The organism is Microcoleus sp. PH2017_12_PCY_D_A, assembly GCF_020738565.1.
Taxonomy (GTDB): Bacteria; Cyanobacteriota; Cyanobacteriia; order Cyanobacteriales; family Microcoleaceae; genus Microcoleus.
In genome coordinates, this window is record NZ_JAEQCI010000037.1 from 1 (window position 1) to 57,671 (window position 57,671).

Here is a 57,671-nt window from a genome sequence, read left to right on the forward strand (position 1 = left end):
GCAACAATTAGGGCAACTAATTTCTAATGTCATATCACGCTATGGGAAACACTTCTCTAATTATAGCTTACTCCGATCCTTTCCTTCAGGGCACTACCCGTCGCGGCAAATACGTAGCTTTTTTTACCGCAGATGCAAGCATAGAGACGCAGTTGAAGAAGGGCTGTAAGTGCGTGCAATTGCCAGCTATATTGGCTAAGTGGCTGAAAGTAGAAATGATAAAGGTACGAGCATGGCATCCATCCGCGAGTTGCACCGACAACTGGTCAATAAAGAACGCTCTGCTGTGGAAATTACTCAAGAAGCATTAGACCGAATTACCCAGCTAGAGCCGAAATTGAAAAGCTTTCTGTGCGTGACAGCAGACAGCGCATTGGCCGAGGCCCACAAAGTGGATGCCCAAATTGCAGCAGGCGAAACAATTGGGTTGTTGGCCGGCATCCCGATCGCCGTTAAAGACAATATGTGCACTCTAGGCATTCCCACAACCTGTGGATCTCGGATTTTGGAGAATTTTGTGCCTCCCTACGATGCAACCGTCGTCTCCAAACTCAAAGCAGCCGGCGCCATCATTCTGGGCAAGGCGAATATGGACGAGTTTGCCATGGGGAGCTCGACGGAAACTTCTGCCTATCAAGTTACCGCGAATCCTTGGGACTTGGAGCGCGTGCCCGGAGGTTCTTCTGGCGGTTCTGCAGCAGCGGTAGCCGGCGGAGAATGCGTCGTTAGCTTGGGTTCGGATACTGGGGGTTCGATCCGTCAACCTGCTGCTTTTTGCGGTTTGGTGGGGCTGAAACCGACCTATGGATTGGTTTCTCGTTACGGTTTGGTGGCCTACGCTTCTTCTCTCGATCAAATCGGGCCCTTTGGCCGGAATGTTGAGGATACGGCGATTTTGTTGGGGGCTGTCGCTGGTTATGACAGTAGAGATTCCACGAGTCTCAATGTCCCAATTCCTGACTACGCCCAAGCTTTGAGACCCAGTTTGCGACCGAAGGGTCAGATTAGAATTGGTGTAATTAAAGAAACTTTTGGTGTAGGGTTGGATGCGGCGGTGAAAGACGCTGTTACAAAGGCGATCGAGCAATTTCAACAATTGGGCGCAGAAATTCAAGTCGTTTCTTGTCCCCGGTTCCGCTACGGTTTGCCCACTTACTACATTATTGCTCCCTCGGAAGCTTCGGCGAATTTGGCGAGATATGATGGAGTTAAGTACGGTTTCCGATCGCCCGATCCCGACAATCTTTTGGATATGTATGCCAAAACTCGGGCTCAAGGGTTCGGTGCGGAAGTTAAACGCCGAATTGCGATCGGTACTTACGTGTTGTCCGCTGGATATTACGACGCCTATTATCTCAAAGCTCAAAAAGTTAGGACTTTGATTAAAGAAGACTTTGAAAAAGCTTTTTCTCAAGTTGATGTTTTGGTCTGTCCCACTGCTCCGACTACGGCTTTTAAGGCCGGCGAAAAATTCAACGACCCCCTGAGTATGTATTTATCAGATTTGATGACTATTCCGGTGAATCTTGCTGGTTTGCCAGCTTTGAGTTTGCCCTGCGGATTTGATGATAAAGGACTGCCGGTGGGCATACAACTGATTGGTAATGTTTTGCAAGAATCTCGGCTGTTTCAAGTCGCTCATGCTTACGAACAATCCACCAATTGGCACTTGCGTCATCCAGAATTGGATTAATTTTTGAAATTAGGCGGAACGCTGCTGCGGAAGTTAGTAATCGATCGAAAGCTAATCATCTGAATTAATCATTTGTTATTAGTTTTTGACCGATCTCTAATTCCCCGCGTGCCCTATTTTCTATGAACAAGTTACTGGTATTTCTTTTGTCTAAACCCCTCATAACTTTTGGGATAGTTTTGGCGATCGCTTATTCTGCTGCTTGTGTATTTCTATTGGCGGCGCAAGGTAAGTTTATCTTTTTTCCGGCGCGGGCGATCGAAACTACTCCCGACGATTTTCAGTTGAAATATCAAGATGTTTGGCTGCCAATTCCAGCTAAAACAGGGGCGGTGGAAACAGTCCACGGGTGGTGGATTCCGGCCTCGGAAAACCCCGGCAAGTTTCGGGGGGAAGTAAGAGAAGCCGAGACGGTTCCTCTATCGGAAACCCCCCCCAGCCCCCCCTTGTTAAGGGGGGGAGCAAGAGGGGCTGTTCCTGTCCCCCCCCTTAACAAGGGGGGGTTAGGGGGGGTTCCGGTTCCTGGACTTAACAAAGAGGGGTTAGGGCGGGTAGTTTTGTACTTGCACGGTAATGGTTCAAATGTGGGAGCAAATGTGGAACACGCTAATCGATTTCATCGGTTAGGTGTGTCGGTATTTCTGATCGATTATCGCGGTTACGGCAAAAGTCAAGGCGATTTTCCGAGCGAATCTCGGGTGTATGAGGATGCTCAACAGGCTTGGGATTATTTGGTGAAACAGCGCGGGATTAATCCGAATCAAATTTATATTTACGGTCATTCTTTGGGAGGGGCAATTGCGATCGATCTGGCAGTGCGCCACCCGGAGGCGGCTGGGTTAATTGTGGAGGGTTCTTTTACTTCGATACGGGCGATGGTGAATTTCCAACAACCGCAGTTTTTGATGTTTCCGATAGATTTGTTGCTGACGCAGCGGTTTGATTCTCTGTCAAAAGTCGATCGCCTGCAAATGCCGGTGCTATTTATTCACGGGACTGCTGACAGTGTGGTTCCAGCCGAAATGAGCAAAAAACTGTTTGATGCAGCACCCGAGCCCAAACAGCTTTACATGGTTCCCAATGGAGGACACAATAATGCGGCACAAATCGGCGGTGCAGAATATCTGCAAAGAGTCAGGCAATTTTTGGATAGTTCCAAGTAGGTAAAAGTTATTGTAGCCGAGTCTCAGAAAGATGAGGTATGACTGGGCATGGGGGATGGGGCTCCGTGGGCTCCGTGGGCATGGGGCATACCTCACCACGCGATCGAACCGCTATATATCGCAAGAAACCGGGTTTTTGAGTTTAGTTTGTAGTAATTAGTGACGCATGGGGGGTGAGAAACCGGGTTTCTATGAGTTTTGGGTTTGGTAACGAGAACTCTCGGAAGAAACCCGGTTTCTGGCTTCGCGAGTGCGATCGCCCATATGCAATTCAAACCCACAACAGCTTAAGACTTAATTCAACCTTAAAATATCTAACCACCAGTCATTGACGGCACGGCAGTAATTGCAGTAATTGTTCGAGCTAACCGGTTGTTGTTTGTTAACATCACAACCTCGCCGAGATATTTTGCGGTTCGGCATCCGGGCGCCGCAGAAATTGGCATCTGTAAGATTAGCTTTGTTCAATCTCGCATCGCTCAAGTCGGCCCCTCTGAGGTCTGCACCGCTGAGATTTGCACCGCTTAAATCAGCTTCTTTGATGTCTGCACCGCTGAGATTTGCACCACTAAAATCGGCATTTCTCAGATCGGTGCGACTTAGTTTAGCTGCGCTCAAATTACTGCATTTTAAGTTGGCCAACTGGAGAGATGCGTCGATCAGAGAACTCTCGCTGAGGTTAGCATTTTCTAAGTTTGCTCCCCTGATGTCAGCCCTGCTCATGTCGGCTTTGCTGAGGTCGGCGTCGGCCAAAAAGGCGTTTTTCATGTTGGCGTTGTTTAAATTAGCTTCCATTAAATCCGCCGCAGTCAAATCCGCATCCACTAAGTCGGCCCTGCTGAGAGTGGCGCGGCTCAAGGAAGCGCCAAACAAATCTGCACGGCTCAACGAAGCCCCAAATAAGTCGCATCCGGGACATCCTCTTGTTGCTAGCAGCCGCTTGATTAGAGGCAGATTTTGAGCTTGTAAGGGAACTGCTGCGCCAAATGGGAGTAACAGAATCACTGCTGCCAGAATTGTCAGTTTAATTTTTGTCATCAGGTGTTGCGCGTTTAAATTGTATATTTCAATTCCCTATCAAAATTAGTCAAATTCTCCGATATTCTCCGATTTTCCCCTGTTTCTTTTCTCCATTCTCCACCTCGAACATAACAGACTGTGCAGATGCAAGCAAAGCTTAGTCGGGGTAATTCCTCTAACTGCCTTCGATCGCCTAGTTTTCTGCTGGAATAACGCGCGCGGGGCTAAAAACAGGGTTTATTGGTAGATTTTTCGCTGTCAAACCCCATATTTTTAGCAGAAACGGCGTTGTTTGCAGCAGTCCTAGTCTAGTCCATTGACCAAGAATTTTTTGATGGTACCCGCCACGTGATTTATCCGTGGAATCAATCCAAAATCTAAAATCTAAAATCCTCAAGGCCCCGAATTTATCCGTGGGGTCGCCTCCAAAATCTAAAATCTAAAATCCAAAATCGAATGACGGGGCACGGCGGTGTGAGGTTCGCCGGCGATCGCCTTTGCGGATATTACTTACTCCTTTAGGATGAGAGCGATTACCTCAAATCAGCTTTGCAGGCTACCGGCGAGCCGCAGTTCGCAGTGATTCAATGCCTTGTATTTTCTAGTTTGCGACGGCTGGGGTAAATGGCTGGCTCCGGCAGTGGTTCGGTAATTTCTGGTGGATGCAGGCGGATTTTGATGCTATTGCGATCGATCTCCGTACAGGCGATCGGTAAATAAGCCAATTGGCTTAGACTCTTAAGACATATTGCTGATGCGATGCCTTCTGTAAAAAAGATAGCATTTTGTTGTGATCGCCGAAATTATACCGAACAAGCAAGTATAAAAAACGACAAGGTGTGTCGGCGGGTGTGAAAATTGGACACAACTAATACTTTCAGACGAGGAAAATCAATGTCGAACAGCATAGATCAACTGGCAGAAGGCGGCAGAGGGATCAAACTCATGTGGCAGATTGCAGACGAGCTGAGTTACACCCGGACTTTCGACGGTCGAAATTGTTTGTCGCTGAGCAAAAGTTACGAAGTAGAAAGTCGATCGCGATCGCAAAATATAAAAAAGGCTAGCCCTTTAGATGGGTTCATGAATTTGTTAAAAAAGAAGTGGGATTGGCAAGATGACATAGAGCAGGAAGCAGAACTGAATGAAAGTTCTGTTAAAAACATCAACCTGCAAGTCAACACAGATGTGAATGCTTTAACTAGAGTTTTGGATTGGTTCGAGCAGTTGCAAGATGTATCGATCCCCACTGAGGCTTGGTTCCAATTTCAGTTAGCTTTAGCTGAAGGTTTCACTAATGCAGTTCGCCACGCTCACAAAAATCTGCCCGTAGAAACTCCTATTCAACTCCAAATTACGGTATTTAACGGACACTGGGAACTCAAAATTTGGGATTGCGGCCCGCGTTTTGATTTTGATGCTAAGCTCGCGGAAATTATCATAGCAGATAGAAAATGCTTGGCTGATTTAGAGGTTTTGAACGATACTTGCTTGATACCTAGCAGACCGGCAACTTTGGAAATATCTCAGTTTCGGATTGCTGGGTAAAGTAACAATTAACAGACTGGCACGGTTGAAAATGTGTTATGCTAATAACGGTGTTAGGGAAAGAGTTAAGGGTTGTTTATCCGCGCAGGTCACTGGTTTTTAATACTAGCGATCTGCTGCGGAGAGGGTTAAAAGCTATGGGCTTGGGTGAGTCTCTAGCAGTTCGACAGAAAAGGGTTCCTTTGTCAAATTAGGCATGAAAAATTCAAAATAAAAAGTTAAAAATTATTCACATTAATTTTTAACTTTTTAATCTATCATGGTATCTGGTCGCTCACCAAATACTAATGATTTCCAAAGAAAGTTTATTTGTGCTGTCTCTATTTCCCTACTTGGGTTTTCTCTGGTTTTTGACAAAATCTGGAAAAACACCTCGTTTAGCTCTGATGGGATTTTACGGGACTCTGGTTTTTGTGGCCGTGACTATTCCTGCCGCAATTTACGCAAAAGTTGCCTACAACGAGTCGCTAGCAAATGTCGATTGGCTGCACGGTTCTGCGGAACTATTCTTGACACTTGCCAATATTTTAGTAGTTTTAGGCTTTCGGGAAGCGGTGATTAAAGCCAAAGCATCCTCACAGAATGGTGGCGAAAAGCAAGAGTGTCTTGCAGACGCGGGAGAATAAGCCGTTAACTGTTTATACAATTTTTCTAAAATCGTGCAACACTCTTCGACCCCCCCAGCCCCCCCGCTGCATTGCGGGGGGGACAAGAATACTGTTGCATTCTTTTTTTAAATTGGTATTAGTCTTGGACGCAGGCGGGGTCAAAAACCAGGTTTCTGTCTTAACCTCTATGGCTCACAATTGGTAATTTTGGGTAGAAACCGGGTTTTTACGGTGAAGCGCGTCCTAAAGTTAACTGTAGAGATAGCAATTGGCGATCGGCTTGCCCTGCAAAATTTCACCAAAGCATTAGAATATTTAGAACTACCATGTTGCTAAGTTTAGCTTTGGTGGGAATCTCCAGGCAGGAACACAGATGAGCTATTGCCTCAATCCCCATTGCCAGAAGCCGCAGAATCCTGATTCAACCAAGTTTTGTCTGGCGTGCGGCTCAAAATTGCTGCTGAAAGAGCGTTACCGCGCCCTTCAACCTATCGGTGAAGGAACATTTGGCCGCACTTTTTTAGCTGTCGATGAAGATAGGTTGAAAACTCGCTGCGCCATCAAACAATTTTTTCCCCACCTTCAAGAAAAGGCAGAATTAGAAAAGGCAACTGCACTGTTTAAACAAGAAGCTCATCGGCTTTACGAACTCGGGGAACACCCGCAGATTCCAAGTTTGCTGGCTTCTTTTGAAGATGCAAAACACCTGTATCTTGTCGAAGAGTTAATCGAAGGAAATAATTTGTTTCAGGAGTTGCAGCAGCGGGGAGCTTTTAGCGAGGAACAAATTTGGGAATTGTTGATTAATTTGTTGCCTGTTTTGCAATTTGTTCACGAGCAGCAGGTGATTCATCGGGATATTAAGCCGGAAAATATTCTGCGGAGAAATTCCCAAACTCTCTCGACTTTTGGTAATGGAAAAAAAGGGATAATTCGGGCCGGGTGTCCTGCTGTACAGGGGAAGCCCAGGGGGGGTCAGTTTGTGCTGGTAGATTTTGGGGTGGCCAAGCAGATTAGCGCTATTTCTGAGGCGAAAACTGGTACGATAACGGGAACTGCTGGCTATGCGCCGATCGAACAAATCCGCAGCGGTAAGGCCTATCCGGCGAGCGACCTTTACAGTTTGGGCGTTACCTGCATTCACTTGCTGACTGGGGCGGTGCTGAATGATTTGTTCGATGCTTTGGAATGCAAATGGATTTGGCGATCGCACTTAGCACAAAAAGGCATCAAAGTCAGCCAAAAATTAACAACTATTTTAAATAAATTGCTCAAAGATTCGGTAAGAGAGCGATATCAATCCGCCGCAGAAGTGCTGCACGACTTGGTAAAATTTGGGCAATATCCCCGATCGCAAATTGCCTATAACTATCGCACCAAAATAGCCATTAATTCGTCTGTAACTCACTCGCAGACAACGACAGCAACCGCCGTTTCTGCCGCGCCACCCCAGAATGTGCAGGTGACAACCGCAGCTAGCAACCCGCAATTATTGTCTCATAACTGGCAGTGCGCGCGCATTCTTCACGGTCATGCAGACTCGGTTAATGCTATTGCAATTAGCCCTCAAGGCAATATTCTCGCTAGCGCCAGCGATGATAAAACAATTAAGCTGTGGAACCTGCAAACAGGAGAATTAATCCATACTTTTTTCGGTCATTGCGCGACGGTTGATGCGGTGGCTATCAGCCCCGATGGGAGAATGCTGGTTAGCGGCAGTTTTGACAGAAAAGTTATTGAGTGGAAGCTGGATAAAAAGGCGATGATTCGCGAGTTTTACAGCGATTATGGGTCGCCGTACAGTCACCGCTACGGCTCCGTATATTCGGTGGCTTTTAGCTGCGATGGAGGAGCCATTGCGAGTGCGAGCGGGGACAAGAGTATTAAGTTGTGGAACCAGCACAACGGAGCTTTAGTTCACAAACTTTCGGGCCATTCTGACAAGGTTTTATCTGTGAGTTTCCGCCCTCAAAGTATGATGCTGGCTAGCGGTAGTGCGGACAAAACTATTAAGGTTTGGCGCCTAGGGATGCGAGAGAGCGTGCGGACTTTTGTCGGACATTCTGATTGGGTTTATGCGATCGCCTTTAGTCAAGATGGTAAGATGATTGTCAGCGGCAGTGCGGACGCTACGATAAAATTGTGGAATCCCGATACCGGGGAATTGATTAATACTTTGATCGGGCATTCTGACGAGGTGATTTCGGTGGCTATCAGTCCCGATCGCGAAACTATGGCTAGCGGCAGTCGAGATGGTACTGTTAAACTGTGGAACTTGCAAACAGGCCTATGTTTGTCGAGTCTTGTGGGGCGCAATCCGGTGGCTTTTAGTCCTGACGGTCAAACTTTAGTCACCGGTGGCGATGGGGATGAAATGTTAATTTGGCGGGCGTTTGTTTAGTTGGGCGAGATAGTTGAGATACTGGGATATGCGATCGACATCTGCGTCAATTAAGCGATTGGCCCAAGAATGTATGTTAAGTTGCGATCGAACTTCTCGAAATATCGCAGCATCCCCCCGACTGTCGAGAGGAAAAACCCAAGCATCAAATCCCGCCGACTTGAGACGGCTAACAGCGCCATCGCCATCTTGTACCCACAATTGACGCTTGATGCGAAGCGGCTGACAGGAATATTCACCGACAACGATTCCTCCGACAGAAACGCTAGCATCCTCTCCACGATTGGAAAGTTCTTGCAAAATAGCTTTCAGAGAATTGAGGTTTTTGACATCTTGCACCTGCGGCGGTGTAAACTTGACAATCACCATTTCTGTAACTTCCACTGGTTTTGTCGATCGTCCAAAGTTGACTGGTTGATTCGCCCAAGAGTTTTGTTTTTCCGGCTGAGTCGCCCAAGAGTTTTGTTTTTCCGATGGCGGAGCCCAAGAATTTTGTGTTTCCGATGGCGGAGCCCAAGAATTTTGTGTTTGCAATGGCGCCGCCCAAGAATTTTGTGTTTCCGGTACTGGGTTCTCGATTTCCTCTGTAACCTTTGGTTCCTCTACAGGCTTTGCAGTATCTACAATGATCTGAATTTCCTCGCCATCCTTCTCAATTTTCCCACTAATCTGTAAGATAGCATTCTCTGTAATATGCTGTTTAACTTCTTCATAACTCTTGGGAAACACAACAGCCTTGATTTGGTGTGTCAAATCTTCTAACTGCAAAATTGCCATCGCATCGCCTTTTTTTGTCACTACAAGTTTGATAGCATTGAGCATGACAATAACGGATACTTTACCCTTTTTCTCGGCTAACTGTGCGAGAGTCACCACATCTGGATCTTGATTGGATTGAAGCAGAAACTTGAGGGGATGCTCTGATACATAAAAACCCAGCAATTCTTTTTCTAAACGCAATTTTTCCTGCGTGTCAAAATCTTTCACAGTTTTTGATTTTGGGGCAGAATCATAGGTATTCGCCGACTTAGCAAAGCTGTTCCCACCTAACAAGTCAAACAGATTACCTTGACCGCTTTCCCGATCTTTTTTGCGGTCTTGGGCCCATTTCATCACCCCTTCAAGGTCATTTATTAATTGACGGCGGTTGGGTACGATTTTATCAAAAGCACCGCAGTGAATCAAGGCTTCTAGGGCGCGACGGTTGACAGAATGTAGATTTACGCGATCGCACAAATCTGGTAAAGACTTAAAATTACCCCCTTCCTTTCGCGCCTCCAAAATATTCTCAATTGCCCCTTCACCAACATTTTTGACCGCCGAAATTCCAAACAAAATTTTATGTTTTTCTGCCTTTGTCATCTCCATAGGAAGTGGCGTAAAAGTAAGTTCAGAACCATTAATATCAGGTGGCTCAACGTCAATCTTCAGTTTGATACAATTAGCAATATATCTCTGTACTTTCTCCTGATCGCCTCGGTTAGCTGTCAGCAGTGCAGCCATGTATTCAACAGGAAAATTTGCTTTTAAATAAGCAGTTTGATAAGTGATATAGGCATAGGCCATTGAATGGGATTTATTAAAGCAATTAGAGGCCACAAGACTATTTTCTAGGATAAAGTTATGTTCTCGTTCCACACCAATGTCATATACTTCTTGAGTTCCTAGTGATTTTCGACTAATAATTTTAACCATGTTTGTAACTCCTGAGAATATCCTCAATTTTAGTCTTTTTTCGTTGCAGCCCCAATCTGGGGTACTGATACACAAAATCATAGAACGCTTGTATGTTTTTTCGACTAAATATTCTCCAATAATAAACTTTTTTAAATTGATGCTCTTGTACAGAACCCATGCCTAAGTGCCTTGCTAGTTCGCAGGCAAATTCAAAGGAACCGACGATGCACACTAAACCGCCACTCCTGCCTTTGTTTGCATAAGCACAACCGTCACCGTCAAAGTAGCCTAACACATAAGACGCTAAATATTTTGAGTTAGGGAAATAAGTAACTCCTGAAAAAGTTCTTCCTGTTATGATGCCGTAGGCATGTAAAGAGCTTGCCAGCTTTTCAGAAGAAAAATTTATTCGGTAGTGAGGAGCATAATTTTGAGGCTGAACAATTCTAATCTCACCCGAATATTGTAGCTCTCTGCTGAGCATTTCTGTAAGTTGTTTGTCAATAGATTCAAAAGCTACATAATTAGTTTGAGTAACGCAGCCATCGGCAGCTATCAAACCTAATAAATAGGCTTTAGCTTGAGAGTCAATTACATCAAAATAGCTTTCATTTAAAGTATAGCGGTTTCGCCGCTTAGTATTAATGTCAGCTTCTTTTAAAACTCTTGAAACCGCTCTCTCGCTTACCCCAAGGTAGTTAGGAATTTCTCGACACTCCATGCCCTGATTAAAAGCAGAAATGATTTGTTCCTTGTGTTCCGATTTTAGTTTCCTATAGTCGAGATACATTTTATAGATGTGAGATGGAGTTGATTTGTTTTAAGTCTAATCCTTTTTCAAAGATTTCGTCAACGGGCAGCATTTGAGCGTCAGCAGTCATAAACTTGTGATCTTTTGTCGCGCGAATTATCGAGCCATCTTCCAGACAATACTCAAAGACCTCCTGCTGACCTCGGCGATGCCGCTGTGCAATTGGCTGTGTATAAATATGGCCATTATTATCAACACTGTAAACATGACATTCAATTTCTTCCTCAACGATTTTGCCAATAGCCATCGGCCCATATTCCACAGTCAATATCTTCGTGTCATAGCTCAAGCAATATTCAGCGAATTGTAGCATTTGCCCGAACAACTCTTCGGCAACTCTTTGAGCGACACCATTCTTAGTTGCCCCATCAATAAATGTTTCCTTTTGCTTCTGCATTTCATCAGCCTTCTTCTTGCCCATGGCGCGGCGCAGCAAGTCAGCTTGACCTAAAGAATAGCCCGCCAAATCTTGAGCCATCCGCATAATTTGCTCTTGGAAACAAAGCGTTCCATAGGTCTCTTTCAAAATCGGTTCTAACAGCGGATGGTCGTATTTAACCACTTCTCTACCGTGTTTGCGATCGATAAATTGTGGAATCAAACCAGCATCCAGCGGGCCGGGACGATAAAGCGCCAGAATAGAAGAAATATCATCCAGACAAGAAGGTTTGATTTTTTTTACTACATCCAGCATCCCAGAAGATTCTAGCTGAAAAACACCTTCTAAATCTCCTTTTTCTAATAGTTGATAAGTCTTTGCTACATCACCGGGTAACTTGTTGTTCCTAGTAAATGTCTCTTGAGCTCTGCGTTCTATGTCAGAAGGTAAGCCTTCAGCATTGATAGTTATATCTTGAGTTTGCTTAACATAATCAACGGTTTTTTGAAGCGTTGTTAAATTTTTTAATCCCAAAAAGTCCATTTTTAGTAGACCCAAAAATTCCAAATCTTCCATGAAATATTGGGTGATTACAGCACCATTATCATTCTTTTGCAACGGTACAATTTCATCAAGGGGGACAGAAGAAATTACCACGCCGGCGGCGTGAACACCATAGGTTTTGTTGGTTCCTTCAATACGAATCGCCATGTCAATCCACTGACGTACTGGAACGTCAGTACCAGTTTCGGCATTAATACAAATTGTATTTTCGTAGTTAGTTTTAAATTCTAGTGCAGGTGTATTATCGGAAATCATTACTTTGAGTTTTTCCGGTTTCCCCCGCGATACTGGAATCATTTTCGCCATCTCATCGGCTTTTTTGTAGGGAATACCTAAAACTCTGGCAACATCTTTCAAAACAGCTTTTGATGTCATCCTGTTAAAGGTAATAATTTGCGCTACGCGGTCTGTACCATATTTGTCTGTAACATATTTAATCATATCGTCCCGTCTTTCGATGCAGAAATCGCTATCAATATCTGGCATCGATTTACGTTCGGGATTGAGAAATCTCTCGAATAGCAGTCCGTGGTGTACCGGGTCTATGTTGGTAATATTGAGGACGTAGGCAACTAAAGAACCTGCGGCAGAACCTCGTCCTGGCCCGACGGGAATATTGTTGTCTCTAGCATATTTCATGTAATCCCAGACGACTAAAAAATATTCAGAAAAACCCATCTGCTGAATCATTTTTAGCTCATATTCTAGTCTTTGTTTGTAGACTGGGGGGATTTCATTTCTGGTACGGGCTTTGAGGCGTTCTAATAGTCCTAGCCAAGATATTTCTTCTACATAGGTATCGGCGGTATGTTCTGGGGGAATTGGGATTGTGGGAATCCGAGCTTCTCCTGTGAGTTCGTATCTTGATACTTTATTTGCTACTTCTAGGGTGGTTTCGATCGCCTCTTTGATCGTTTCATCATCTAAATGATCTCGAAACAGTTGCGCCATCTCGTCGGCGGATTTCAGATATTCTGTGCCGCTGTAGCGCATCCGCTTTTCTTCTTCAATTAGTTTGTTGGTGTTGATGCACAACAAAGCATCGTGAGCTTCTACGTCGTTGCAGGAAATATAGTGAGAATCATTGGTGGCAATTATTTGAATTTTGAATTCGCGGGCAATTTTGACGATTTCAACATTAACCATGCGGTCTTCTTGGGAACCGTGGTCTTGAATTTCTATATAATAGTCTTCTCCAAATACTTCTTTATACCATTTGGCAACTTCGCGGGCAGTATCTAGCTTGTTTTGCAGAATCATTTGGGGAACTTCGCCACCCAAACAAGCGCTGGTAACAATTAAGCCTTCGGAGTATTGTTTGAGGAGTTCTTTGTTGATGCAAGGACGGGCAAAAATACCTCTTTCGGGCATTCCTTTTAAATGGGAAATTGTGGTAAGTTTTACTAAGTTTTTATAGCCTTGGGTGTTTTTAGCTAAAACAACTTGATGGTATTTTCTTCTACCTCGAACTTTGACTTCGATGTCGCCGTTGACGACGTACATTTCATTGCCAATGATGGGCTTGATATTTTTATTTCGGCAAACTTTGATTAGCTCGATCGCCCCGTACATCACGCCGTGGTCTGTAAGGGCGATCGCGGGCATCCCCAATTCCACCGCCCGTTCAGCTAGCTGCTGTAGCTGAGACGCGCCGTCTAGCAGGCTGTAGTCGCTGTGAATGTGCAAGCCAACGAAGGACATAGGGATTTAAAATATTAAGATTTTAGATTCTAAATCTTACACCATTCGCGTGGCAAAGGATAAAATAAAAAACAAAGCTTGTTATCACTTTTGAGATAATTTGGGCTGGGGGGTTTGATACCGCATAAGATGAGTTTGCTATGTATTGATGATTTAATCGGTGAATTATTGTCGATCGCGATCGGGCTTTTACAAACTTGCTTGTTCCAAATAATCTTCCAAATCTTTAACGCGCTGTTGCGTCACTGTGGCTTTGCAAGAAACGTAGATAGGAGCAGCTAAAGTACCGCCTTCAAAGTGCCCTGCTTCATAATTACAAGTTTCATCTCTAAATTTTACCCAAGTACGCTGTGCCGTAGTCAATCTCTGCTTTTGTTTGCTGTTAATTTTTGGCAGAAGTTGCTGATATAATTGATTGAGCTTTGTATCGGCTGCTTTGAACTCTTGACTAGAACAGATAGTCATGTCAACAGTAGTCTGAGGGCTTTTACAGTTTGGCTGTTGGGCTATTTGCACTCGGTTGTTGCTGGCTTGGCCCGGAACCAAAAATCCCGCCGTTAAAAAAAGTAAAATTGCTGTAAATGTTGCCCAGATAGTACGATTTTTCAAGGATTTTTCTCATTAGTTTGTTAGTAATGACTGATTTTCTATCAACTGTCAACTGTCAACTGACTCCTGAGCCGATCGCCAAATCCACCAAGCAGCCGCCCACAGAGTAAAATTACCGATGACAGTCATCGCGGCTTGCAGGGTAACAATCCATTCTAGGGCTGGGGAGTTGTCAAAATAGTGCCACGTACAGGCGCACATAGCGCTGACGAGAGCGGGCAGCATTCCGGCGGAAAGGGCCCACCAAGCTCGGTTTTGAGTGACTTCGCCGTAAGTCCAAATTAACCAGATGGCGGCAATCCACTCGACAACGCTAGAGACATGAATAATCCAGGTAGGAATTGACAAAGCGTGCATTTTTTGTATTGTGAAGGAAGATGAAAGATATATTTTATTGTTGAAAAAAGAATCTATGGATCGCAACAATTCGATATTGTAATAGTTATATTCTCCATCATAAACAAACAAAGAAGTAGAAATGCGAGCAATTTTGTGCGGCTATTACGGAAAAGGCAACGGCGGCGACGAGGCGCTGTTGGCTTCGCTACTGCAAATGTTACCAGATGGGGTAACGCCGATCGTCCTATCTGGCAATCCTGTCGAGACAAATCAGCGGTACGGAGTAGCTGCGCGCGATCGCATGAATGCGTTTGGTGTCCTCGATACACTCCGCAGCGCCGACGCCCTAATCTGGGGTGGCGGGAGTTTAATCCAAGATAGTACCAGCCTTGTCAGCCCTTTCTACTATGGCGGTTTGATGGGATTAGCCCAGCAGATGGGCTTAAAAACTGTTGCTTGGGCTCAGGGAATTGGCCCTTTGAATAAAGAGATTACTCGTAAATTATCTCAGCGGTGTTTTGCTGGATGCACAGCCGTCAGCGTGCGGGATAAGGGCTCAGCTACCCTACTTGCAGATTGGCAAATTCCCTTTACTTTAGCGCCCGATCCCGTGTGGGCTTTAGAAAATTCCCCCGTCTCCGGTTTGTGGGATTTGCCGTCGCCGAGAGTTGCGGTTTGTTTGCGATCGCACTCTACACTAACACCCGCCCGTTTGTCAATCCTAACTCAAGCTTTAGTGGACTTTCAAAAAGCCACTCGCACCTTAATTTTACTGCTACCTTTCCAAGCTTCCCACGACTTAGAAATTGCCAAACATTTACACGAAGCACTGCCGAAAAGAAGCCGCATCCTCAGTTTAGACGATCCGAGGAAATTGAAAGGAGTGTTCCGGGGAGTCGAAATGGCGATCGGGATGCGCTACCACAGTTTAATTATGGCAGCATCCGAAGAATGTCGCTGTTTTGCCCTCAGCTACGATCCCAAAGTTACTCAATTGATGGACGAGTTAGAAATGCCGGGATACTTATTATCAGAATTGCCAGAAGATCCGTATTTAATCAGCAAAACCTGGATGGATCACTATGCCAACGGCGCCGCACTATCGCCGGAAAGGATAAAATTTATTGTAGGGCGATCGCTCTTTCATAAGGAAGTATTGCAAACCGCACTCCAGTAATCTCATTCAGAGGTGAAATACAATGACAGTCAGTACAGCCGACTTAAAAATTACCTGGGAAAAATTGCCAGACGATTTCATTTTAGACGAGGAACCTGTGGAAAACATCGACCAACCCTTGCTAGCCGCCGCCTTGCGCGAAATCTTAGAAATCGCGGGGCTCATAGTAGCGGGAATATTAATTGCTCCAAATATGGGGATTTGTGCGACAGTAGACAGCAAGCTAGTTATTAAATCTCCCGATTGGTTTTATGCCCGCAACGTACAGTCGCTTTCGGGTCAAGAAATTCGTCGCAGTTACACTCCTAACTTAGAAGGCGAAATTCCAGATATAGTCATGGAATTTTTGTCAGCTAGTCCCAACGATGAATATTCTAGCAAGCCAACTTATCCCCCCGGAAAATGGTATTTTTACGAGCAAGTATTGCGAGTGCCAATCTATGCCATATTTGAACCTGCTACAGGAGTGCTAGAAGTCTACCAGTTGAATTCATCAGAAAGATATCAAGCACAGCAACCAGATGCAAATGGGCGTTATTGGATTGCAGGAGTTGGATTATTTCTAGGTGTTTGGCAGGGAACAAAAGCCGAAAGAACCGCATATTGGTTGCGCTGGTGGGATGAGAGCGGACAAATGTTATTGTGGGGAGCAGAGATGGTGGAAAGGGAAAGACAGCGAGCCGATCGACTATCCGCACAATTAAGAGCAGCAGGCATCGAACCAGAAGCCTAAGGTACAGTAATTATATCCGGTTTGTAGTGAGGACTAAAGTCCTCTCCGGTTTGTACTGAGGACTTCAGTCCTCTCTCTGACTTTTAATTGATTAGGACTAAAGTCCTTACTACGAACAAAATTACATTCAGGAGACATCAAAATTGGCAAGAGTAAGAGTTCGGGAACACGTAAATCCCCTATCGATGAGATATCGAACATCCGCCAGTGCTCCAGATTGGACGAAAATATATAGCGACTTAAATTTGCCGCTGCATTTAGATATCGGCTGCGCCAGAGGAAGGTTTTTGTGGCAAATGGCGCAAATCCAAACTGATTGGAATTTTCTGGGATTAGAAATTCGGGAACCTCTGGTGGATGAGGCGAATCTTTGGCGCGACGAAAAAGGCTTGACAAATCTCCACTATTTGTTTTGCAATGCGAATAGTTCTCTCAAGCCAATTTTAGAAACTTTGCCCGCTGGTACTTTGCAACGAGTCAGCATCCAATTTCCGGATCCGTGGTTTAAGAAAAAGCACCACAAGCGGCGGGTTGTGCAGCAGGAATTAGTAGGCGAGTTGGCGACTTATCTGGCTGTTGGCGGTGAAGTGTTTATTCAATCGGATATTGAGGAAGTAGAAGTCGAAATGTGCGATCGCTTTTCATCTCATCCTACTTTTAAACGCACAAATAACGGCGAATGGTTGGCAGAAAATCCCATGCCTGTAGCCACAGAAAGAGAAATTGCTACTCTCAAACGCGGGGAACCAGTTTATCGTGCGTTGTTTCACAAATAAAGCCCGCCGAATTAATTGCGATGTTTCACAAATAATATCAAATCCGGTTGCATCGTCTTGTATTAATCTCTCTACTTTCTCTCTCTGTGTCCTCTGCGCTCTCTGTGGTTAAATTATTCCGATGCAACCGGAAAGGATATAAAACCAGTCAAATATAAGAAAATAAGAGTATCAATAAAAGCTGATTTGGTGTTTGAGATAATATCAAATTTATTTAAAATTACATTTTATACTATTTGCTTAAATTTGTATTTATAGCATTTATCAGAAAGATCAGGTACGTTGTTGGGCTTCAGCCCTCTTAGTCTAAGTCGTTATATAAGCTGTAAGTCATACCTCATATTTTTGAGAAAGGCTATAGCATTTATCAGAGAGATGAGGTATGACTGTAAATGGAGTTTTTGATGCGACCTCGCTTACTATATAATCACTCTCAGAGGGCTAAAGCCCAACAACGTACCTCACTTTTTTGAACACCGCTATATGTCTTTTATTGAGTCCGCGCACCATCCGGACATTGTTTGTATAGCCACGAATTCTATTCACCGGGAATTGATGGTTTTACTCCACACTATTTTAACCCGGAATTTGGGGAGGTTCGGGGTTTGTTGGTTTCGACTTGTTTGTCGATCGCACTTCTGTAGGTATCCACCACATGATTCGGCATCACATCCCCATTTTGCGCCAAAAAAGCCCACTCCTCACCCACGTGCACGTATTCAGTTTTAAAGAACACCGTAAAAGGCACCAGCGTAATAGCATCCGCCAAATTTACCACTCGATAGCTGTTGGGTATCGATCGATTGTGCTCCCTCGCAAACACCGGATCGCCCACCCTCGGACTGGCATAAGTATACAACTGCACCTGCTTTTTCAACCGAGGAACATTCACCGCAATGTCGATCGCAGCCAAAGTAGCGATCGCAGCACCCAAACTGTGGCCCGATACGTAGCAGGGAACCGACGGATTTAGCTTTTTGGCAATTTCCAGCGTTTGAGCGGCAATATTGCTGTAGATGGTTGAGAAACCGGGATGAATTGTACCGTAGGACTTGCTTAAAGCCTGAGTTTTAGTAGCATAAACAGCATTGATATTGAGTACCCATTCGATAGTTCTTTGCGTGCCGCGAAAGACAATAATATTGTGTTTTTTAGAACTGAGGACAAAACCAAAATAAACCGGAATTTTGCGGTTGATTTTCACTACTTGCTTAGCTGTATTTACAATAGCTTTTTTAGCAGTACCTACATTTTCCCCGATCGGATCGGTTGCGCTATTGGGGGAAGCCGTCGGCTGCGGAATATCCACCTCAACTTCTTCGGAAATATTAGCTTCTTCTCCTTTGAGAGCAGCCAATTGAATGTAGCCTTTGAACTTAGCAGCGTTATAGCCTGGTAGCGATTTGATGTCGCCGTCATATTTAGGATCTACTTTGCCTTTGAGGTACTGCTGCGTTGCCAATTTGCTGCACAGAATCAGCAGTTTAGAAATCTCGCGGTTATACGGGATTGGCGGCCCAGATAGCTTGACAGATGCTTGAATTTGCCGCGATTCATTGATTTTTTTGGCATCGGCTTCTAAGGTTTTCAGGAAAATCTTATCGGCGTCTCTTTCGTTGAGTAAAGCTAAAACTTGTTTTTGGCGATCGCTATCAGCTTGACGGCGCAAATATTCAGGTATTGCCGTAGCTGCTGACGCGGCGGCCAATCCTCCGAGCAACAGTTGTCTGCGGGTAATTTTTGCTGCAATATGCTTAGTCATACACTAACTCTAAATATCAATACCAAAAAACGGGTTTTTTACCTAATCTGCTAACTGCAATGGATGATTGTCGTAAAAAACCCGGTTTCTCACTTCGTCCTTGATTGCTGCTGCTTTCCCAATACAGTCCCCTCCCAGCAAAGGTTTCCCTCACAATTGAGGTTCAATGCCAGCCGATCGCAATTGAGCGCGCAATTGCTCTAATTCTTCTTGAGCGCGATCGGCCCTTTGCCTTTCTTGTTCAGCTATTTGCCTTTCTTGTTCAGCCCTTTGCCGTTCCTGTTCAGCTCGTTGCCTTTCTTGTTCAGCCCTTTGCCGTTCTTGTTCAGCTATTTGTTGTTCTTCCTGAACTCTTTCAAAGCCAGTTAACAACAAATTCCCTTCACTATCCCACCAGCGCAGCCAAGGTAACTCAACATTTTGGTACATTCCCTGCCAAATTCCTAATTCCACTCCTAACGCTGGAATAGGATAATGACCGCGATCGTTCGCAGTCATTAATTGATACCTATTTTCTATCAAATGATAAACTTCAACACTCGCCTTGCTCACTTCATAAATCCCGTAAAAAGCCGGACGGATCGCATTTTCATAAACCCAGAATTTTCCCGGCTTAGTTTCCTGTTGACCCGAGCGCAACAAAGGTGTTCTGTCCCGTTCTTGCGAACCATTTCCCGATACAAACTCCAACACAATTAACGGTGCGACAAACTCTTGCCACATCACATAAGAACGACGCAATTGACCGTCAAGTGCTGGCGGGACATTGGGAACGTAAAACCAGTCCGGTGCTTCTGAACCCTTTTCTAGCGGATCTGTCAATCGCCAGTAAATGCCACTATCTTGACCGATACAGTAATCAGCATCTGGATGAATGCTTTGGAGGATCGGAGTAATAGAATCCGTTAACAGAATGCTTTGGGGATGTTCTTGAAAGTTTTTCACAAAAGTGCCGTCGGATTCTGGTAGTTGAGTGTGATCTGGCCAACCTGCGGGGTTGTTTTCTACATCTAGGGAGAATTTCATGCTTTTATTTTGGTTACAGGTATTAATGAAGAATGTCTTTAATTTTTTCCTGAAACTCCTCTTGACTTATTTTACCATTTATCAAGTCATCAGTAAGAAATTTAATCGAATTTTCTGGTACTTGCTGCTGAGAGGCGATCGCCCGAATATTCCCCTTAAACAAAGCTTCCGCTTCCGCTTGAGAACTATCGAAAACTCGCTTAAGTTCCGCTGCATCCATTTGACGCCCGCTAGCATAATAAAGGTGCGTCGCCTGTCCCACCCTCCAAGTCAGCGCAAACAGCGACGAAGCCAGCGCAAAACCGCCCACAAACGGCACAAATAAACCCAAACCATACATCGATACCCAAGCCATAAACGCTACCCAAAAAGAACCCAAACCCCCGAAAAGATTGCCTCCGATCGCCAGCGCATCTTGACCTTTTGGATAGCCCCATTTTGCCCCAATATCCTGCATCATTTTTAACAGCAAAACGCTCGCCACCAGCAGCGTCACCGTCATAGTTCCCGGCAGCGGGTTGAATCCCAGAATAGCGGCTCCAATGGCATAATCTATAATCAAGTCGCGGATTTCTTGGTTAATTTCGACGAGATTGGGCGATCGGGCGATCGCCTCCATTTCCGCTGAGGTTTTTGGGGAATTTTCAGACATAAGATTTCTATTAGGACTTACACGCAGGTGGTCAGAAACCGGGTTTTTTACGAAAATCCTTCCTTCAACCCGCAGATTGGTAAAACCCGGTTTCTTTAGCTTGATGCGTAAGTTTAGTTTACACAAAGAAACCGGGTTTCTAGATGGTGCACAATTTTTGTATATTCTAACCTAAACCCAAGACGGCAGCCACATCCTAATTTTCCATTCCATTTGCGACAAAGGCAATCCCAAATAGAGAGGCATCCAGAAAATAAAAGCACCCAAAACCAGAAAAATAATTGTTACTCCCATCCCTCTGAGGCGAGTTTGTGGGCTGTGCAGCCACCTGTCAGTCCACCAAGCAAGGGCTAAGGCTGCAAACACAGAACAGCCCATATAATGATACAAAAATACGCAGCGAGTCACCTTCACCCAAGGCAGCAAATTAGCAGCCCAATTAACTATTAAATACAGCGCCAGCCACATTTCAGTAGTCGGCGGAAACAAAATCGGTCGCTGCTGTTCGATCGCCTCAACAGAAGCCACCCGGCGCGTTTCCATCCACACCAAAACCCGGTGAACTAAAACTCCTATTACCAGCAGTAAAGATAAGGTTGACAGCCACCAAAGAAAAGGATTACCCATCGCGTGCACGTCAAAAATTACCGGATTTACACCGCTCGGTAAAGGTGGCAAAACTGGATCTACTTGTGCATTGCTGCTAATAGTTTTGTAGAAGTAAACTATCGGGCGAAGCATCAAAGGCCAACTGTACCAGGCGGAACAGTAAGGATGCACAGTAGGCCCGCTTTTGATCCGCTGGTGATAAGTCAAAATTTCCGTTTGCATCTGCCAAAAGTTGGGAGTTGGATTGAGATGCAGGTGAGGAATCCAGGAGATGCTGTAAACTAAAACAGGAATTATAGCTAGACTCAATCCTACTTCTCTAAAATTTAGTTGAGTCAGTTTTTGTACCGGACTTTCGGGAGGAATTAGAGCTGAATCAATTTCGGCATTCTGTTCTTCATCTCCTCGGTTTCCCTGGATTAAACGCACCGCCCACGCGCAGATTAAAATTAGATATGTACCGAACAGAAACCAGAGTCCATTCCATTTGATAGCAGCAGATGCGCCGAAACCTATCCCGGATAGCACCAGCCAAAGCCACCGCTTTTTACCTTCTGCTTCTACTGATTTTAAAATAAATAGTTGTCCTAAGATTCCGAACAAAACTAGATAAATGTTGTTGAGCGCGTAGCGAGATTCAACTAAAAATAAACCGTCGCAAGCGATAAATAAAGCAGCCAAAAAAGCAAAGGTGCGGCGCCGTACTAGCTGATAAGCCAGGGCTCCGACAACTAGGGGAATAAAGGAACCTGTGAGGGCATTCAGCCAGCGGTAATCCCAAGGGGAAAGCATTGAGCCTGCTAGACTGTTGACGGCTGTTTTGCCGAAGGGGAGGTGAGTGCCGATCGCAATTCCGATCGCAATTATGTACTGGCTCAGCGGCGGGTGAGCGTTGAAAAAAGGCGTTTTCGTGAGATAATCGTTGGCAAATTTGGCGTAATAAACCTCGTCAAATACGAAGGTGTTAAATCGCTCCAGTTCCCAAAAGCGCAGAATCCAAGAAAATAGGAATACACCGAGCATTCCTAGACCAAAAACAAGAGTGGATCTGTTGAATGGTTTTTTGTTGAGTTGCATAAAATAACCGAAAATAGTAGATGCTAGATTTGGGGGCGATCGCTAATTTTAAAATAATGAGTTGAAAATAGCGTAAAAATTACTATTATGACTTTTAACCTTCGCTGCTACAAACCCGATGCAGGCAATAATGCTTGTCACGTGGGGCGATCGGCGGTAGCGACTATTGTTTCACAATATGCTGCCTATGTAATTGGCACCCAGGCAGGAAAAACGCATATGACAATGTGCGATCGACTATGATAGCAGTTAAGCAGGTCTTTTTTTGAGCAAGGGTTTATGAATCTCACTTTTTGGGTTTGGGGGCGTGTGGGGTTAGCTGTAGGTGCGAGTATCCTGCTAGCATCAGCCACCGCGCCAAATCCCAAGACATTTGAAAGCTTTGGCGATTGGTGCACCAACAAAGAGCATTTAACCCCCCAAGCCAGACATACGGTAGAGGTGTTGCTATCAAAAGCCAAAACACAAGAGTGCGATCGCGCTCAAGCAACACTAACTAATCTAACAGAACTTTCCCTGATTCGCGATCGAATAGTCGATATCCAACCATTATCAAAATTAACAAATCTCAAAAAGCTTAACCTCAGTTCAAATCAAATAACAGATGTGCAACCCTTATCGGGACTGACTAATCTGAGATTTCTCGTCCTCAACTTCAATCAAATCTCAGACGTGAAACCGTTATCGGGACTGACTAATCTGACAGAACTTTTCCTCGAAGCCAATCAAATAGTAGATGCTACACCGTTAGCGGGATTAACCAATCTAACAGGCTTTTCCCTCGCATCTAATCAACTTGTAGATGTGGCACCATTATCGAAAATGGCTAAGTTAGAATTTCTTTATTTGAGTGGAAACAAAATCGTAGATGTGGAACCATTATCGGCATTGACTAATCTGATACTGCTTTTCATCCACTCCAATCAAATCGTAGATGTCAAACCTTTAGGGGGATTGACGAATCTGACAGCCCTCGATCTCAGTAGCAATCAAATTCAGGATGTGACAGCTTTAGAGGGATTGACGAAGCTGACAAACCTTGAACTCGGTGGAAATAAAATCCCGGATGGTGAAGCCGATCGATTACTTCAGAAAAATAAACAAATATTAAATCAAAAAACAGATGCAGCCGATCGATTACTTCAGGAAGCTCAACAGCTATTCGATCGACAAACAGCAGTATCCTACCGAGAGGCATTACAAAAGTTTGATGCAGCACGTTCACTTTATCAAACGCTTGGAGATCGGAAGAATGAAGCTTATATATTAAATCAAATGGGGATGATTGCTAATAGATTAGGAGAAAGACAGCAAGCACTAGACTACTACAAACAAGCGCTTTCTGGGAATCAAATTTTAGGCGATCGCCCGAAACAAGCCATTATTCTCAACAACCTCGGCGCTGTATACTATGCCTTGGGTGAGAAGCAGCAAGCCCTCGACTACTACAACCAAGTTCTGGCGCTGATTCGGGAAATGAGCGATCGCCCGATCGAAGCCCTCAACCTCAACAACCTGTTGCAAATACCCCCAAACAGTGACACTTCTTTGGACGATCGCCCTAAACAAGCAATTCCCCTCAGCAACATATTGAATATATCCCCAAACACGCGCACATCCTCGGGCGATCGCACGGTCGAAGCTACCACCCTCAACAACATCGGCTTAGCTTACAATGATTTGGGAGACAAACAGAAAGCAAGAGAATATTTCGATCGAGCCCTTACCCTGTTCCGCGCTATGGGCGATCGCCCTAAGGAAGCCACTGCTCTCACCAACATCGGCCTAGTCTACAACGATTTGGGAAACCAACAGCAAGCCCTCGGCTACTACAAGCAAGCCCTGCATCTAAGACGGAAAGTGGGCGATCGGCGTGGAGAAGCCCTTACACTCAACAATATAGGTGTTGTCTACTCAGAATTGGGAGAAAAACAGAAAGCACAAGAGTATTTCAACCAATCTCTGCCGCTATTTCGCGCTGTGGGCGATCGGCCCGGAGAAGCTCTCACCCTCTACAATATTGCTAATATTAAAGGTAATTTTGGCAATCTAATCCCAGCCCTCACTGACATCGAAGCCTCCATCAAGATCGTAGAAAACCTCCGCACCAAAATTAGCAGCCACGAACTTCGCACCTCTTACTTTGTCACAGTAAATAACTATTACCAGTTCTACATTCAACTGTTAATGGCACTGCACAAAACCAATCCCAAATCTGGCTATGATACCAAAGCCTTAGAAGCCAGCGAACGTTCTCGCGCCCGCACATTACTGGAACTTCTGCAAGAAGCAAACGCCGATATCCGCCAAGGAGTCGCCCCAGAATTATTGCAACAAGAACGCAATTTACAACAGCAACTCGACACCTTAGAAACACAGAGCATCGAAAATTACACCAGCCAAAGTCCGAATTACCCAAAAATAGCAGAACTAGAAAAACAGCGCCAAAATCTGCTATCTCAATATCAAGAAATTCAAGCAAAAATTCGCACCACTAGCCCCCGTTATGCCGCCCTCACCCAACCCCAACCTTTAACTCTTTCACAGATTCAACAACAAATCCTCGACGACAATACAATCTTACTCCAATATAGCTTAGGAGAAAAGCAGAGTTATCTCTGGGCTGTAAGTAAAACCAGCATCACCAGCTATGAATTGCCTCCTCGCGCCGAAATCGAAACAGCCGCCCGCAATTTCCGTCACGCTGTGACTCATCCGCTGTACCGAGACATCTCCAATCGAGTCACCAAAGCTAGCAACGCCCTCAGTAAAATCATCTTACAGCCTGTCGCAGCACAACTTGCTCAAAAACGCCTGCTGATAGTTGGCGATGGCATTTTGAATTATCTTCCCTTCGCCGCCCTCTCTCTTCCCGAAACATCCGGTGAAAATGACCATAAGCCTTTAATTGTAGATCGTGAAATAGTGCTGCTTCCTTCAGCCTCCACCTTAGGAATATTAAGACAAAATTATCGCGATCGACCAAGCCCAACTCGGACTTTAGCAATGTTTGCCGACCCAGTTTTTAGCGCTCAAGACGAACGATTCAAAGCACCCGCTACTAATACAGATCGCGAAGCAATAGAATCAGTAAATCTGGGTTTAAGCCGCTCTAGTCGCGACAATAACCGACAGTGGAGCCGTTTAAAATTTACTCGCAAAGAAGCTGAAATCATTCAATCCTTAGTTTCCGAAAAATCTAGCACGCAATCCTTGGATTTTTCTGCCAACCGTGCCACCGCAACCAGTTCAAATTTAAGCCAATATAAAATCATTCATTTTGCCACCCACGGTTTCGCCAATAGCACTCACCCGGAATTATCAGGAATCCTGATGTCTTTAGTAGACACAAAGGGCAAACCCTTAAACGGATTCTTGCGGCTTACGGATATTTTCAATCTCAAATTAGCGGCAGAATTAGTAGTTTTAAGTGCTTGTCAAACTGGATTGGGGCAGAACATTCAAGGGGAGGGAATGGTAGGATTGACGAGAGGATTTATGTATGCTGGGGCGAAGCGAGTAGTTGTGAGTTTGTGGAATGTGGATGATGAAGGAACCTCGAAGTTAATGGCTAGTTTCTATGAGGGAATGCTGAAAAAAGGGTTGACGCCAGTGGCGGCTTTAAGGGCGGCGCAATTGGAGATGTTGCAGCAGAAACAGTGGCAGTCTCCCTATTATTGGGCGGCTTTTACGCTTCAGGGTGAATGGCGGTAAACAGTTGACAGTTGACAGTTGACAGTTGACACCGGGGTTTTAAAACTCTGAATTTTGATAAAGTTGATGAAAAATCAGCATCAATTCCAGGCGAATGCTTTTTGTGAATTGTTTTGTACGATCCTACTGCCATTCTATCCATTGCCTCACAATATCTTCTAGTTCCGCAGCAAACGAATCAGTTGAATAAAGAGCAAAGTTATTAATCATCTCGTTTTTTTCAGGTAGAGACTCAGCCTTAAACCGAGATTCATCTAAGTTAAAAAGCGATAATTGGCGAGACTCGTCATTTGATGTATTCTGGTTTAGGGATGTTTGCTGGCTGACAAAATCGCCCATCCGTTCGCAACCCTTAGCAAAGCGGCGCAAAGTAGTGGCGATCGCCTCCGAACTACGATCAATTCCTATCCATCTCCTTCCCAACTCCGAAGCAACACTCAAAGTTGTACCAGAACCAGCAAAGCAATCGAGAACTAAATCATCAGGATTTGACGAGCCTCGAATAATTCTAGCAAGTAGATCGGGATTTTTTTCGGTTGGATAACCTGTAATCTTAATATTCTGATTGTGAGCATCGCGAAATTCAAGCCAAATATCTTGTACTGGAATTCCTTGACTGCTGTCCAAATATATCTTGCGGCGGGGATTGCCAGTTTTCGACCAATATATTTCCCCTCTAGCATCCATTTCATCTAGTGTTTTAGGTGGAAACTGCCAATGCTTTCCCGGTGGCGGATTCATCCCTCGCCAAGACTTTCCTGTTTCGCCATTTCTCACTCCCGGCGCATGAATCGGAACCTTTTTATATTGCCGCCCAGTTTCTTTTTCAACGTATTCATATTCTTTATTGGCGCGCTTATCTGTCCATTCTTCAACTGGACGATTCCAGACATAAGTATCTGATTTACTATAAAAAAGTATAAAATCTGAAACATTTCCGTAAGTCTTTTTTGTGTAATTTTTAGGGTTACATTTTTTCCTGGTAATCCAATTTCTGAAATTGCGCTGACCAAAAATCTCATCCATAATTACCTTGATATAAAATGCCATATTTTCATCAAGGTGAAGGTATATCGAGCCATCTTCCGCTAATAATTCTCTAATAATTATCAACCTTTTACGAATAAATTCAATATAATTGTTGCCTGCTAATAAGTCTGAATAAGCATCAGTCTGAGAACGGGATTGGAACACACTTCTAGTTGCAAAAGGCGGGTCTATATAAATTAGTCTTACTTTACCTTTTACTGAATTATCTTTAAGCAAAGATGCTAATATTGGTAAATTATCACCATAGTAAAGACGGTTTTCATGTGCCATACTTTGCTGTTGATTGCTATGCCACAGTTTTACACATTCAGCTTGATTAGTGTCTAAAACTTGACTTGCAGGCAGTTTGCCTGGATATGAAAAGCACACATCCAAACTATTGCTTAGTTGGCTTTCACTAAAATTTGATGCAGCTTGACCCTGTGATTGTTTGTTTGAAATACCAGTAGCCATTGTCACTCCTATTTTCAAGAACGCAGCCATTCCACTGTAATCCGATCTGGAACCATACGCAGTGTCAATACTATAATCTTATCTTGCCAGCTATTTTCAATGTTGGCGTAGTCATCCCACATTGAGCCGAGTAAAAGACCGGGCCCATCATTAAGAAAAATTACTTTGGTTCTTAAGTTATGATTTTGTGTATAACTGAGGATTTCATCAGCGCAGCTACGATAACCACCTGTTCGATCGTCTTCTTGTGCACCACCTCTATCTGAATCATATCTTGCCAATCCTATTGCCAGCAAGTCATTTTCATTAATATCGTAAATCGCAAAATCAACAGGACGTTTCGGGTTGGGATAGTTGGCGAGGAGATTTCCCATCATAATATCTTTTCCTGCTCGCTCTGGCCCTTTGATTGTCAAGTATGGAAAGTGTAAACGGAATAAGGAGAAAAATATTTCAGTTAGGTCGTATCCCTTCTTTCCGCGACTTTTGTATTCCCATAACAAAGCCGACATTGCCTCATCGGGAATTGGACGAGTCATATATGCAGCTTGAACTTCTTGAACTGACCTAAAACGCGATCCGAACTGATTGGAAATTTCTGTTGCCTTTTTTTTCCTTCTGAGCATTTCCACTGGGAGCTCAGGGCTAACATACTTGCGAAACACCCTGAAAAGTTGAACTCGCATCCATGTGCTGGGAACATCTGAAATCTTTATAAATAGACGCACTGATGATTCAGAAGTCCTGAGTAATTGCCCAAACATTACTAAAACTGGTTCGTAAAGTTGGCAAGCCTCCTGCAACATATCGGGATAGTATTCTCCGGCAGTCAATGTGATCCAGTTGTGTCCATCTGCTTTGTAGTCTGCAAAAGAGTTGCGTCTTCCCGTGTTCATATTACTCACTTTTCATCTCACAATTAACTTCTTCATCAAGTTGCTCAATAAAATTTCAAATTCGATCCCCATTTCACCAAAACTTATCTAACATCATACCAAAAAAAAGCGGCTCCGCTTCCGCAGAACCGCCGTAACAGAGGATGAAAAATCAAAACTTAACGGACTGCACCTTCAACAGAGGGCGACTCGATTGTCTTCATGAAGTACAGTTTCACCAACTGCCAACCGTTTGACACATACAGAGGCAATTTTTGGAACAATTGCAAAACTTTGGGAGTTTTAGACTCAACAATCGCGGTCAATTGCTGATTGTTTTTGAGGCAAATATCCAATCGTTCGTAAAACTCGGGATTGTTAACGTCTAGCATGACGGGGAATACGCGGCCTGCTGTTTCGTTGGTCTTTTTGATCACTTCAATGTCGTATTCGCGAGCATCGAGTCCGAGCGATCGATAAAAACCGGCCCGCTGGATATCATTGAGATACATTGTCGCAAATACCGACAGCAAGAAGAAACGGCACCACAGCTTAGCGCGCCAATCGTTCAACATCTGAGGCTGAGCTCTCATCACCGCATCGAAGAAATCTCCGTGGCGGTTTTCATCCTGACACCAATTTTCAAAGAATCGGAAAATCGGATAAATCTGGTCTTCAGGATGGGCTTTCAAGTGCTGGTAAATCGTGATGTAGCGCCAATAACCGATTTTTTCGGATAAGTAAGTGGCGTAGAAAATAAATTTCGGCTTGAAGAATGTGTAGCTGCGGCTTTTTGTCAAGAAACCCAAATCTAGGGACAAACCAAAGTCCGACAGGGCTTTGTTGAGGAATCCGGCGTGCCGCGCTTCGTCGCGGGACATGAGCAAGAAACCTTCGGCGAGTACCGGATTTTTGTCTTTGAGTTTGCGTGCCAATTCTTTGTAGAGCAAGAATCCAGAAAACTCAGCGGTGCAAGAGCGTTCGAGGAATTCAATGAATAACTTGCGCTTTTCGCCGTCGATGTGTTCCCAAGATCGATCGAACTCGGCATCCCGCACGAAGTGGGTTTTGTTGTAGTCAACGCGGAACTCTTTGATAATTGCTTCGAGTTCGGCTTCGTTGATGGAGATGTCCATTTTGGCCATCTCGTCAAAGTCTGTTGTGTAAAATCTCGGTGTGAGAATAGTTTCTTTGGCTGGGGTTTTCGCTTCTTGCTGTTCTGCAAAAGCGGGTTTTTTGAGCGAATCTACCATATGTTTATTGGATGTTTTGCTTATAATTGCTCGCTTGTTTGAGGTTTCGGGTACAGCGGGCGATCGCCTGCGGTATCTCCGACCAGCGCTGTGCGGCGCACTTTGGCGCTCCCTGTGGCATCCAACTCAAAGCTGCTGAAATTTCCACGCCCTCCAGTTTACCAAGCTCTCGACCCGGAAATATGTCGCTGGCGTTAAGAATTGCTACGCACAATTACTCATTGGGGATGGGGCATGGGGCATGGGGCATCGGCCAAACAGGGCATCGGGTAATTGGTAGCGAATAATCAATAATTTCGGACAATGCACAAATAAATTCCGGTGTCAAGCTGTTTAAACACTAAATACAAAGTACAAAATATATATTGAGGGAGCGCAATAGTTAAAATAACCAGGCAGGACGGGCATAAAATGAGCAATTTGGGTGTTAGTTACCTTTTATGGGCAGCTTGTTTTTTCGGCCCATTCGGACTCCACCGCCTCTACAACGGCAAGATTGGCACGGGTTTGCTGTGGCTGTGTACCTTTGGGTTATTTGGGTTCGGGCAATTGTTTGACTTGCTGCTGTTGCCGAAGATGGTGGACGAGCACAATGCCACTATCAGGGGCAAACTGGGGGTATCTCCCCAAGGTATACCGCTATCTTCTACCAACGGGGCGATCGCCTCGACATACCCGAAGCAAACCCCCGATCAGTTAGGGATTAAACTCCTGAAGGCAGCTTATACCAAAAACGGCAGATTATCTGTCACTCAAGGGGTGATGGCAACCGGTGCTACTTTTGCCGAAGTGGAAGAGGCTTTCACGGCAATGCTCAAAACAGGTTATGTCAGCATTGAGAACGACCCAGTTACTGGCGTCGTGATGTACTATTTTCACGAACTTTAAGCTGGAATGGGTGCGTCAGCCTGGGAATTTTATGTGTTGTTGGAGAGGCTAACGGCTGACGCACCCTACTACTACGGGGATTGAAATGTAGGGTGCGTCAGCTACGGGATGCCGGCGTGTTGTTGGAGAAGTTAATCGCTGACGCACCCTACGGGGATTGAAATGTAGGGTGCGTCAGCTACGGGATGCCGGCGTGTTGTTGGAGAAGTTAATCGCTGACGCACCCTATTACTTGATCTTGCTTGTTGTGGTTTGTCGAGCCAGCGAGGCAAAATCGGCTAGAATGTTTGTTTGTCTATACAACCAGAAAGTATTTAGCGTCATGGCAGTCCCTAAGAAGAAAACCTCCAAATCCAGAAAGAATATGCGTAAAGCCACATGGAAGCGCAAAGCTGTAGTGGCAGCTCAGAAAGCTCTGTCCCTGGGCAAATCTGTTCTGACTGGGCGTTCCAACAGCTTCGTGTATCCCGGCAATGAAGAAGAGGAGGAAGATTAAATAGATTAAAAATTAACAATTGGCATTTCTGATATTTTGCACCATTCTCGGTTAATAGGCTTTCCTGGCTGTCCCACAAGATTTAAAGTTGATGGTGGGGTGGCCACTTCCGGGCCGCCCTAAAGGAAAGTTTGAGAATGGTGCCAGATATGAGTTAATCCTTCCTTGCCTCCGGTAAAATCAGCATGGCATCGCCAAAAGAATAAAATCGGTACTGGTGCTCGATCGCCTCTCGGTACAAATCCAACAGCCGAGGCCTTCCAACCATCGCGCTTAACATCATCATCAAAGTAGAGCGCGGCAAGTGAAAATTGGTAATCATCCCGTCTACAACCCGCCACTTGTAACCGGGATAAATAAACAAATTTGTCTGGCCGCAAAAAGGCTGCAAGGAAAAATCGCCAGCCGCCGCAGCTCCCTCTAAAGCTCTCACTGCTGTCGTACCCACAGCAAAGATCCGCCCGCCTCGGGCTTGAGTTTCGCGGATTTTCTCGACAGTGGAGGCCGATACTTCCACCCATTCGCCGTGCATTTTGTGAGCCGTCACGTCTGCAACCTCCACCGGGCGAAACGTTCCTACTCCCACATGGAGGGTGACAAAAGTTTTTTCGATTCCCCGCTCTTCCAAGCGGCTCAACAATTCTTCGGTGAAGTGCAAGCCGGCTGTCGGGGCCGCCACCGCCCCAGGTTTTTCGGCATAAACAGTCTGGTACTGTTCCGCTGCTGCTTGGGAATTTTCGATGTAGGGGGGAAGAGGTACGTGGCCGTATTCGTCCAAAAACTTCGCCAGAGTCGCATCTCTAGGGATGTCAAACTCTAACAGCCGTCCCCCAGTTTGCTCGTCCCTCTCTATAACTGTCGCAGTCAATCGCCGATCGACTCCCAGAGCTTGGGGAAGGCAACAGCAAGGCCCTTCCGCAGAGTCATCACAGGAGGCGGGCTCAAACTCAATTTTTGCTCCCAACTTTAAGCGTTTCCCCGGTTTCACCAAAGCCAGCCAGCAGTTGTGCTGGCGTTCTTCCATCAACAATATCTCCACAGCAGGCCCGTTGGGTTTGTGTCCGTAGAGCCTCGCCGGCAGAACACGGGTGTTGTTGAGTACCAGCAAGTCTCCGGGTTCGAGCAAATCCGGCAAATCCCGGAAAATCCGGTGTTGGTGGCTGCTGGCAGAATCTACCACCAGCAACCGAGAACTGTCCCTCGGCACTACGGGATTTTGGGCAATGCGATCGGGCGGAAGTTCGTAGTCATAAGCGTCCAAAGACCAGTCAATCTCTGTCATCGGGTGAATTCCTGTCAAAAATCTGTCAACTCGGTAACAAATTGGGTAAAAACCCCCATCCCAAGTCGGGTGCTTTTCCCCTTGTGGTGGCGGGTATAGCCCGCGACGATAGAGGTGTAGCATCAGCTTTGCTCGAAGGATAGTTATGGAATACCTCTACTACATCGCCAATACTAGCCTCACTCTGAGAGTCGTGGATTACCTACGCACGGCTAGTCATCTTCCTTTGCAATTTATCACTGTTATTCACCAAATTGACGGCTGGGTCGTGAAGGTGAAAATGAGCCAATATTTGACTCCAGAAATGCACGGGGATTTTCGGGCTTTTATGAACGAAGTCGGGATTCCTTACGATCCTGAAATTCGCTTGCAAATGGCACTTTGGAGTTTGGAAACGGGGCAGTCGCCGCTGAGCGTCATGCGCCGCTACCAGGTGGCTGTGGTTTGTCACGGCAGCCCCGAGCGCACGGAAATTGAAGCGTTTCGCCAGCAGTTTGTCAAGGGTCTGGGATATTGCCCGGAAACTCTTGCCTAGACTGCGGAGCATATAAATTGCCTGCGATCGCACAGAGAGAGGGGGACAAGGGGAGAGGGGCAGAGGATTTAGCGCTTTTTCCACGTCCGTTAAAGATGAATAAACCAATGGGCGATAGTCAAGGCAAGTTAACAATTAAAAATTACCAAGCGGTATTACTTTTTGATTTTACCCTGTAATTTTTAATTTGACATTTCTAATTGCTGAAAGCCGATCGAATGTATTCTTGCAGGATAAGCAGGTAATTTCCGGCAAGGGCGGATTGAGAGTTCGCTGTCGTTGGTGGTAATATTTGCTTGCTCTTTTGCCCTGAAGGCTCGCACCTGACTAGGGCGACATCGAACCGACAAGAATTATTTGCTAAATCTGGACGTGTGCTTAAAAATATTTCGGCGGTTTGCCAAAGTTTGGCTTGTTTTGTGGCGCTAACAGCCAGCATTCCGCCAGCATCCCAATTTCCTCGGCGGCGAGTTTTGACCTCTACAAAGGCTAATATCGGGAATTGGCGATCGCAAATGCCTGGGTTCTTTTCGCTTGCTTCATCTTTTCCGAGGGCGATGATGTCAATCTCTCCCCAGCGACAGCGGTACTGACGGTGCAGGATTTCCCAGCCTTGCTGCTCTAACCACTCGGCGACTAAGTTTTCTCCCAATGTGCCGATATCCCGAGAGTTTGGGGATTGGGGAGAGCTGGAGGCGGTGGGAACGACAGAAGATGAGCGTTTTCTGGTAGAATTCAATTTTGAACTGTCATTGCTGCCCATTAGCTTTAACTTATGAATTCTGGAATTCGCCAACATCGCAAAAATATTTATACTTTCTTGCTGAGTTTTGTTATTTTAGCAGTAATTGCCACCTTGGCGATCGCCATTAATCCCGCACCTGCTTTCGCCTTGGATCGCGACAAAGAAATCCTAGTTGGCGCTGATTTTAGCGGACAAGTTTTGACGAACGACAGTTTTAATAAAGCTAATCTTCGCAACACCAATTTTACTAATGCAGATTTAGGAGGCGTAAGTCTGTTTGGCGCAAATATGGAAGAGGCAAATTTAGAAGGCGCTAATTTAAGGGGTGCGACTTTGGATTTGGCTCGCATGATGAAAGCAAATCTAACTAATGCTATTCTTGAGGGTGCTTTTTGTTACAATACCAGACTGGAAGGAGCTGTGATTGACGGTGCTGATTTTACAGACACTCTGCTGCGAGACGATATGATCGAAAAGCTCTGTAAAGTGGCAAAAGGTACTAATCCGGTGACTGGTAGAGAGACTCGCGAAACTCTTTTTTGCGACTATTAAAAGGCTTGTTCAACCAAACTTACCCCGCGTGCGGGGTGAGTTCCATGTAAACCCTCTGGCAGTCGGGCGATCGGGCTTTATCCACTGACCGATACATGACTGCAATATCAGCGAAACCCCAGAAAATCGAAGGTTTTGTGCTGTAAAGGAGTTGCACTCGTCAGGTCGAAACTAACTGAAACACTCGTTAGTTTAGGCGGCAGTCTATTTTAAAATATTGACATTTCCTGCTCTAGTCAACTGAGTTTAGACTACAAAAACTGGAGGCGTTCAAATAGTACAGTTTTATCCATGTCAATCAGGATGTTACTAGCAGTTCATAAAGTCCTTATTGTAACTTTTTGCATGGCTGCTCTTTTGACCCCTAGCTCATCGACTTTCCATGATTGCTCATCTAGACCGGATTTTGGTATTTGATCGAGGTCGCATTATTGAAGATGGTTCTCACACTAAACTACTAGCAAAAGGTAGAGCTTACTACAGGTTATGGAAAATGCAGGCAGGTGGATTCCTACCGGTAGCAGCTAGGGGGAATTAAACATTTTTGAGGAAGGAATAAACCTCAAACCCTTGTGCAGTAAGGGAAATGCACCCAATGTCCAAAAACGCCTGAAACCCAGATATACCAACAAACCAATCAAAATGATGTCAAAGTCTTTTGGGATACACGTTTGAGGTTATTTTATCAGTGTTTTTTGCCTAAGTCCCATTATCTGGTCCTCCTCCTTTTCTACCTTGCTTGTTCTTGACTTCTGAGGTGCGTTTTGTTGAGCGTTTACCGTTTCTTCCAGGGTGTAGCACCTCTAGCGGGTTCATCATTCCATCAGCAATCATTTTGTCCACTGTCAGCACCATAAATAGTGTGAGAGATTAAGATAAAGTAGTTTTTGTCAATAAGTTAAAATACTTAAAATATTCTCAATAACAATGATAATCTTAGACGGGAAGAGGGGGAGGCTGCCAATGGCTATAACTTAAGTTTTTTGGGATTCTCCCATTAATGTATACTATTTTAGTATCCGCTCAATAATTCGGGGCGGACTACCCATTAAGAAACGATTTTGCGTCATTTGATGTACATCGTTGAGCGATTTACCCCGGATTATTGGGCGGATACGAAAAACTTTTAATAGTTTAGATAGGTGCTAGTAATGGAAAAAATGTGCGGTGCTGCCGAAATTTCTCAGAAGGTTGAAAACTTTGGTATTGAATTAAAAAGCATATCTAAAGTTGACCATGTATACTCTTTTGCAAAGCTATTAAATTATTTTGCTTTGGTAGTTTTTCTGAGTGTTGGAATTATTTTTCTTCAGGATTGGAAATTAAGTATTATACTTCAATTACTGTTGGGGCTTACATTTGCTCATGGCTTAGAATTGCAACATGAGTGTCTTCATCACAATTTTTTTAAGTCAAAGATATTAAACCGCTTTTTCGGTTTTTTGTTTGGTGTTCCAATGCTTGTTTCATATACCCATTACAGAGTCCAGCATCTACACCATCATAAATATTTAGGCACAGAAAAAAATGCTGAGATATTTGACTATGATGAGTCCTCACTAGAAAGCTTCAATAAACTCGTTGTTAGAGCTTGGAACTTTGCAAGAGTACCAACTTTTTTCTCGACATTATTTAACTTCATGAAAGGTAAATACCCCGAAGTTTTTTCTACTGACAAGGCTAAAAAGGATGTTTTAATTGAATATCTTGTGCTAGTCACAATTTTTATAACACTCTTATCTATTAGCGTGTTTGACCTGTCCTTAATACCTCTCAAAATCTGGTTTATACCGTGGTTAGTTTTTGGCGAATTGTTCCATTTTCTTATCGAGTTACCGGAACATCTGTATTGCAAGAAGACGACAACAGATGTTTTTTTAAATACTCGTTCAATTGAAACTAATCCAATCATTAGTTACATTACAAACGGCAATAACTATCATGTTGAGCATCATCTCTATCCTAGTGTAGCGGTACATAATCTTGAGAAAGTTCATCATACCATTCGTCCTAAGATTGAATACTTGAGTTTATCGTACTTCGATTTCTTTCGGGAAACATTTCAAAAAGCTAGGAGTAATCGTTCCTAGGACTTAGGCGCTGTAAAAACTTACCATGATATGTATGAACGAAATTGAGCCGTTTCAAACTTTTGAATTACTATAGTCAGTAAGGTGCGTCAGATAGAGAACATCTGTTTTTTGCCAAATTATCGGGTCTGACGCACCCTACAAGAGGCAAAAACGCATAACCGATATTTGATGGATTTTGTCAATGCGTTTTTGTCATTTCCCGTCTGTTGACCATCATTGCAATCCTGTAATAGCGAGGGGTTGAGCCATTTTTTTTAAGGGTATCCGACCGAACATGATATAACTCCTAGTTCCGTGACATTAAAGAACTTCTAAGAATCAGTGTTCTTATCAAAGGTTGTTTATCTCACATCTTACACAAGAAAAAATGATGTAAATTAATTATTCAGTATTAAACTGGTGGCTATCCATTTTTTATGCCTGTAGTATGTTCGTGGATAATTTGACTTTATTGGCGAATTCATGTAAAGTGCAATTTCTGGTGCGATCTGCTATGATATTTCAAGGGGTTGAGCATAGCGATTGCCCGAAGGGCTGACGCCAGAGGTATATCGCAATTCGCCAACAGAATCATAATTTACGCGACGAACGTAATCTTTTTTGTCCAAAGTCCAAATGCTAAAGGAGATTGTGTAAAGTGCCTGAGTTTTTGCCTATAGTATTCCTTAACGGGTTTACCTTGTTTGCTGGACTAATTGTCGCCATTGGTGCTCAAAACGCCTACGTTTTGCGTCAAGGTCTCAAACGCGAACATGTTTTCGCGACTGCAAGCATCTGCTTCCTATGTGACGCCACTCTAATTATCATCGGTACTATAGGGTTCGGTACACTAAGCTCGAATATTCCAGAACTAACTAATATAGCTCTATGGGCTGGCGTTGTGTTTCTTTTATTTTATGGCTTATATTCATTTAAATCTGCTTTTGCTCCAGCAGCGATAGATATAAATGAACTGGATATTCAACCAACAAGTCTTTGGAGCAATGTTCTGACGACGCTGGCACTCAGCCTCCTAAACCCACACGTCTATCTTGACACTGTGGTACTGGTTGGTGGTTTGGCAGCTCAATACACAGTGAGTGAACGCATTTTTTTCGCACTTGGTGCAATTCTTGCTTCCTTTATCTGGTTTTTTGCACTTGCATATGGCGCTGTTTGGCTAACGCCATTTTTCCAACGTCCATCTGCGTGGCGAATTCTTGACATTATTATTGGCTGCATTATGTGGTTTATAGCTGTATTACTAATTTTTCCTACGATTAACTTTAATCAATTTTTGGCGTAGCAGCCTTGTATCTTGTGTGGATTTGGTAATTCCCAAATATCTAATTTTACCTGTTCTTGTTCTACTAATATTTAAATTCCCACCTTCCGCTTTCTGCCTGACGAAATCAGGAAAAAGTATGGTGAGTTTATCGCCGATTACCTCAAGGTAACTGTGCCTGAAATGGAACTTCCCCCGCGCGAGCTTAAAGTTTTCTAGTATTGCCCCCATCCGTCGGGATCTCGGGATGAGATACCCCGCCGGATACATGACGGAAGATATCAGCGAAACCTCCAGCTAATAGAAGGCTTTATGCTGTAAAGGAGTTGCCGTCGTCAGGTCGAAACTAACTGAAATACCCGTTTGTTTAGGCGGCACTCGATTTTTAGCGATCGTCGATAAATTAGTCACTAACGTCCGAAAACTTTGAAGGGGAAACTTCTCCAAAGTACGCTTTGTTGAAGCTTTCCGTTTCGCCGGAGTGGCAGACAAAACCTGGACAACCACCGAACCAGACTCCCAAGGCTCTAACCACTCGTCATCCTCGAACAACAACGGTGCTAATGGCGATCGCATATCCCATCTAAGTTTGCTTCCATTTCCATCTTCTGGCTGTTTCGTTGGTAGCTGAAGTGGTTGTCGCTAATCTTGAGATAAAAATGCTTTGCTACCTGGTAACGATTGATGACTTTTCCCACTCTCACACGAATTTTTTCGGTAGATTTAGGAGAGCGTGCTAGTAGAAGTATCTGTGGATAATTCGCGTGCGGTGGCTCGCTTTGGAGGCGGGTAGAGAATTATCGCGACGATCGATCGTCGCGGTGACTCGCATCTCGTTGACGACTTGAGCGATCGCCAATCAGTGATTCAAGTCCTAAATTTTTGATTGTTCGTAACAAGGACTAAAGTCCTTAACTCCTAGAAATTCCCACTCCAAGGTAGGGAGGTTAAATCGTAAAAATTAACTTGACGCAGCCGCTCTAATTCCTCTATCCATTCTTGTTCGGCGCACAGTTGTTGGTAATATTCTACAGCAGCATCGGTTTTTTTCCACATATCGAGGGCAATCCTGCGCCGTTTGATGCTGATGATTTGCTCGATACAGGCGATCGCAGATCGAATAACTAATGGCGCGCGATAAACATTTTTTTCTGAAAACTCGTTTAAGTGAAATAAATGCGATATTTGATTGAGTTGAGTTGGATATTCAATAAAGCTATCCTGCAATTTTAATATTAACTCAGAAGGCGCTAGTTGTAAAGACATTTTGTGCAGTATTTCTGCATTCAAAATCAGGTGCCACAAAAATCTGTGGTGAGAAAGGCTAAACTGCACGTCTCTAGCTTCTATGGCTTCTCTGACTTCTTGGCGGTATTCGGGACAGTGCAAGTAAATCTGCAATAATTGCGCTTCAGCTTCTTCTAACAGACTGCGGGCTGCTACTGAAAAACCTGTTTTTGAATTTTTGCTGTCGCTACTTCCACGCTGCTTTTTATATTGTTTGCTCGGCCTCAGTTTGTTTCTAATTAACAGAGGCATTGTCAAAGCTTCGTCTTGATTCAGCCGCTGTCCCCAATCGCTGACTACTTGATTGAGCAAGTTTTCGGCGATCATTTTTGTGAGGCGAAAATCTCCTTTGCTGAGAATTTCGGCGCACTTTTGCAGATAATGCGATAACTGATTGTCGTCACTAATATTGGTTAATAAGTTAATGATTTTTTTGGTAATTTGCTGGGAAGTATCCGCTTGCTTCAAATCTTGATTGACGAGCATTTGTTGGATTTGCCAGTCTAGCCACAATGGGGAATTGTCGAGCAATTCTCGATATTGTTCTGGGGAGTAGGTTTTGAGGTATTCGTCGGCATCTTTGCCGTCGGGAATGTTCAGTACCCGCAGTTGTACTTCTCCTTGATAGGCGAGTTTTTCTATTTCTCCAATGGCGCGCTCTGCTGCTTTGGTGCCTGCTTTGTCGGCGTCGAAGTTGAGGATAATTTGTTTGGAGTCAGTGTACCGCAGTAGCTGCCGCACTTGGTTTAAACTCAGGGCTGTGCCGAGGGATGCTACGGCGTTGGAGATGCCGGCTGCTTGAAGTGCGATCGCGTCAAAGTACCCCTCTACGACGATCGCGCGATCGGCTTTGCTAATGGCTGTTTTGGCTGTATCTAAGCCATATAAAGTCTTGCCTTTGTCGAATAGTTCTGTTTCGGGAGAATTGAGATATTTAGGTTGTTCGTCGCCGAGAGCTCGCCCGCCGAAACCGATGACTCTGCCTTGGGTATCGCGAATGGGAATCATGATGCGGTTGCGGAAGCGATCGTAATAGCCACTTCCTCCTGATTTGCGCGGTACAATTAATCCTGCTTGTTCTACTAATTGGGCCGGATAGTTTTTTTGTTCTACTAAATAACTGTAAAGTGCTTCCCAACCTTGGGGTGCATAACCTATTTGAAATTGTTGGATTGTTTCTTCACTGAGTTGGCGTTCGGATTTAAGATATGCTAAGGGTTCTTCTCCTTGAGATTGCCGCAAAGCGTGTTCGTAAAACTTGGCTGTTAGTGCTGAGATTTCATAGAGTTGTTCGCGCAGTGAAATTTGGCGCTGCAATTCTTGTCGGTGTTCTGGTTCGACTGTTTTGATGGGGACTTGATAATTTTTAGCTAGTTCTAATACTACTTCGCTGAAGGAGCGCTTTTCTAATTCCATCAGGAATTTAAAGGCATTTCCGCCTGCACCGCAGCCGAAACAATAGTACATTTGTTTAGCTTGGTTGACGGTGAAGCTGGGAGATTTTTCGTCGTGAAACGGACACAATCCGACGTATTCTTTGCCGCGTTTTTTTAAGATTACTCTACCGGAAATTACGTCTACTATGTCGGCTCTTTGTTTGACTTCTTCGATGGTTTCTGGGTGCAGCCGGGGTACTTGCATAGGGCTATTTTAGGTGATTTTAAATTATGTTTATTTTGAGCGATCGCACAATTTGAGTTTTCCTGGACGTAGAAACCGGGTGTTTTACGAAAATACTTCAATTAAGCCCAGATTTTCTGTTTAAAAACCCGGTTTCTTTGGGCTTAAGTAGTTTTGGCACACGAAAACTTAAGAAACCGGGTTTTTGTACCGGGGCTGATAGCTGTCACCGTGTTTTTTCGTGAAAAACCCGGTTTCTGCCTAGGGCATAACTTTATTGTAAAATATTTAGACTAACTGTAAGGAGCATCGGCAATAATGCGAATTTTAATGATGGGCGGTACTCGGTTTATCGGGGTTTATCTTACTAAGATTTTAGCAGCACAAGGGCATGAGGTGGTGTTGTTTAACCGGGGCAACAAGCCGGTACCGGTTTCGGGGGTGAAACAGATTTTGGGCGATCGCACGAAGGTCGAACAATTGCAAGAACAGTTATCTGCGGTTGAGTTTGACGCGGTTTTTGACAACAACGGTCGGGAACTGAGCGATACAAAGCCCTTAGCTGAGATATTTAAGGGGCGGGTGCAGCACTTTGTTTATATGAGTTCTGCGGGGGTTTATTTGAAATCCGACCAAATGCCTCATATCGAAGGAGACGCTACGGATCCCAAAAGCCGACATTTGGGTAAGTGCGACACGGAAAATTATTTAGCTGAGTCCGGTTTACCTTGGACTTCGATCCGCCCGACTTACATCTACGGCCCTCAAAATTATAACGATTTGGAGGCTTGGTTTTTCGATCGCATTGCGCGCGATCGCCCGATTCCGATTCCGGGTAACGGTATGCACTTCACGCAGTTGGGGCACTGTCAGGATTTGGCGGGGGCGATGGCTGCGGTTTTGGGGAATGAAAGGGCGATCGGGCAAATTTACAACGTTTCGGGCGATCGATTTGTCACCTTTGACGGTTTAGCGCGCGCCTGCATTCAAGCGGCAGGCAAATCGCCCGATGCTATCAAGATTGTACACTACGATCCGAAACAATTTGACTTTGGCAAAAAGAAAGCTTTCCCCATGAGATTGCAGCACTTTTTCGCCTCAGTTAATAAAGCTGTCACCGAACTTAACTGGAAACCAGAATTTGACTTGGTTTCGGGATTGAAAGATTCATTTCAGAATGATTATCTAGTTTCCGGAAGAGACAAAGCTGAAATAGATTTTTCCGTTGACGATGAGATTTTGAAAGCCGTTTAAAGTAAAATTAGATTGAGGTACTTGCGACTTCAGAAACCCGGTTTCTTTGTAGATTTATCGTTATTGTTGGCAAAACTCGTAGAAACCGGGTTTCTAGCCGATGCGTCTAAACCATGTTAAATCAAAGTAAGGTGCGCAGTGCGCACCCTACGCATCTGAACTTTCACAGCAAAGATAATTCGCCGACGATTTTACCGCTTGTCGGTAGAATCTACTGGTATTTTCACAGGCTTTCTGCTGTAAAGCCGATCGCAAATTAGTTAAACTAAATCAGATACAAAACCTCTCCCCCAGCCCCTGTTTTACTCCGAAAGGGGAGAAAAACTCGGAAATATCAGGTAAATTTCATGCTTGGAATAACACTCGGCACGCGCTACAATATTATCCGTCACTTGGGAGGCGGCGGATTTGCTCAAACTTATTTAGCTGAAGACAAGCAGCTACCAGGCAATCACCTCTGCGTCGTCAAGCAGCTTAAACCTCAAGCAACCGATCCCGAAACTTTACGAATAGCAAGACGTTTATTTGATACAGAAGCACAAGTTTTATATAAGCTGGGAAATCACGATCGCATTCCGCAACTTTTTGCTTACTTTGAAGAAAATCAAGAGTTTTATCTCGTTCAAGAATTTATCGAAGGCCACGATTTAAGTCAAGAAATCACACCCCCCCAAACCCCCCCTTACCAAGGGGGGGCTGGACTTGGCTCCCCCCCTTACCAAGGGGGGGCTGGACTTGGCTCCCCCCCTTACCAAGGGGGGGCTGGGGGGGGTTCTTCTAGAAATGCCGGAGGTATGAAAGAAGATGAAGTTGTTGCTATTTTGCAGGAACTTCTGGAAATTTTAGATTTTGTACACCAGCAAAATGTGATTCACCGCGATGTCAATCCGCGCAATATCCTGCGCCGCGATCGAGATGGTAAATTAGTGTTAATTGACTTCGGTGCAGTCAAGGAAATTACTACTCAAATTACCAATCCTCAGCCCAAGAATAGCTTGAGTGTGAGCATCGGAACTCCCGGTTATATGCCCAGCGAACAATCTCACGGCAATCCGAAACTCAGCAGCGATATTTATGCCGCAGGTGCGATCGCAATTCAGTTCCTCACAGGCATCAATCCCCACCAAATGCCCAAAAATCCCGATACAGAGGAAATTATTTGGCAGGATAAAGCATCGGTGAGTCCTGAATTTGCGAAGATTTTAGATCGGATGGTAAAGTACGATTTTCGGCAGCGTTATTCGAGTGCCGGCGAAACATTGCAAGCTATTAAGGAATTGAGAAATTCTTTCAGCGGTACTGTTCCGGTATTACCTCGGGTTGCTGCTGCTGCGAAACAGCCGCACAAACCGCGCCGAAAACTGTATTTGAAAATCGGGGCGATCGCCAGTTTTATTGGCATCACTATTCTAGCATCAATTTATGGTGTTAATACTTTTAATTCTGCCAATGCAACTGAATTGCACAACCGAGGAATTACTCTTTACAATTTAAGCAAGTTTGAAGAAGCTCTAGCAGCTTACGATCGAGCAATAACTCTGAGGCCAGATTATGCGGAAGTTTGGCAGGAAAAAGCTAAAACTTTATATGAATTGAAAAAATATAAGGAGTCACAGTCGGCGTATGATAAAGCAATAGAATTAAAGCCGGAATATTTGGAGGCTTGGACGGGGCGCGGTTATGCTTTGGATAAGTTGCAGCAGTCCAAGGAGGCGATCGCATCTTTTGACAACGCTTTGAAAATCCAGCCGGATTATCCCGCAGCCTGGGAAGGTAGAGGCGATGCTTTGTTAGACTCGCAGCGCTACGAAGAGGCGATCGCATCCTACGAAAAAGCCGTACACTTTCAGCCTAATTTATATCAGGCGTGGTACAATCGGGGACAAGCTCACCAAAATTTGAAACAGTACGATCGCGCCGTAGAATCCTATCAAAAAGCAGTTGAAATTAAATTTGATAATTCTGATGCTTGGTACAATTTAGGCAATGTTTTCCTAGAATTGAACAAAAACCAAGAAGCTTTTGAAGCTTACGAAAAAGCCGTCCGGTTTCAGCCTAATTTTTATCAAGCTTGGTACAGTAAAGGAATCGCTTTGCTGAAAATGCGCCGACATGAAGAAGCGGTAGAAGCTTACGAAAAAGCTGTTAAATTAAAACCGGATTATCATCAAGCCTGGTACAATTTAGGTTGGTCTTACCACGAGTTGCGGAAGTACGAAGCAGCTATTGAGTGTTACAGCAAAGCCTTAGATTTAAATCCCAAAGAATCTCAAGGCTGGTACAATAGAGGCAATGCTCAGTACAATTTGAAACGATACGAAGATGCGATCGCCTCTTACAATGAAGCCGTTTATGTCAAGCCGGACTATTCGGAAGCCTGGTACAGCCGCGGTAATGCCCTTGTAGCGGTGAAAAGATTCGGAGATGCGATCGCCTCCTACGACAAAGCAATACGCTACAAACCGGATTACGGAGCCGCTGTGGAGGCAAAAAAGCGCGCAGAAAGTCAGTTAGGAAACAATTCGGAACAGCCTAAACAACAATAACAGGACTTATATCATGTCAATGCCACTACGCAGTAGTATTAATACCATTTTTTTAAAATCGTGCAACACTCTTCGACCCCCCCTAGCCCCCCCGCTGTATTGCGGGGGAAGAATACTGTTGCATTCTTTTTTTAAATTGGTGCAAATCTTTCATGCGACGGGATTCAATCTTCTACAAACTATTCGGGCAATCACCAACTTTGCTGTTCGATCTACTGGCTACAACTCCAGCAAATGCTGCCAATTATCGCTTTGACTCGGTGGCAGTCAAAGAACCTAAATTTGAAATTGACGGCGTATTTTTGCCACCAGAATCTGAAGGTGCAGGCATCGTCTATTTTTGTGAAGTTCAGTTTCAAAAAGATGAACAACTTTACGAAAGGTTGTTTGGCGAATCGTTTTTATATTTTTACCGCAATCGCAGTCGTTATAGCGATTGGCAAGCTGTGGTGATTTATCCCTCTCGCAGCATTGAACAAAGCGATGTTTATCCTTATCGAGCTCTGCTCAACAGCAATCAAGTGCATCGGGTGTGCTTAGATGAGTTGGGGGATATTCGCGCCTTGCCTTTAGGAATTGCGCTGATGGTGTTGACGACTGTCGAGGAGACTCAAGCACCAGCAGAAGCAAGGTATTTGCTGAGCCGAGTGGAGCAAGAAGTTGCACCAGAAGCCAATCGTGACATAATAGAACTACTGACAACTATTATGGCATACAAATTTACACAGTTGAGTCGAGCGGAGGTGGAATCGATGTTGGGAATTACACTAGAGGAAACGAGATTCTATCAAGAAGCTAAGGCGGAAGGATTGCAGCAAGGATTGCAGCAAGGATTGCAGCAAGGACGACAAGCAGAAGCCTGTGCGCTGATTGTCCGACTATTGACTCGTCGGTTACAGCAGGAAATGTCTGAGGAAATGCGATCGCGCCTTGCTAATCTCCCCTTGCCGATACTCGAAGATTTGAGTGAGGCGCTGTTGGATTTTGTTACTGGGGCGGATTTGCAGGCTTGGCTGGATCTCCAGCAGTCGGAAAGATAAGAATTTTGCGAACTTGTCCGTGCGATCGCAACATTTGAATCGAGATCCACATCCAAATCAAGCAGTTATCGAAGGCATCTTGCAAAATTTTAAATACGACGATCGCTCATTTCTATTTAACGGGCGATCGTCACTTTTGTCACGCTATATATTGTGCTTGCGTAAGTCCTGTTTTAGCGAACAGCAGGACTAATTACCGTAACACGGCGGCTATCTACCAACATCGGCCAAAAACCGCGATCGCTCAATGCTTTTACCGCCGCAGTAGCAGCGTTTTGATCCGTTGTATAAGCAACGAATAAAAAGGGACGTTGGCCGTAGGAAGCTAAGCCTACTTGCGTACCCAATGCTTGCTTGACTTGGCCGGCTAATTCCGGTTGATTGAAGTAATCTACTAACACGGCGTAACCGGGGCCGAGGGCTTGGGGATTGAACCCACTATTCCCAGTCTGGGGATTGGCGATTGGTTCTGAACCTGGTGCTGGCTGGGGATTGTAGACTGGCAGATTTTGGGGAAGTGCTGCTGCGGGCGATCGAAGTACGTAAGCTGGCAATCCGACAACATCTTTGATATATTTCACCCAATCGATCGCAATTTGCGAGTTGCGAAAGCCACCAACTCGCGTCACCGTATCGTTAATGTACCGACAAACTATATTGTCAGTATTGCCCGGGAAAGAGCGCTTTGCTTTTTCTTGCTCTTCGGGTGTTCTGGTGACAATTAACAGTAAATATTCGTCGGAATTCGGCGGTTCGCAGCTCGACTGAGCCTTAACAGAACTCGCTAAAATTGTCAAGGTCAAAAGGGCGATCGAGGTAGCAGAAAATAGGGGAATAGAAACAATAAAATTGTACAATTTACCCCGAAATTTTCCCAGCTTCGCTGTGGATTTGTGGGCTAGTTGATTCATGCTGTCTGTAGGGACGCGAGGGCATCGGGAATAGTTGCTGACGGTGCTTGAAATTCACCTGTCAGCACATATTCTAATCGCAGTTTCAACCAGGTGATGAAAACTGGATCTGTGGAAACAATAGCGGCGGCTGGTTGAGGGCATTTTGCTTTTACTTCTTTCATTGCCGGTGCTTCTAGGAAAGCTGGTTGTTTTACCAACCAGAAGTCTATTTGTTTTTCTTGTTCGTGGTAGTTGCGAGTTCTTTCTTTAAACACTTCATCTAGAGCTTCTTCTTCTAGCAAAAAGCGTTGGCTGGCTAAAACGTAGTAGTAGGTTTGCATTTTTGTCGGTTGTTAGGGGTTGGTGATTGGCGGTTAATGTCGCCTGTATTGGCGAGTTTTGCAGTTCAAGCCTCGGTTTGCCGAGTTGCGGCAGTTCGAGAACCTTGAACTATTGTGCCGTTTACTTTACCTTATTTGTTGTCATTTTGGGTAGGTGCAGCGCAAGTTATGTCTGCAAAATGATTGGTTTGAGGGGAGTTGGGGGAGTTGGGGGATTATTTTTCGGGCGGTTGATTTTTGTGGAAAATTTAAGTAACAATAGTAAATTAGATGCAGTTGCACGTTGAATAATTGCCAGTTATTAAGGCAATCTTGGGCTGTCATACCGGATTGGGAGTGGTTTGCATATGGACAGTATTGCGATCGGTATTGCTTGGTGTGTCGCTTGGGGCGATCGGCGGGAACCTGATTTTGATCTAAGCGTGTTGCAGGAAATGCGACGGGCGTTGACTTCTCGGGGGGGAAGTGCCGACAGTGGTGTCATCGTTTCATCATTGGGCAAGACGAATAAGTTAGCTTTCATTGCAGGGGAGGGCGATCGCACATCCCGCCAGAGTAGCACCCAAAATATTTAGTTCACTTACATCTGTATCTAGTAAAGTTTAGCAACACAATATGAGTACATCCGAAATAGATTATAAAGTTAATCATTTGTTTTTGCTCGTGGGTGAGAACCCCTTACCAAACTATGTAGCTGCTATGAAGCTACTAAAAACGGGCGGCACAGCATATCTTGTTTATACTAATCAAACAAATCCACCAAAAGAGCAATTAAAAAATGCACTGAAGAATCAAGGCTTTAAGAGCCAACCAGTTGCTTTAGACAAAGAGAACACAGCCAGCAATAAATCTAATGCTCATCAAATTTACACAAAAATCAAAGAAAATGCTCAAAAAATACCTACTAATGAACTTATTGGTCTGCACTACACAGGTGGCACAAACCCAATGGCAATTCATGCCTATCGAGCCATAGCTGATTTACAAAGAACTGATACAGTCTATAGCTATCTTGATGCCAAAACGCTAGAGATATTTATAGATCATCCCAATTCGGATTCTACTCACAGAGCAGTTCAGCTTGAAGTCCCTCTAGAAGTCTTGTTTAAACTCCACAAGTATGAGTGGCAAGAAGGCAAAAAACCTCTCTCTGAGCCAGTTTCACCAGATGCAGCCGCAGAATTTGTCAGACTTTACCAAAATGAGGAAATAGCAAAAACCTGGAGAACCTGGTCTAATACTCATCGTTACAACAACTTTGGAGAGCTTAAAAAAGCAAAAGATTTAGAAACAGATCAGTGGAAATCTGAAGACGAGCTTTCTGATTTATCTTTGAGTTTAACAGGCGTACACTCAGAAATTATCGAAGTCCTACGACAGAAATTAGATGCTTCGGCAAGCCAACTTTCATTGAGAATGACCAAGACAAGCAAAGGATTTGATAATTGTCAACAAGTTTGTGCGTGGCTAGGAGGTATTTGGTTAGAACATTATGTGCTTCAACAAGTTAAGGATTTGACACCAGACTTACAGCTTGGTGAAAGCAAGATGTCATTTTTTATGAAAAAAAGTCAAACTAGGGAAGGAGGAGTATTTGAGTTTGATGTTGCCTTTATGCGAAGTTACCAATTGTTTGCTATTTCCTGTACAACCAGTAAAGATCCTAAAGAATGTAAACTGAAACTATTTGAGGCATACACAAGAGCAAAACAACTTGGTGGTGATGAAGCTAGAGTTGCTCTAGTCTGCTGTTGTGATAATGACCCTAAGAAGCCACAAAGCTTGGACAGATATCTCAAAAGTCAGCTTGAAGGCTCTGTAAGCAATCCTAAAATAGCTGTATTTATCCGAAAAGATTTACCAAATTTAAAAGATAAAATTGCAGATTGGGTTGAAACAAATAAGGGTAAAGCATGAGAAAAATAACTGTCACTGTAGTGGATACAACTGGAATTCAAGACTATGTTTTCGGTAGTAATCGACTGGGCGAAAATATTGGAGCATCCTATTTAGTGTCCCAGGCTACTAAGGAATGGGCTGAAGAAGCTTTACAGGATTTAGCAAGAGAACTTAACCAAAAAGTTCATATTCCCAAAGGCAATTCATTACAGGAAATCCACATCGGCAATGAGGGTGTAGCTGCTGAGATGGTTTATGCAGGAGGTGGCAATACAGTCTTACTGTTTGCAAAATTTGAATATGCTAAATGCTTCACCAAAATTTTGACAAAACGAGTTTTGCAAGATGCACCAGGTTTAAATATTGTCGTTGCTCATAACACAGAATTTGAATTTGGGAAGGGAGATTTTAAAAAGACGTTAAATCAGCTTTTGGAAAAGCAATTAGCTAAAAAGAAACGAGAGCGAATTGCTTCTGCACCTCTATTAGGTTTAGGAGTAACAGCAGCTTGCCAGTCTACTCAACTTCCCGCAGTCAATACCAGTGAGAAATATATTGATGCTGATGAAGAAGATAGTTATCTAATTTCCCGAGAAAGCGAAGCGAAGCTCAAAGCAGTTCCCAAGGCAAATCAAAGACTAATAGAAAAATTTGCCGGGACTTTTGAGCCAGCAATTTATGATTTTCCCCGTCGAACTGATAATTTAGGTCGTTCGGAAAATTATTCTAGTTATGTTGCTATCGTTCATGCAGATGGCAATGGCATGGGAAATCGTTTTCAAAAGTGTGGTGAGGGGAAATCTGATCGAGACGCCATTATTGAGATGCGTAAACTTTCTCGCAGTGTTGATGATGCTGGAATCGCTGCACTAAGACAAGTTGTCGAGATAGTTCATGATTCAATTGATAATGGAGAAGTTGTAGGTAAAATCGGACAGTTTGCTTTGAAAAAGTCTCAGGATGGTAAATACTTTTTGCCGTTCCGCCCTTTGGTTTATGGCGGTGACGATCTCATCTTTATTTGCGAGGGAAGATTAGGACTGGAGTTGGCAGCAATTTATCTCAGAGAGTTTGAAAAACAGGAAGCTGCCGATAATAAACCATTAACTGCTCGTGCTGGAATTTGTATAGTTAAAACACATTATCCATTTGCTAGAGCCTACCAACTGGTTGAAGAGTTATACGGAACAGCCAAAAAGTTTATCCGAGAAGAAAGAGAGCGATTGGATGAATCTGATAACTACTATTGTTCCACTCTTGATTGGCATTTTGCAGCTAGTGGTTTAATTGGTTCTCTTGGAGAAATTCGTCAACGAGAATATGATGTTTTATCTGGAAATAATATTATGATGCGACCCATACGGCTAAAAGAGAATGACAGCGATGATGACCAATGGCGAACTTGGGCTAATTTTAGCAGCGTAGTCGAACACTTTAATGGCTGCTTCGATGATTTAGAAGGTAACGATTCTTGGAAAGACCGTCGAAATAAAATAATTGCCTTGCGCGAAGCTCTCCGTCAAGGATCTGACAAGACTAAACAGTTTATGACAGCATACGGTATCAAAAAACTACCACCTTTTCCGCAAGTAAATGACTTGCAAGAAACAGGTTGGTTTGACAAACGTTGTGGTCATTTTGATGCCATCGAAGCAATCGATTTTTATATGGGATTGAAGGGGGATAACAATGAGCATCTATGAACTGCAATTACACATTAAACTTTTGAGCGACACAACTTTTGGGCGGGGTGATGGTGTTGCTGGTTTAGTTGACCAAGAAGTAGAGTATGACTCCTATGGGTTTCCTTATCTGCGAGGACGCACTTTAAAAGGCTTGTTGAGTGAGGAGTGCGATAACTTGATTATCTTGCTAAAAGAGGAGGTGTTCAGACATTGGAAGGATGTCAGGAATAAATTATTTGGTGTTTCTGGTAGCGTGATAGACACAATTTCTATCATGCACGTTGGCGATGCTTGTTTGCCAGATAAATTACGGGAAGCAGTGGGACTTCAAATAGAGAAAGAGCGAGAACAAGATAAGCCAGCTTTAACGCCAACAGATATATTGCATTCTCTGACAACAATTCGTCGCCAAACAGCAATTAATCCTAGCAATGGTACAGCAGATAGCGGTAGTTTGCGATCGGCTCGTGTTGTGATGCGCGATCGCCCCAATAGCCAACCCCGCTTTACAGCTTTCCTATTTTTTGATGAAGAACCAACACCACATATGAAAGCTCTTTTGGCAGTTGGTATTTTAGCACTTCGGCACATTGGTAGTGGACGTAACCGAGGGCGAGGTCATGTGAAATGTAGTTTATGCGATGCCAGTGGGCAAGATATTACTCAAGATTTTGTCTCTCACTTCGGAACAATTGAGGAGGTCAATACATGAAAGTAATCACATTTATTTTAGAGACGCAACAGCCAATTTTAGCAACTTCATTTCAGGGAGACCCAAATAGTGATGTGTCTTTTTCCTATATTCCTGGGAGTATGATTCGAGGTGCTTTGATTGGTCGTTACCTCAAGCGTCACCCAGAATTAGGAAAAGATATCTTATCAGATGTGGCTATCAATCAAAAGGTGAAACGCTTATTTTTTGATGAATGTACCCGTTACTTAAACGCCTATCTATTCTGTAGCAACAAAAAAAAACGTACCTTACCTCTGCCTCTGTCTTGGTATAGAAAGAAAGATGAAGAGTTACTTCTAAGCCAAGAACCAGCTTTAGATGTTTACGATTTGAGTCAATATGAGCCAGAACAGGTGCCACTGAAAAGCTTAAGTGAAAGATTTTGTACTGTTAACGAAAGGCAAGTTGTTTTATACAGAGACAAGCGACGGATTAATATTCACACCGCACGCGATCGCACTAAAGGACGTTCATCGCCTACAAAACGCCATCCAGTTACTAATCAAGTTATTCAAGAGGGAGAAGGTGCAATCTTCCGTTATGAAGCTTTGGACGTTAAACAAACTTTTCAAGGCGTTATTTTGTGTGAAGATGATGATGCAGATACAATTGAGAATTTACTAAAACCAACAGATATATGGTTAGGAGGTTCTCGAAGTGCAGGTTACGGACATACAAAAATTAAAATTCTTAGTCCACATCAACCTCAAGAACTTGATGAGTGGAATGAAATAGATATCAAACCTGAACATCGACTCAATCGTCAAAGGCTAAAAATTACCCTTCTTAGTGACACAATCATCCGCGATTGCTGTGGGCAATTTTCAGCCGCTCCTTGTTTAGTTCAACAAGCAATTGAAGATAAGTTACAAATCCAGTTACCTGCTGCAAGTAATGTCTTTATCAGTAGCACTGTTGTTGGTGGATTTAATCAAACATGGGGGTTGCCTTTACCTCAAATACAAGCTTTATCAGCAGGCAGTGTTTTTGTTTTTGACGCGCAACTAACAAGAGAACAAATTCAGACTTTGGAAACGGAAGGAATTGGCGATCGCTGCATTGAAGGTTTTGGCAGAATTGCGGTTAATTGGTTAGGAGAATATCGAGAATTTTCAGCGAGACCACCTGAGAAAATCAAAGCCAGTGAAACTCAGTTAGACGAGAAGTATCATGACTTAGCCGGACAGATGGCTGAAAATATTTTACGCCAAAAGCTAGAGCAGTTTCTTGTAGATCGAGTCAGCGATATTAAGATACAAGGCAAAATCACCAATAGCCAACTTTCTCGCCTAGAAATTGTCGCTCGCAAAGGATTGACAAATCATCCCAGCTTTCTGCCAATTATAGAGTTATTGAGTAGCTTGACTTCAAATGCTAACGAACAGTATAGAAATACCAAAGTTTCTGGCAATAAATCTCTAGAACAACAGCTTAAAGATTGGTTGATAAAACCAATTGGAAATACTGACTCATGGCTGAAAAATCCCCAAGACTTAGAGGTGAATATTGGTGGAATTACTAGAAAAATTGAACCGGATTCTGATTTATTTAGAGAATATACCCTGCGTTTAATTATGGCAGTTGCTAAAAAAGCAAAAAAGGAGAGTAATAAATGACTGAGGATATATCTGCAAGACAAAATGAATTGACACGGAAACAGCGTTATATTATTAAACGCATTGTTGTCCGTGGGACTTTAATCTTAGATACGCCGACTTGCTTGGGAAGTGGCGATGCTGATAGTCCAACCGATTTACCATTACTCAGGGATAGTGTCAGTGACCATGCTCTTTTAACAGGTTCATCCATTGCAGGTGCATTGCGGAACTATTTACGAGAACACGAACACGGATATGGCGTAGAGGAACAAAATGGCGATCGGGCTACTCGCTTATTTGGTGGTACTCGTCGCGATCCTGATGGCGAACAAAGTCCATTAATTATCAATAATGCTATCAGCAGCACTATTCCCACTGTTGAATTAAGAGATGGTGTAGAAATTGAAGCCATAACTGGCACGGCAAAACCACGTCATAAATACGACTTGGAACTGTTAGCGGCAGGAACAAAATTTCCGCTCTACTTTGAACTGCTTCTTGAAAAAACCAAAAATCAGACAGAACAGCAAGCGTTAATTAATGATTTAGCATTGGCTTTACGAGGTTTAGAGCAGCATGAAATCGGGATTGGCATGAAAAAGCTGCGCGGTTTTGGTCGCTGTCATGTCGAAGAGTGGCAGGTTTGGAGTTTTAATTTGGAAGATGCGGGCGATCGCACTTCCTGGTTAAATTTTGAACATTGGCGCACAGGTTTATTACCCGATCGCACAACTTATCCGTCAATTGCTACAGCGCTGGGAGTATCATTAGAGAATGAGAGCGATAAGCGCGATCGCTTCCTCATCCACGCCGAATTCAAATTAGTGGGTTCTCTCCTCATCCGTTCCGGTCAAGATTCAACTGGACGCGCTCCCGATGTCGTACATTTGAAATCTCATCGTAATGATGAGCTAAAACCAGTCTTATCAGGTACAAGTTTAGCAGGAGTCTTGCGCCATCGCGGTGAACGAATTGTGAATACTCTGGAAAAACCCATAACAATTATAGATGAAATGTTTGGGACAGACTTCAGCAAAGACAAGACAAAACAAGCTAAGGCAAGTCGTTTAGTCGTTCACGAGAAAGTCATTGAAAAGGCGACTGACTTAGTACAAAATAGAATTGCGATCGATCGCTTTACAGGAGGTGCATATCACGGTGCATTATTTGATGAGCAACCTATCTTTGGTGGCGATGAAACTCGTGTCTGTGTTGAACTAGAGCTGCGGAATCCAGAAGAGTATGAAATAGGATTGCTGTTACTCTTGCTGAAAGATTTGTGGACAAGTGATTTACCTGTGGGAGGTGAAAGCAGTATTGGACGCGGGCGTTTAACAGGAATTAAGGCAGACTTAATACATTATCATCCACAAAATCCACAACAATGGGAAATTTCCGAGCAAAATGGAACATTGCACGTTACTGATAAAGCTGACAAAAGCAAAAGCCAAGAGTCAGTAAGAGATGAACTTGGGGGATTTGTGAAAGCACTGTTAAACTATTTAGGAAAGGAGGTAAAGGCATGAGTGAAGCGAGCGCTACTTCATCTAAAATTCTTGAATTTGTCAATGATGATGACTTACGCAGTTGGGTAGAGGAGCAAGCAAAGTCTCGTGAATTACCTTATCTCTTAGCTCATGCTGATGATGGAGTAATTTGGGGACGGCTTGAAAATGCAAAGTTAACAACGGCTGCAAAAATATTTCACACGCCCGAATTTAAAGTTGATTTCCCTCACTTGCGGTTATTAACCCTGCAACAATGTCGTATCTTTGGTCACAATGGTGAACTGTTGCTTTGGCAAATTAGCGATAAAAAGTTTAAATGGCGTTTCATCGGCAATCCCAATGAAGAAAAAATATCAGAAAGTCAGATTCTTTGGGGAACTCATGGTATCAAGAAAGGTAATTTTACGCTGCTGTGGGATGGCTCTCAGGGACTCAAACACGCTGTACCATTTACGGATATCGAGTTGAAGGGCGATCGCTTGGTTAATCCAGTCCGTTTACTTGTGCATCATTACATTAAATATGAGGAAGAAACGGGTTTAGCTCGTATCTATCGTAGTCGTCTTGTCGATCTAACTACTAAACAGGAGATTAAATAATGAATCCCAAACATTTAGAGAATGTACCAGACAATCGCCGTGCTGTTGCACCTTACAACTTTGTCGAACTCCCTGAAAAAATAGTTCCAGCCGAGCCAATACCCACACATAACTGTTACCACGATGACCGTCACACTGGTAAAATTAAGTGTACCTTGACTACTTCATCACCGTTGTACATTCGCTGTGGAATGTCCCCGACTGACTTTGCTAAGTTTGGTGGTAAATCAGATGAAGATTTAACTGATGAGCAAAAAAAGGAAAAGCGTGAAATTCTTGCTCCTTTTTTCGAGAACCCTGCTAATCAATATCCAACTATTCCAGGTAGCAGTCTGCGCGGTATGTTCCGAACCATAATAGAAATTGTCAGCTACAGCAAAATTGACAAAGTTTCTGATCTACAGTTAATTTATCGCGCTTTTGCTGACACTACATCTTTAGGTAAATTTTACCGCGATCGCTTACTCCAAGAAGAGGGAGAACGTCAGTATTCATTTCTAATGCAAGCTGGTTATATGGTTCCAACTCAACAAGGTTCGGGCTGGGCAATTAAACCAGCAAAGAATCTCGTTGAAGGAGCATCTTTTGCCAAAATAGAGAGCTCACAAATTAAGAATAATTTAGTAAAATCACGTTGGTATGACATCAAACACGCTAGCAAGGTAACTGTTCATGTTGAGGCAATGACTTGGCACTCTCACAGAGGAGGATTTATCGAACTGTACTATGCTAAAGCCGTGCCTACATTTGGACATCATTCTAAATGTCAGGGAGTCTTGGTAGAAACAGGTGGAATGCCAGGAAAGAAAAAAATGGAATGTGTAATTGGTTTACCTGATGATGAAGCAACATTAATTCCAATTCCAGATTATCCAGACTCAATGCTTCAGGATTATAAAGAGCAGCTAACAAAAGAGCAGAAAAAGCTACTCTGTAAAGATGGTGTTCTAAAACATATGCACCCTGTATTCTATTTAATGGAGGAAGGCAAGCTTGTATTTTTTGGACACACAATGATGTTTCGTTTACCTTATAAGGACTCTATTCAAAACTTTATTCCCGAAGCTAACTATCAGTTTATTCCAGATTATCCGTACAATTCTCCAACTCTCGATCTAACAGAGGCTATCTTTGGGTTTGTTAGGGATACCAAACAAAAAGAAAACCAGACACAAGCAGGACGAGTATTTGTCAGTGATGCCAAGTGTAAACAATCTTCTGCTGAGGACATCTGGCTCAAAGGTGATATTACAAAGCCAATGACATCCAAGATATTAGCTAGTCCAAAACCTACCACTTTTCAGCACTATTTGGTGCAAGATAGTGCTGTTGAAAGTGAACTAATGCACTATGCAAGTCAGCCCAATAACGAAACAGTAATTCGAGGCCACAAGCTTTATTGGCATAAGGGAAGTGTTGAGGAAAGTCAGATTGAAGAGAGTAACACTAAGAAGATTGAAGAGGCACGCTCTCAGTACACAGATATAAAACCTATCACAAAAAATGTATCTTTTGACTTCACCATCTGCTTTGAAAATTTAAGCGCTGTTGAATTAGGTGCTTTGTTATGGGTACTATATCTTGCTGCATCTCCAATTTATCGCTTATCACTAGGCATGGGTAAACCTTTGGGAATGGGGGCAGTCGAGATTAGCTCTCAACTTTCATTAACTAACCGTGAAAAGAGATATTGTCATCTATTCCAAGATATAGGTTGGGCAACAGGTGAAAAAAATCACGTTGATATTAATGAAGTAAAACAAGATTGCTTACAAAAGTTTGAAGATTACATTCTCCATCATACTGACCCAAAACTTAAACGTTTACATGATGTGCCACGAATTAAAAGTCTGTTAGGAATGTTACAGTGGCCTGGTGTTGCAGAAAATTCAAGCCGATACATGGAAATTGAGCGGAAGCAACAACCTTGTATTGGTGAGCTAGGTATTGGTGAGCTAGGAAAAAATGGTAAGGCAAATGAATATAAAAAGCGCCCTGTTTTGCCAACCTCATCGCAAGTGATAAAAGATAACCAGAAACGGAATTATCCAGGCTCTCCACCACCATCATCTGGGGGTGGTAGCAATCGAGCAGCTTGGCAACGACCAAAGTGACTAAAACTATGGCAATTAAAAATTCTTGTTCTCAGCAAAGATGGAACTGTTAAAAGTGTAAAATGGGTGGACTCATTCACTTTCCCGCCCCCGCCACACCCAGCCCACCAAAAACGATCGCCCCGCACATCCATAAGGCTAGACTAATCTAGAGTTTTACCACAAAAATTTCTCCCGATTAATGAACATCGCCTACCTAGTCAACCAATACCCCAAAGTCAGCCACAGCTTCGTCCGCAGAGAACTCCTAGCAGTCGAAACCTGCGGCCTCAAAGTCGGGCGTTACTCCATCAGATCCTGCGAATCCGAACTCGTAGACGGCGCAGACAAACAAGAACAAGAATTGACCAAAGTCATCCTAGGAGTTGGCGTACAGGGCCTAGCGTCGGGCTTGCTCCGCACTCTCGCAACTAGACCAATTCGATTCCTCGAAGCTTTGCGGTTAATGTTCAAAGTCGGCTTACACTCAGAACGCGGGATTTTGCTGCATTTAGCTTATTTCGCAGAAGCTTGCATTCTTTTAAACTGGTTCGCAGAATCCGGTACAGCACACGTTCACGCTCACTTCGGCACAAATTCCACAACTGTTGCAATGTTATGTCGCGTCCTTGGCGGCCCGACTTACAGTTTCACCGTTCACGGCCCCGAAGAATTTGATAAAGCTACACTTCTTTCCTTAGATGAAAAAATTAAACGATCGACCTTTGTCGCAGCAGTCAGTTCCTTCGGCAAAAGTCAGCTATTTCGGTGGTGCGATCGCGCTTATTGGTCAAAAATCAACGTCATACACTGCGGCGTCGATGCAGCATTTTTAGCCGCACCCCACGTCCCCATACCCGCAGCACCCCGCTTAGCCTGCATCGGGAGACTCAGCGAACAAAAAGGCCATTTATTACTGCTAGAAGCGGCCAGCAAGCTAGCTGTTCAAGGCTTGGAGTTTAAATTGGTATTTGTTGGAGACGGGCCGCTGCGAGCTGAAATTGAACAGCAGATTGCACAACTCAATCTGCAAAACTATATAGAAATTAC

At 43.9% G+C, this 57,671-nt stretch carries 50 protein-coding genes (1 of these 50 running past the window's edge); 30 read left to right on the top strand and 20 right to left on the bottom strand.

Going from position 1 to position 57,671, the window contains the following annotated elements:
- The first annotated feature begins 232 nt into the window (after positions 1–232).
- Together gatA and JGK39_RS11295 are read left to right on the top strand one after the other, a co-directional pair.
- Positions 233–1,693, top strand: a complete 1,461-nt coding sequence (gene gatA / locus JGK39_RS11290; RefSeq protein WP_293249202.1) for an Asp-tRNA(Asn)/Glu-tRNA(Gln) amidotransferase subunit GatA — start codon at positions 233–235, stop codon at positions 1,691–1,693.
- Between the two features lie 122 nt (positions 1,694–1,815).
- Entirely contained in the window at positions 1,816–2,856 is a 1,041-nt protein-coding gene (locus tag JGK39_RS11295; protein WP_293249002.1) for an alpha/beta fold hydrolase, read from the top strand.
- 294 nt (positions 2,857–3,150) lie between these two features.
- On the opposite strand, the gene JGK39_RS11300 is transcribed toward JGK39_RS11295, so the two are convergent.
- Positions 3,151–3,894: a pentapeptide repeat-containing protein gene (locus tag JGK39_RS11300; RefSeq protein WP_293255890.1), complete on the bottom strand. Its 744-nt coding sequence runs from the start codon at positions 3,892–3,894 to the stop codon at positions 3,151–3,153.
- A gap of 566 nt (positions 3,895–4,460) precedes the next feature.
- The gene (locus JGK39_RS11305) at positions 4,461–4,601 is read right to left on the bottom strand and encodes a hypothetical protein (protein ID WP_293255893.1); all 141 of its coding nucleotides are present in this window, start codon (positions 4,599–4,601) and stop codon (positions 4,461–4,463) included.
- 169 nt (positions 4,602–4,770) lie between these two features.
- On the opposite strand from JGK39_RS11305, the gene JGK39_RS11310 reads away from it, so the two are divergent.
- From JGK39_RS11310 to JGK39_RS11320, 3 genes are all read left to right on the top strand, one after another.
- Positions 4,771–5,424, top strand: a complete 654-nt coding sequence (locus tag JGK39_RS11310; protein ID WP_293255896.1) for an ATP-binding protein — start codon at positions 4,771–4,773, stop codon at positions 5,422–5,424.
- A gap of 287 nt (positions 5,425–5,711) precedes the next feature.
- A complete protein-coding gene (locus JGK39_RS11315; protein WP_293255899.1) occupies positions 5,712–6,050 on the top strand; it encodes a DUF3593 domain-containing protein in 339 nt (112 codons plus the stop codon).
- A gap of 355 nt (positions 6,051–6,405) precedes the next feature.
- On the top strand, positions 6,406–8,433 hold the full coding sequence (locus JGK39_RS11320) for a serine/threonine-protein kinase (protein WP_293255902.1): 2,028 nt from the start codon (positions 6,406–6,408) through the stop codon (positions 8,431–8,433).
- On the opposite strand, the gene JGK39_RS11325 is transcribed toward JGK39_RS11320, so the two are convergent.
- The 5 genes from JGK39_RS11325 to JGK39_RS11345 all read right to left on the bottom strand — a co-directional run bounded on the left by JGK39_RS11325 (position 8,410) and on the right by JGK39_RS11345 (position 14,531).
- A complete protein-coding gene (locus tag JGK39_RS11325) occupies positions 8,410–10,128 on the bottom strand; it encodes an OB-fold nucleic acid binding domain-containing protein (protein ID WP_293296402.1) in 1,719 nt (572 codons plus the stop codon). The genes JGK39_RS11320 and JGK39_RS11325 overlap by 24 nt on opposite strands.
- A complete protein-coding gene (locus tag JGK39_RS11330) occupies positions 10,121–10,900 on the bottom strand; it encodes an LAGLIDADG family homing endonuclease (RefSeq protein WP_293296404.1) in 780 nt (259 codons plus the stop codon). Before JGK39_RS11330 ends, JGK39_RS11325 begins: the two co-directional genes overlap by 8 nt.
- A 1-nt stretch (position 10,901) precedes the next feature.
- On the bottom strand, positions 10,902–13,565 hold the full coding sequence (locus JGK39_RS11335; RefSeq protein WP_293296406.1) for a DNA polymerase III subunit alpha: 2,664 nt from the start codon (positions 13,563–13,565) through the stop codon (positions 10,902–10,904).
- 189 nt (positions 13,566–13,754) lie between these two features.
- Positions 13,755–14,174 carry a lysozyme inhibitor LprI family protein gene (locus tag JGK39_RS11340; RefSeq protein ID WP_293296407.1) on the bottom strand — a complete coding sequence of 140 codons (420 nt, stop codon included), beginning with the start codon at positions 14,172–14,174 and terminating at the stop codon, positions 13,755–13,757.
- A gap of 48 nt (positions 14,175–14,222) precedes the next feature.
- Positions 14,223–14,531 carry a DUF2499 domain-containing protein gene (locus JGK39_RS11345; protein WP_293296408.1) on the bottom strand — a complete coding sequence of 103 codons (309 nt, stop codon included), beginning with the start codon at positions 14,529–14,531 and terminating at the stop codon, positions 14,223–14,225.
- A 121-nt stretch (positions 14,532–14,652) separates the two neighbouring features.
- Between JGK39_RS11345 and csaB the strand changes: the two genes are divergently transcribed.
- The 3 genes from csaB to trmB all read left to right on the top strand — a co-directional run bounded on the left by csaB (position 14,653) and on the right by trmB (position 17,199).
- Complete coding sequence (gene csaB / locus JGK39_RS11350; protein ID WP_293296410.1) at positions 14,653–15,690, top strand: polysaccharide pyruvyl transferase CsaB; 1,038 nt, start codon at positions 14,653–14,655, stop codon at positions 15,688–15,690.
- Between the two features lie 22 nt (positions 15,691–15,712).
- Positions 15,713–16,423 (top strand): Uma2 family endonuclease, encoded by a 711-nt coding sequence (locus tag JGK39_RS11355; protein ID WP_293255920.1) that lies wholly within the window; start codon positions 15,713–15,715, stop codon positions 16,421–16,423.
- 143 nt (positions 16,424–16,566) lie between these two features.
- Complete coding sequence (gene trmB / locus JGK39_RS11360) at positions 16,567–17,199, top strand: tRNA (guanosine(46)-N7)-methyltransferase TrmB (RefSeq protein ID WP_293255923.1); 633 nt, start codon at positions 16,567–16,569, stop codon at positions 17,197–17,199.
- 571 nt (positions 17,200–17,770) lie between these two features.
- Here trmB and JGK39_RS11365 read toward each other — a convergent pair.
- The 4 genes from JGK39_RS11365 to JGK39_RS11380 all read right to left on the bottom strand — a co-directional run bounded on the left by JGK39_RS11365 (position 17,771) and on the right by JGK39_RS11380 (position 22,325).
- The gene (locus JGK39_RS11365; RefSeq protein WP_293255926.1) at positions 17,771–18,961 is read right to left on the bottom strand and encodes a lipase family protein; all 1,191 of its coding nucleotides are present in this window, start codon (positions 18,959–18,961) and stop codon (positions 17,771–17,773) included.
- 150 nt (positions 18,962–19,111) lie between these two features.
- Positions 19,112–19,987 (bottom strand): Uma2 family endonuclease, encoded by an 876-nt coding sequence (locus JGK39_RS11370; protein ID WP_293296412.1) that lies wholly within the window; start codon positions 19,985–19,987, stop codon positions 19,112–19,114.
- Positions 19,988–20,009: 22 nt separating this feature from the next.
- Positions 20,010–20,639: a hypothetical protein gene (locus JGK39_RS11375; protein ID WP_293255932.1), complete on the bottom strand. Its 630-nt coding sequence runs from the start codon at positions 20,637–20,639 to the stop codon at positions 20,010–20,012.
- A gap of 171 nt (positions 20,640–20,810) precedes the next feature.
- On the bottom strand, positions 20,811–22,325 hold the full coding sequence (locus JGK39_RS11380; RefSeq protein ID WP_293296414.1) for a phospholipid carrier-dependent glycosyltransferase: 1,515 nt from the start codon (positions 22,323–22,325) through the stop codon (positions 20,811–20,813).
- An 87-nt stretch (positions 22,326–22,412) separates the two neighbouring features.
- On the opposite strand from JGK39_RS11380, the gene JGK39_RS11385 reads away from it, so the two are divergent.
- Together JGK39_RS11385 and JGK39_RS11390 are read left to right on the top strand one after the other, a co-directional pair.
- Positions 22,413–22,568, top strand: a complete 156-nt coding sequence (locus JGK39_RS11385; RefSeq protein ID WP_293174832.1) for a hypothetical protein — start codon at positions 22,413–22,415, stop codon at positions 22,566–22,568.
- A 36-nt stretch (positions 22,569–22,604) separates the two neighbouring features.
- On the top strand, positions 22,605–26,039 hold the full coding sequence (locus tag JGK39_RS11390; protein WP_293296416.1) for a CHAT domain-containing protein: 3,435 nt from the start codon (positions 22,605–22,607) through the stop codon (positions 26,037–26,039).
- Between the two features lie 123 nt (positions 26,040–26,162).
- Here JGK39_RS11390 and JGK39_RS11395 read toward each other — a convergent pair whose 3' ends face one another.
- From JGK39_RS11395 to acsF, 3 genes are all read right to left on the bottom strand, one after another.
- A complete protein-coding gene (locus JGK39_RS11395) occupies positions 26,163–27,542 on the bottom strand; it encodes a site-specific DNA-methyltransferase (protein ID WP_293296418.1) in 1,380 nt (459 codons plus the stop codon).
- A 14-nt stretch (positions 27,543–27,556) separates the two neighbouring features.
- Positions 27,557–28,438: a hypothetical protein gene (locus JGK39_RS11400; RefSeq protein ID WP_293296430.1), complete on the bottom strand. Its 882-nt coding sequence runs from the start codon at positions 28,436–28,438 to the stop codon at positions 27,557–27,559.
- Positions 28,439–28,596: 158 nt separating this feature from the next.
- Positions 28,597–29,670, bottom strand: coding sequence for a magnesium-protoporphyrin IX monomethyl ester (oxidative) cyclase (acsF, locus tag JGK39_RS11405; RefSeq protein ID WP_293255938.1), 1,074 nt, complete (start codon positions 29,668–29,670; stop codon positions 28,597–28,599).
- 38 nt (positions 29,671–29,708) lie between these two features.
- Here acsF and JGK39_RS11410 point away from each other — a divergent pair, with 38 nt between their 5' ends.
- The 3 genes from JGK39_RS11410 to rpmF all read left to right on the top strand — a co-directional run bounded on the left by JGK39_RS11410 (position 29,709) and on the right by rpmF (position 31,054).
- Positions 29,709–29,957 (top strand): hypothetical protein, encoded by a 249-nt coding sequence (locus JGK39_RS11410; RefSeq protein ID WP_293255941.1) that lies wholly within the window; start codon positions 29,709–29,711, stop codon positions 29,955–29,957.
- 124 nt (positions 29,958–30,081) lie between these two features.
- On the top strand, positions 30,082–30,558 hold the full coding sequence (locus JGK39_RS11415; RefSeq protein WP_293255944.1) for a TM2 domain-containing protein: 477 nt from the start codon (positions 30,082–30,084) through the stop codon (positions 30,556–30,558).
- A gap of 322 nt (positions 30,559–30,880) precedes the next feature.
- Complete coding sequence (gene rpmF, locus JGK39_RS11420; RefSeq protein ID WP_293256013.1) at positions 30,881–31,054, top strand: 50S ribosomal protein L32; 174 nt, start codon at positions 30,881–30,883, stop codon at positions 31,052–31,054.
- A 154-nt stretch (positions 31,055–31,208) separates the two neighbouring features.
- Here the strand turns inward: rpmF and queA are convergent, their stop codons facing one another.
- Positions 31,209–32,336 carry a tRNA preQ1(34) S-adenosylmethionine ribosyltransferase-isomerase QueA gene (queA, locus tag JGK39_RS11425; RefSeq protein ID WP_293296432.1) on the bottom strand — a complete coding sequence of 376 codons (1,128 nt, stop codon included), beginning with the start codon at positions 32,334–32,336 and terminating at the stop codon, positions 31,209–31,211.
- Between the two features lie 145 nt (positions 32,337–32,481).
- Here queA and JGK39_RS11430 point away from each other — a divergent pair, with 145 nt between their 5' ends.
- Together JGK39_RS11430 and JGK39_RS11435 are read left to right on the top strand one after the other, a co-directional pair.
- Positions 32,482–32,871, top strand: coding sequence for a hypothetical protein (locus tag JGK39_RS11430; RefSeq protein WP_293255947.1), 390 nt, complete (start codon positions 32,482–32,484; stop codon positions 32,869–32,871).
- Between the two features lie 17 nt (positions 32,872–32,888).
- Positions 32,889–33,050 (top strand): hypothetical protein, encoded by a 162-nt coding sequence (locus JGK39_RS11435; RefSeq protein WP_293255950.1) that lies wholly within the window; start codon positions 32,889–32,891, stop codon positions 33,048–33,050.
- Positions 33,051–33,067: 17 nt separating this feature from the next.
- Here the strand turns inward: JGK39_RS11435 and JGK39_RS11440 are convergent, their stop codons facing one another.
- Positions 33,068–33,634 carry a YraN family protein gene (locus JGK39_RS11440; protein WP_293296420.1) on the bottom strand — a complete coding sequence of 189 codons (567 nt, stop codon included), beginning with the start codon at positions 33,632–33,634 and terminating at the stop codon, positions 33,068–33,070.
- Between the two features lie 12 nt (positions 33,635–33,646).
- Here JGK39_RS11440 and JGK39_RS11445 point away from each other — a divergent pair, with 12 nt between their 5' ends.
- From JGK39_RS11445 to JGK39_RS11455, 3 genes are all read left to right on the top strand, one after another.
- Positions 33,647–34,168: a pentapeptide repeat-containing protein gene (locus JGK39_RS11445; protein ID WP_293255956.1), complete on the top strand. Its 522-nt coding sequence runs from the start codon at positions 33,647–33,649 to the stop codon at positions 34,166–34,168.
- A 1,151-nt stretch (positions 34,169–35,319) separates the two neighbouring features.
- Complete coding sequence (locus JGK39_RS11450) at positions 35,320–36,258, top strand: fatty acid desaturase (RefSeq protein WP_293296421.1); 939 nt, start codon at positions 35,320–35,322, stop codon at positions 36,256–36,258.
- A gap of 640 nt (positions 36,259–36,898) precedes the next feature.
- Positions 36,899–37,546, top strand: a complete 648-nt coding sequence (locus JGK39_RS11455) for a LysE/ArgO family amino acid transporter (protein WP_293296422.1) — start codon at positions 36,899–36,901, stop codon at positions 37,544–37,546.
- 276 nt (positions 37,547–37,822) lie between these two features.
- Here JGK39_RS11455 and JGK39_RS11460 read toward each other — a convergent pair whose 3' ends face one another.
- Positions 37,823–38,101 carry a hypothetical protein gene (locus tag JGK39_RS11460; RefSeq protein ID WP_293296424.1) on the bottom strand — a complete coding sequence of 93 codons (279 nt, stop codon included), beginning with the start codon at positions 38,099–38,101 and terminating at the stop codon, positions 37,823–37,825.
- 342 nt (positions 38,102–38,443) lie between these two features.
- A complete protein-coding gene (gene dnaG / locus JGK39_RS11465) occupies positions 38,444–40,453 on the bottom strand; it encodes a DNA primase (protein ID WP_293296426.1) in 2,010 nt (669 codons plus the stop codon).
- A gap of 297 nt (positions 40,454–40,750) precedes the next feature.
- Between dnaG and JGK39_RS11470 the strand changes: the two genes are divergently transcribed.
- From JGK39_RS11470 to JGK39_RS11480, 3 genes are all read left to right on the top strand, one after another.
- Complete coding sequence (locus JGK39_RS11470) at positions 40,751–41,686, top strand: NAD-dependent epimerase/dehydratase family protein (RefSeq protein ID WP_293255962.1); 936 nt, start codon at positions 40,751–40,753, stop codon at positions 41,684–41,686.
- 347 nt (positions 41,687–42,033) lie between these two features.
- On the top strand, positions 42,034–44,232 hold the full coding sequence (locus JGK39_RS11475; RefSeq protein ID WP_293255965.1) for a serine/threonine-protein kinase: 2,199 nt from the start codon (positions 42,034–42,036) through the stop codon (positions 44,230–44,232).
- Positions 44,233–44,384: 152 nt separating this feature from the next.
- Positions 44,385–45,272, top strand: coding sequence for an Rpn family recombination-promoting nuclease/putative transposase (locus tag JGK39_RS11480; RefSeq protein WP_293255970.1), 888 nt, complete (start codon positions 44,385–44,387; stop codon positions 45,270–45,272).
- A 173-nt stretch (positions 45,273–45,445) separates the two neighbouring features.
- Here JGK39_RS11480 and JGK39_RS11485 read toward each other — a convergent pair whose 3' ends face one another.
- Positions 45,446–46,183, bottom strand: a complete 738-nt coding sequence (locus JGK39_RS11485; protein ID WP_293255974.1) for a hypothetical protein — start codon at positions 46,181–46,183, stop codon at positions 45,446–45,448.
- The gene (locus tag JGK39_RS11490; RefSeq protein WP_293255978.1) at positions 46,180–46,506 is read right to left on the bottom strand and encodes an MgPME-cyclase complex family protein; all 327 of its coding nucleotides are present in this window, start codon (positions 46,504–46,506) and stop codon (positions 46,180–46,182) included. The genes JGK39_RS11485 and JGK39_RS11490 overlap by 4 nt, the downstream gene beginning before the upstream one ends.
- A gap of 347 nt (positions 46,507–46,853) precedes the next feature.
- On the opposite strand from JGK39_RS11490, the gene JGK39_RS11495 reads away from it, so the two are divergent.
- The 9 genes from JGK39_RS11495 to JGK39_RS11535 all read left to right on the top strand — a co-directional run.
- Positions 46,854–47,081 (top strand): hypothetical protein, encoded by a 228-nt coding sequence (locus tag JGK39_RS11495; RefSeq protein WP_293255983.1) that lies wholly within the window; start codon positions 46,854–46,856, stop codon positions 47,079–47,081.
- 40 nt (positions 47,082–47,121) lie between these two features.
- Entirely contained in the window at positions 47,122–48,423 is a 1,302-nt protein-coding gene (locus JGK39_RS11500; RefSeq protein ID WP_293255986.1) for a DUF1887 domain-containing protein, read from the top strand.
- Positions 48,420–50,108: a hypothetical protein gene (locus JGK39_RS11505; RefSeq protein ID WP_293255989.1), complete on the top strand. Its 1,689-nt coding sequence runs from the start codon at positions 48,420–48,422 to the stop codon at positions 50,106–50,108. Before JGK39_RS11500 ends, JGK39_RS11505 begins: the two co-directional genes overlap by 4 nt.
- The gene (locus tag JGK39_RS11510; RefSeq protein WP_293255992.1) at positions 50,095–50,802 is read left to right on the top strand and encodes an RAMP superfamily CRISPR-associated protein; all 708 of its coding nucleotides are present in this window, start codon (positions 50,095–50,097) and stop codon (positions 50,800–50,802) included. Before JGK39_RS11505 ends, JGK39_RS11510 begins: the two co-directional genes overlap by 14 nt.
- Entirely contained in the window at positions 50,799–52,439 is a 1,641-nt protein-coding gene (locus JGK39_RS11515) for an RAMP superfamily CRISPR-associated protein (RefSeq protein WP_293255995.1), read from the top strand. The genes JGK39_RS11510 and JGK39_RS11515 overlap by 4 nt, the downstream gene beginning before the upstream one ends.
- Positions 52,436–53,947, top strand: a complete 1,512-nt coding sequence (locus JGK39_RS11520; RefSeq protein ID WP_293255998.1) for an RAMP superfamily CRISPR-associated protein — start codon at positions 52,436–52,438, stop codon at positions 53,945–53,947. The genes JGK39_RS11515 and JGK39_RS11520 overlap by 4 nt, the downstream gene beginning before the upstream one ends.
- Positions 53,944–54,528, top strand: coding sequence for a CRISPR-associated protein Csx19 (gene csx19 / locus JGK39_RS11525; protein ID WP_293256001.1), 585 nt, complete (start codon positions 53,944–53,946; stop codon positions 54,526–54,528). The genes JGK39_RS11520 and csx19 overlap by 4 nt, the downstream gene beginning before the upstream one ends.
- Positions 54,528–56,642 (top strand): TIGR03986 family CRISPR-associated RAMP protein, encoded by a 2,115-nt coding sequence (locus JGK39_RS11530; RefSeq protein ID WP_293256004.1) that lies wholly within the window; start codon positions 54,528–54,530, stop codon positions 56,640–56,642. Before csx19 ends, JGK39_RS11530 begins: the two co-directional genes overlap by 1 nt.
- A gap of 181 nt (positions 56,643–56,823) precedes the next feature.
- Positions 56,824–57,671, top strand: the 5' portion of a protein-coding gene (locus JGK39_RS11535; RefSeq protein WP_293256007.1) for a glycosyltransferase. Its footprint extends 367 nt past the window's final position; the window shows 848 of its 1,215 coding nt (coding positions 1–848); the start codon lies at positions 56,824–56,826; the stop codon falls past the right edge of the window.

What these genes read in the sequence shown, in the direction of transcription:
- JGK39_RS11315 (WP_293255899.1), top strand. Translation starts at nt 5,712, where the DNA reads ATGATTTCCAAAGAAAGTTTATTTGTGCTGTCTCTATTTCCCTACTTG.
- JGK39_RS11480 (WP_293255970.1), top strand. Translation starts at nt 44,385, where the DNA reads ATGCGACGGGATTCAATCTTCTACAAACTATTCGGGCAATCACCAACT.
- JGK39_RS11450 (WP_293296421.1), top strand. Translation starts at nt 35,320, where the DNA reads ATGGAAAAAATGTGCGGTGCTGCCGAAATTTCTCAGAAGGTTGAAAAC.
- JGK39_RS11520 (WP_293255998.1), top strand. Translation starts at nt 52,436, where the DNA reads ATGACTGAGGATATATCTGCAAGACAAAATGAATTGACACGGAAACAG.
- JGK39_RS11390 (WP_293296416.1), top strand. Translation starts at nt 22,605, where the DNA reads ATGAATCTCACTTTTTGGGTTTGGGGGCGTGTGGGGTTAGCTGTAGGT.
- JGK39_RS11510 (WP_293255992.1), top strand. Translation starts at nt 50,095, where the DNA reads ATGAGCATCTATGAACTGCAATTACACATTAAACTTTTGAGCGACACA.
- JGK39_RS11400 (WP_293296430.1), bottom strand. Translation starts at nt 28,438, where the DNA reads ATGAACACGGGAAGACGCAACTCTTTTGCAGACTACAAAGCAGATGGA.
- JGK39_RS11430 (WP_293255947.1), top strand. Translation starts at nt 32,482, where the DNA reads ATGGAATACCTCTACTACATCGCCAATACTAGCCTCACTCTGAGAGTC.
- JGK39_RS11310 (WP_293255896.1), top strand. Translation starts at nt 4,771, where the DNA reads ATGTCGAACAGCATAGATCAACTGGCAGAAGGCGGCAGAGGGATCAAA.
- JGK39_RS11320 (WP_293255902.1), top strand. Translation starts at nt 6,406, where the DNA reads ATGAGCTATTGCCTCAATCCCCATTGCCAGAAGCCGCAGAATCCTGAT.
- rpmF (WP_293256013.1), top strand. Translation starts at nt 30,881, where the DNA reads ATGGCAGTCCCTAAGAAGAAAACCTCCAAATCCAGAAAGAATATGCGT.
- JGK39_RS11515 (WP_293255995.1), top strand. Translation starts at nt 50,799, where the DNA reads ATGAAAGTAATCACATTTATTTTAGAGACGCAACAGCCAATTTTAGCA.
- JGK39_RS11345 (WP_293296408.1), bottom strand. Translation starts at nt 14,531, where the DNA reads ATGCACGCTTTGTCAATTCCTACCTGGATTATTCATGTCTCTAGCGTT.
- csaB (WP_293296410.1), top strand. Translation starts at nt 14,653, where the DNA reads ATGCGAGCAATTTTGTGCGGCTATTACGGAAAAGGCAACGGCGGCGAC.
- queA (WP_293296432.1), bottom strand. Translation starts at nt 32,336, where the DNA reads ATGACAGAGATTGACTGGTCTTTGGACGCTTATGACTACGAACTTCCG.
- acsF (WP_293255938.1), bottom strand. Translation starts at nt 29,670, where the DNA reads ATGGTAGATTCGCTCAAAAAACCCGCTTTTGCAGAACAGCAAGAAGCG.
- JGK39_RS11300 (WP_293255890.1), bottom strand. Translation starts at nt 3,894, where the DNA reads ATGACAAAAATTAAACTGACAATTCTGGCAGCAGTGATTCTGTTACTC.
- JGK39_RS11505 (WP_293255989.1), top strand. Translation starts at nt 48,420, where the DNA reads ATGAGAAAAATAACTGTCACTGTAGTGGATACAACTGGAATTCAAGAC.
- JGK39_RS11485 (WP_293255974.1), bottom strand. Translation starts at nt 46,183, where the DNA reads ATGAATCAACTAGCCCACAAATCCACAGCGAAGCTGGGAAAATTTCGG.
- JGK39_RS11530 (WP_293256004.1), top strand. Translation starts at nt 54,528, where the DNA reads ATGAATCCCAAACATTTAGAGAATGTACCAGACAATCGCCGTGCTGTT.
- JGK39_RS11415 (WP_293255944.1), top strand. Translation starts at nt 30,082, where the DNA reads ATGAGCAATTTGGGTGTTAGTTACCTTTTATGGGCAGCTTGTTTTTTC.
- JGK39_RS11295 (WP_293249002.1), top strand. Translation starts at nt 1,816, where the DNA reads ATGAACAAGTTACTGGTATTTCTTTTGTCTAAACCCCTCATAACTTTT.
- JGK39_RS11355 (WP_293255920.1), top strand. Translation starts at nt 15,713, where the DNA reads ATGACAGTCAGTACAGCCGACTTAAAAATTACCTGGGAAAAATTGCCA.
- JGK39_RS11365 (WP_293255926.1), bottom strand. Translation starts at nt 18,961, where the DNA reads ATGACTAAGCATATTGCAGCAAAAATTACCCGCAGACAACTGTTGCTC.
- JGK39_RS11460 (WP_293296424.1), bottom strand. Translation starts at nt 38,101, where the DNA reads ATGCGATCGCCATTAGCACCGTTGTTGTTCGAGGATGACGAGTGGTTA.
- dnaG (WP_293296426.1), bottom strand. Translation starts at nt 40,453, where the DNA reads ATGCAAGTACCCCGGCTGCACCCAGAAACCATCGAAGAAGTCAAACAA.
- JGK39_RS11375 (WP_293255932.1), bottom strand. Translation starts at nt 20,639, where the DNA reads ATGTCTGAAAATTCCCCAAAAACCTCAGCGGAAATGGAGGCGATCGCC.
- JGK39_RS11490 (WP_293255978.1), bottom strand. Translation starts at nt 46,506, where the DNA reads ATGCAAACCTACTACTACGTTTTAGCCAGCCAACGCTTTTTGCTAGAA.
- csx19 (WP_293256001.1), top strand. Translation starts at nt 53,944, where the DNA reads ATGAGTGAAGCGAGCGCTACTTCATCTAAAATTCTTGAATTTGTCAAT.
- JGK39_RS11370 (WP_293296412.1), bottom strand. Translation starts at nt 19,987, where the DNA reads ATGAAATTCTCCCTAGATGTAGAAAACAACCCCGCAGGTTGGCCAGAT.
- gatA (WP_293249202.1), top strand. Translation starts at nt 233, where the DNA reads ATGGCATCCATCCGCGAGTTGCACCGACAACTGGTCAATAAAGAACGC.
- JGK39_RS11380 (WP_293296414.1), bottom strand. Translation starts at nt 22,325, where the DNA reads ATGCAACTCAACAAAAAACCATTCAACAGATCCACTCTTGTTTTTGGT.
- JGK39_RS11330 (WP_293296404.1), bottom strand. Translation starts at nt 10,900, where the DNA reads ATGTATCTCGACTATAGGAAACTAAAATCGGAACACAAGGAACAAATC.
- JGK39_RS11325 (WP_293296402.1), bottom strand. Translation starts at nt 10,128, where the DNA reads ATGGTTAAAATTATTAGTCGAAAATCACTAGGAACTCAAGAAGTATAT.
- JGK39_RS11395 (WP_293296418.1), bottom strand. Translation starts at nt 27,542, where the DNA reads ATGGCTACTGGTATTTCAAACAAACAATCACAGGGTCAAGCTGCATCA.
- JGK39_RS11495 (WP_293255983.1), top strand. Translation starts at nt 46,854, where the DNA reads ATGGACAGTATTGCGATCGGTATTGCTTGGTGTGTCGCTTGGGGCGAT.
- JGK39_RS11385 (WP_293174832.1), top strand. Translation starts at nt 22,413, where the DNA reads ATGACTTTTAACCTTCGCTGCTACAAACCCGATGCAGGCAATAATGCT.
- JGK39_RS11445 (WP_293255956.1), top strand. Translation starts at nt 33,647, where the DNA reads ATGAATTCTGGAATTCGCCAACATCGCAAAAATATTTATACTTTCTTG.
- JGK39_RS11475 (WP_293255965.1), top strand. Translation starts at nt 42,034, where the DNA reads ATGCTTGGAATAACACTCGGCACGCGCTACAATATTATCCGTCACTTG.
- JGK39_RS11335 (WP_293296406.1), bottom strand. Translation starts at nt 13,565, where the DNA reads ATGTCCTTCGTTGGCTTGCACATTCACAGCGACTACAGCCTGCTAGAC.
- JGK39_RS11440 (WP_293296420.1), bottom strand. Translation starts at nt 33,634, where the DNA reads ATGGGCAGCAATGACAGTTCAAAATTGAATTCTACCAGAAAACGCTCA.
- JGK39_RS11500 (WP_293255986.1), top strand. Translation starts at nt 47,122, where the DNA reads ATGAGTACATCCGAAATAGATTATAAAGTTAATCATTTGTTTTTGCTC.
- JGK39_RS11470 (WP_293255962.1), top strand. Translation starts at nt 40,751, where the DNA reads ATGCGAATTTTAATGATGGGCGGTACTCGGTTTATCGGGGTTTATCTT.